Origin of the sequence: Methylobacterium crusticola (assembly GCF_003574465.1) — a bacterium.
GTDB lineage: Bacteria > Pseudomonadota > Alphaproteobacteria > Rhizobiales > Beijerinckiaceae > Methylobacterium > Methylobacterium crusticola.
Genome location: NZ_QOWC01000008.1, coordinates 1 through 57,243, shown reverse-complemented (window position 1 = coordinate 57,243; position 57,243 = coordinate 1). Strand labels below are relative to the sequence as shown.

General features: G+C 74.6%; 50 protein-coding genes and 1 tRNA gene (1 of these 51 only partly in view). 28 read left to right on the top strand and 23 right to left on the bottom strand.

Going from position 1 to position 57,243, the window contains the following annotated elements:
* Positions 1-404 carry the 5' portion of a hypothetical protein gene (locus DT057_RS09465; RefSeq protein ID WP_128561840.1) on the bottom strand. The gene continues 70 nt to the left of window position 1, outside the view, so the window shows 404 of its 474 coding nt (coding positions 1-404); its start codon is at positions 402-404; the stop codon falls past the left edge of the window.
* Positions 405-785: 381 nt separating this feature from the next.
* On the opposite strand from DT057_RS09465, the gene polA reads away from it, so the two are divergent.
* Positions 786-3,845 (top strand): DNA polymerase I, encoded by a 3,060-nt coding sequence (gene polA / locus DT057_RS09460; protein ID WP_128561839.1) that lies wholly within the window; start codon positions 786-788, stop codon positions 3,843-3,845.
* 43 nt (positions 3,846-3,888) lie between these two features.
* On the opposite strand, the gene DT057_RS09455 is transcribed toward polA, so the two are convergent.
* Entirely contained in the window at positions 3,889-5,100 is a 1,212-nt protein-coding gene (locus DT057_RS09455; protein ID WP_128561838.1) for an ABC transporter substrate-binding protein, read from the bottom strand.
* A gap of 192 nt (positions 5,101-5,292) precedes the next feature.
* Positions 5,293-6,096: a class II glutamine amidotransferase gene (locus DT057_RS09450; protein WP_128561837.1), complete on the bottom strand. Its 804-nt coding sequence runs from the start codon at positions 6,094-6,096 to the stop codon at positions 5,293-5,295.
* 391 nt (positions 6,097-6,487) lie between these two features.
* Between DT057_RS09450 and DT057_RS36760 the strand changes: the two genes are divergently transcribed.
* The gene (locus DT057_RS36760; protein WP_128561836.1) at positions 6,488-6,871 is read left to right on the top strand and encodes a response regulator; all 384 of its coding nucleotides are present in this window, start codon (positions 6,488-6,490) and stop codon (positions 6,869-6,871) included.
* A 157-nt stretch (positions 6,872-7,028) separates the two neighbouring features.
* Here DT057_RS36760 and rpsU read toward each other — a convergent pair whose 3' ends face one another.
* A complete protein-coding gene (rpsU, locus tag DT057_RS09440) occupies positions 7,029-7,331 on the bottom strand; it encodes a 30S ribosomal protein S21 (protein WP_128561835.1) in 303 nt (100 codons plus the stop codon).
* A 283-nt stretch (positions 7,332-7,614) separates the two neighbouring features.
* The gene (locus tag DT057_RS09435; RefSeq protein ID WP_128561834.1) at positions 7,615-8,829 is read right to left on the bottom strand and encodes a polyhydroxyalkanoate depolymerase; all 1,215 of its coding nucleotides are present in this window, start codon (positions 8,827-8,829) and stop codon (positions 7,615-7,617) included.
* Positions 8,830-9,137: 308 nt separating this feature from the next.
* Here DT057_RS09435 and DT057_RS09430 point away from each other — a divergent pair, with 308 nt between their 5' ends.
* The 11 genes from DT057_RS09430 to DT057_RS36090 all read left to right on the top strand — a co-directional run bounded on the left by DT057_RS09430 (position 9,138) and on the right by DT057_RS36090 (position 21,661).
* The gene (locus DT057_RS09430) at positions 9,138-9,794 is read left to right on the top strand and encodes a glutathione S-transferase family protein (protein WP_128561833.1); all 657 of its coding nucleotides are present in this window, start codon (positions 9,138-9,140) and stop codon (positions 9,792-9,794) included.
* A gap of 219 nt (positions 9,795-10,013) precedes the next feature.
* A complete protein-coding gene (ruvB, locus tag DT057_RS09425; protein WP_128561832.1) occupies positions 10,014-11,060 on the top strand; it encodes a Holliday junction branch migration DNA helicase RuvB in 1,047 nt (348 codons plus the stop codon).
* A 36-nt stretch (positions 11,061-11,096) separates the two neighbouring features.
* Entirely contained in the window at positions 11,097-11,513 is a 417-nt protein-coding gene (gene ybgC / locus DT057_RS09420; protein WP_128561831.1) for a tol-pal system-associated acyl-CoA thioesterase, read from the top strand.
* A 216-nt stretch (positions 11,514-11,729) separates the two neighbouring features.
* Complete coding sequence (gene tolQ, locus DT057_RS09415; protein WP_128561830.1) at positions 11,730-12,446, top strand: protein TolQ; 717 nt, start codon at positions 11,730-11,732, stop codon at positions 12,444-12,446.
* 39 nt (positions 12,447-12,485) lie between these two features.
* Positions 12,486-12,932, top strand: a complete 447-nt coding sequence (locus tag DT057_RS09410; RefSeq protein WP_203236235.1) for an ExbD/TolR family protein — start codon at positions 12,486-12,488, stop codon at positions 12,930-12,932.
* A gap of 17 nt (positions 12,933-12,949) precedes the next feature.
* The gene (gene tolA / locus DT057_RS09405) at positions 12,950-14,485 is read left to right on the top strand and encodes a cell envelope integrity protein TolA (protein WP_128561829.1); all 1,536 of its coding nucleotides are present in this window, start codon (positions 12,950-12,952) and stop codon (positions 14,483-14,485) included.
* A 59-nt stretch (positions 14,486-14,544) separates the two neighbouring features.
* Positions 14,545-15,888, top strand: coding sequence for a Tol-Pal system beta propeller repeat protein TolB (gene tolB, locus DT057_RS09400; protein ID WP_128561828.1), 1,344 nt, complete (start codon positions 14,545-14,547; stop codon positions 15,886-15,888).
* 145 nt (positions 15,889-16,033) lie between these two features.
* Entirely contained in the window at positions 16,034-16,660 is a 627-nt protein-coding gene (locus DT057_RS09395; protein WP_128561827.1) for a TetR/AcrR family transcriptional regulator, read from the top strand.
* Positions 16,657-17,913 carry an efflux RND transporter periplasmic adaptor subunit gene (locus tag DT057_RS09390; RefSeq protein WP_128561826.1) on the top strand — a complete coding sequence of 419 codons (1,257 nt, stop codon included), beginning with the start codon at positions 16,657-16,659 and terminating at the stop codon, positions 17,911-17,913. The genes DT057_RS09395 and DT057_RS09390 overlap by 4 nt, the downstream gene beginning before the upstream one ends.
* An 11-nt stretch (positions 17,914-17,924) precedes the next feature.
* A complete protein-coding gene (locus DT057_RS09385) occupies positions 17,925-21,062 on the top strand; it encodes an efflux RND transporter permease subunit (protein ID WP_128561825.1) in 3,138 nt (1,045 codons plus the stop codon).
* 428 nt (positions 21,063-21,490) lie between these two features.
* Complete coding sequence (locus tag DT057_RS36090) at positions 21,491-21,661, top strand: hypothetical protein (RefSeq protein ID WP_203236233.1); 171 nt, start codon at positions 21,491-21,493, stop codon at positions 21,659-21,661.
* A gap of 38 nt (positions 21,662-21,699) precedes the next feature.
* On the opposite strand, the gene DT057_RS09380 is transcribed toward DT057_RS36090, so the two are convergent.
* Together DT057_RS09380 and DT057_RS09375 are read right to left on the bottom strand one after the other, a co-directional pair.
* Positions 21,700-23,529, bottom strand: coding sequence for an aminopeptidase P family protein (locus DT057_RS09380; protein WP_128561824.1), 1,830 nt, complete (start codon positions 23,527-23,529; stop codon positions 21,700-21,702).
* A gap of 77 nt (positions 23,530-23,606) precedes the next feature.
* Positions 23,607-24,734, bottom strand: a complete 1,128-nt coding sequence (locus tag DT057_RS09375) for a DUF2125 domain-containing protein (RefSeq protein WP_128561823.1) — start codon at positions 24,732-24,734, stop codon at positions 23,607-23,609.
* Between the two features lie 119 nt (positions 24,735-24,853).
* Here DT057_RS09375 and DT057_RS09370 point away from each other — a divergent pair, with 119 nt between their 5' ends.
* The 6 genes from DT057_RS09370 (at position 24,854) to nudC (ending at position 30,305) form a co-directional block, all read left to right on the top strand.
* Positions 24,854-25,402, top strand: coding sequence for a gamma-glutamylcyclotransferase (locus tag DT057_RS09370; RefSeq protein WP_128561822.1), 549 nt, complete (start codon positions 24,854-24,856; stop codon positions 25,400-25,402).
* 76 nt (positions 25,403-25,478) lie between these two features.
* Complete coding sequence (locus tag DT057_RS09365) at positions 25,479-26,750, top strand: MFS transporter (RefSeq protein WP_128561821.1); 1,272 nt, start codon at positions 25,479-25,481, stop codon at positions 26,748-26,750.
* A 3-nt stretch (positions 26,751-26,753) separates the two neighbouring features.
* Complete coding sequence (gene chrA / locus DT057_RS09360) at positions 26,754-27,947, top strand: chromate efflux transporter (protein WP_128561820.1); 1,194 nt, start codon at positions 26,754-26,756, stop codon at positions 27,945-27,947.
* 77 nt (positions 27,948-28,024) lie between these two features.
* Complete coding sequence (locus DT057_RS09355) at positions 28,025-28,867, top strand: universal stress protein (RefSeq protein WP_128561819.1); 843 nt, start codon at positions 28,025-28,027, stop codon at positions 28,865-28,867.
* Positions 28,868-28,928: 61 nt separating this feature from the next.
* Positions 28,929-29,375, top strand: coding sequence for an HIT domain-containing protein (locus tag DT057_RS09350; protein ID WP_128561818.1), 447 nt, complete (start codon positions 28,929-28,931; stop codon positions 29,373-29,375).
* 12 nt (positions 29,376-29,387) lie between these two features.
* Positions 29,388-30,305 carry an NAD(+) diphosphatase gene (gene nudC, locus DT057_RS09345; protein ID WP_128561817.1) on the top strand — a complete coding sequence of 306 codons (918 nt, stop codon included), beginning with the start codon at positions 29,388-29,390 and terminating at the stop codon, positions 30,303-30,305.
* Positions 30,306-30,789: 484 nt separating this feature from the next.
* On the opposite strand, the gene DT057_RS09335 is transcribed toward nudC, so the two are convergent.
* The 15 genes from DT057_RS09335 to DT057_RS09265 all read right to left on the bottom strand — a co-directional run bounded on the left by DT057_RS09335 (position 30,790) and on the right by DT057_RS09265 (position 45,626).
* The gene (locus tag DT057_RS09335; protein WP_128561816.1) at positions 30,790-32,193 is read right to left on the bottom strand and encodes an FAD/NAD(P)-binding protein; all 1,404 of its coding nucleotides are present in this window, start codon (positions 32,191-32,193) and stop codon (positions 30,790-30,792) included.
* 133 nt (positions 32,194-32,326) lie between these two features.
* Entirely contained in the window at positions 32,327-32,914 is a 588-nt protein-coding gene (locus DT057_RS09330) for an SAM-dependent methyltransferase (RefSeq protein ID WP_128561815.1), read from the bottom strand.
* Entirely contained in the window at positions 32,911-33,648 is a 738-nt protein-coding gene (locus tag DT057_RS09325) for a PIG-L deacetylase family protein (protein WP_128561814.1), read from the bottom strand. Before DT057_RS09325 ends, DT057_RS09330 begins: the two co-directional genes overlap by 4 nt.
* Entirely contained in the window at positions 33,648-34,784 is a 1,137-nt protein-coding gene (locus DT057_RS09320; protein WP_128561813.1) for an acyl-CoA dehydrogenase family protein, read from the bottom strand. Before DT057_RS09320 ends, DT057_RS09325 begins: the two co-directional genes overlap by 1 nt.
* A 100-nt stretch (positions 34,785-34,884) precedes the next feature.
* Positions 34,885-35,391, bottom strand: a complete 507-nt coding sequence (locus tag DT057_RS09315; protein ID WP_128561812.1) for a DNA polymerase ligase N-terminal domain-containing protein — start codon at positions 35,389-35,391, stop codon at positions 34,885-34,887.
* Positions 35,384-36,577 carry a glycosyltransferase family 2 protein gene (locus tag DT057_RS09310; RefSeq protein ID WP_238313419.1) on the bottom strand — a complete coding sequence of 398 codons (1,194 nt, stop codon included), beginning with the start codon at positions 36,575-36,577 and terminating at the stop codon, positions 35,384-35,386. The genes DT057_RS09315 and DT057_RS09310 overlap by 8 nt, the downstream gene beginning before the upstream one ends.
* Before the next feature lie 286 nt (positions 36,578-36,863).
* Positions 36,864-38,591, bottom strand: a complete 1,728-nt coding sequence (locus DT057_RS09305; protein WP_238313421.1) for an FAD-binding protein — start codon at positions 38,589-38,591, stop codon at positions 36,864-36,866.
* A complete protein-coding gene (locus DT057_RS09300) occupies positions 38,588-39,424 on the bottom strand; it encodes an SDR family NAD(P)-dependent oxidoreductase (RefSeq protein ID WP_128561810.1) in 837 nt (278 codons plus the stop codon). Before DT057_RS09300 ends, DT057_RS09305 begins: the two co-directional genes overlap by 4 nt.
* A gap of 22 nt (positions 39,425-39,446) precedes the next feature.
* Entirely contained in the window at positions 39,447-40,178 is a 732-nt protein-coding gene (locus DT057_RS09295; protein WP_128561809.1) for an SDR family NAD(P)-dependent oxidoreductase, read from the bottom strand.
* A 55-nt stretch (positions 40,179-40,233) separates the two neighbouring features.
* On the bottom strand, positions 40,234-40,950 hold the full coding sequence (locus DT057_RS09290; protein ID WP_128561808.1) for an ABC transporter ATP-binding protein: 717 nt from the start codon (positions 40,948-40,950) through the stop codon (positions 40,234-40,236).
* Positions 40,943-41,716, bottom strand: a complete 774-nt coding sequence (locus DT057_RS09285; RefSeq protein ID WP_128561807.1) for an ABC transporter ATP-binding protein — start codon at positions 41,714-41,716, stop codon at positions 40,943-40,945. Before DT057_RS09285 ends, DT057_RS09290 begins: the two co-directional genes overlap by 8 nt.
* A 12-nt stretch (positions 41,717-41,728) precedes the next feature.
* Positions 41,729-42,646, bottom strand: coding sequence for a branched-chain amino acid ABC transporter permease (locus DT057_RS09280; protein ID WP_128561806.1), 918 nt, complete (start codon positions 42,644-42,646; stop codon positions 41,729-41,731).
* Positions 42,643-43,545 (bottom strand): branched-chain amino acid ABC transporter permease, encoded by a 903-nt coding sequence (locus DT057_RS09275; RefSeq protein ID WP_128561805.1) that lies wholly within the window; start codon positions 43,543-43,545, stop codon positions 42,643-42,645. Before DT057_RS09275 ends, DT057_RS09280 begins: the two co-directional genes overlap by 4 nt.
* Positions 43,546-43,602: 57 nt before the next feature.
* Complete coding sequence (locus DT057_RS09270) at positions 43,603-44,820, bottom strand: ABC transporter substrate-binding protein (protein WP_128561804.1); 1,218 nt, start codon at positions 44,818-44,820, stop codon at positions 43,603-43,605.
* Between the two features lie 47 nt (positions 44,821-44,867).
* Positions 44,868-45,626, bottom strand: coding sequence for an SDR family NAD(P)-dependent oxidoreductase (locus DT057_RS09265; RefSeq protein WP_203236232.1), 759 nt, complete (start codon positions 45,624-45,626; stop codon positions 44,868-44,870).
* A gap of 129 nt (positions 45,627-45,755) precedes the next feature.
* Here DT057_RS09265 and DT057_RS09260 point away from each other — a divergent pair, with 129 nt between their 5' ends.
* The 8 genes from DT057_RS09260 (at position 45,756) to DT057_RS09225 (ending at position 56,467) form a co-directional block, all read left to right on the top strand.
* Positions 45,756-46,430 carry a GntR family transcriptional regulator gene (locus DT057_RS09260; protein WP_203236231.1) on the top strand — a complete coding sequence of 225 codons (675 nt, stop codon included), beginning with the start codon at positions 45,756-45,758 and terminating at the stop codon, positions 46,428-46,430.
* Positions 46,431-46,501: 71 nt separating this feature from the next.
* Entirely contained in the window at positions 46,502-47,101 is a 600-nt protein-coding gene (locus DT057_RS09255) for a glutathione S-transferase (RefSeq protein WP_128561802.1), read from the top strand.
* Between the two features lie 121 nt (positions 47,102-47,222).
* A complete protein-coding gene (locus DT057_RS09250; RefSeq protein WP_128561801.1) occupies positions 47,223-48,308 on the top strand; it encodes an isocitrate/isopropylmalate dehydrogenase family protein in 1,086 nt (361 codons plus the stop codon).
* A 23-nt stretch (positions 48,309-48,331) separates the two neighbouring features.
* Entirely contained in the window at positions 48,332-49,216 is an 885-nt protein-coding gene (locus DT057_RS09245) for an NAD(P)-dependent oxidoreductase (RefSeq protein WP_128561800.1), read from the top strand.
* A 614-nt stretch (positions 49,217-49,830) separates the two neighbouring features.
* Positions 49,831-51,537, top strand: a complete 1,707-nt coding sequence (locus DT057_RS09240; protein WP_238313423.1) for an ethylbenzene dehydrogenase-related protein — start codon at positions 49,831-49,833, stop codon at positions 51,535-51,537.
* Positions 51,538-51,677: 140 nt separating this feature from the next.
* Positions 51,678-52,712: a 2Fe-2S iron-sulfur cluster-binding protein gene (locus DT057_RS09235; RefSeq protein ID WP_128561798.1), complete on the top strand. Its 1,035-nt coding sequence runs from the start codon at positions 51,678-51,680 to the stop codon at positions 52,710-52,712.
* 95 nt (positions 52,713-52,807) lie between these two features.
* A complete protein-coding gene (locus DT057_RS09230) occupies positions 52,808-53,602 on the top strand; it encodes a substrate-binding domain-containing protein (protein ID WP_128561797.1) in 795 nt (264 codons plus the stop codon).
* 6 nt (positions 53,603-53,608) lie between these two features.
* The gene (locus DT057_RS09225; protein ID WP_128561796.1) at positions 53,609-56,467 is read left to right on the top strand and encodes a putative bifunctional diguanylate cyclase/phosphodiesterase; all 2,859 of its coding nucleotides are present in this window, start codon (positions 53,609-53,611) and stop codon (positions 56,465-56,467) included.
* Between the two features lie 36 nt (positions 56,468-56,503).
* On the opposite strand, the gene DT057_RS35450 is transcribed toward DT057_RS09225, so the two are convergent.
* Positions 56,504-56,577, bottom strand: a tRNA-Thr gene (locus DT057_RS35450).
* Between the two features lie 183 nt (positions 56,578-56,760).
* Here DT057_RS35450 and DT057_RS09220 point away from each other — a divergent pair.
* Positions 56,761-57,090 carry a hypothetical protein gene (locus DT057_RS09220; RefSeq protein ID WP_128561795.1) on the top strand — a complete coding sequence of 110 codons (330 nt, stop codon included), beginning with the start codon at positions 56,761-56,763 and terminating at the stop codon, positions 57,088-57,090.
* The last annotated feature ends 153 nt before the right edge of the window (positions 57,091-57,243 follow it).

The window sequence follows — 57,243 nt, the reverse complement described above, 5'->3', positions numbered from 1 at the left end:
ACGCAGAACTCGACGCCCCAGGTCGCCCCGATGATGCCGAGGCTCTCGCGCACCGAGTAGTCGACCCGCCGGCGCACGCCGTCCGAGGTGGTGGCCACGGCGGTGCAGAACCGGCGCGGGTAGAAGTCGAGGCCCCAGGGCCGCCACGCCGTGCGCTCGATGCCGTCGTAGGCCACGATCGTCAGCGTGGAGTTCCAGAACTTCGCCTCCTTCTCGGCGAACTGGTAGGTGACCTTCTCGAGCACCCCGGCATCCTGGCAGCCCGGGATCTGCGCGTCGAAGGGGAACTCGCGCTCCTCGGCCGGCGAGATCTCCTGGCGGGCCGAGCGGGCGAGCGCCGGCGACAGGGCGGCTGCGGCCGCGAGCCCGGCGAGGAGGGAGGCGAGGAGGAGTGTCTTGCGCATGTGCGGCCCTGAACCATGGCGGACGCGGGGACGGGCCCTCCGCCCGGGGAGCGGCGGCCGTGCCCGGTCGCTGACAGTTACTCCCGCCGAGACGAGGCCGCCGGCGCCGGCAAGTCAAGCTTCCGCGGCGGTCTTCCGGCGCTTTCGCGCCGCCCTGGTGTGCCGGGAGCACACCGGGGCGCGGGGCGCGCCCGTCGGGCGCGCCGGGAGCCCCGTCGCGCTTCCGCGCCGCCCGGCCCGATCGCCGGGGGCACCGGGCGGGGCGCGGTTTGCCTCGGCCGATTCAGGCACTAAGACCTGGGATCAGGACCGCGGGACCGCGCCCGCACGGGTCTCGTGCCCGTATGGGCACCAGCACGACGCAGGAAGCAGACATCCCGCATGACCACCGAGCCTGCCCCCGAGAGGAAGCCCGTCGGCCCTGGCGACCAGGTGCTGCTCGTCGACGGGTCGTCCTTCATCTTCCGGGCCTACTTCCAGTCGATCAACCAGCCCGAGCGCTACAATTTCCGGCCCTCCGACGGCCTGCCGACCGGCGCGGTGCGGCTGTTCTGCGCCAAGATCGCCCAGTTCGTGCAGGAGGGCGCGGCCGGCGTGCGCCCGACGCACCTCGCCATCGTGTTCGACAAGTCCGAGGGCTCGTTCCGCAAGGAGATCTTCCCGGACTACAAGGGCCACCGGCCCGACGCGCCCGACGACCTCAAGCGCCAGATGCCGCTGATGCGCGACGCCGTGCGGGCCTTCGGCCTCCAGCCGATCGAGCTCGTGCGCTACGAGGCCGACGACCTGATCGCGACTTATTCCCGCCAGGCCGAGGCGCGGGGGGCGGGCGTGATCATCGTCTCCTCCGACAAGGACCTGATGCAGCTCGTGGGCGACCTCGTGCGGTTCTACGACTTCGAGTCGGGCCAGAAGGGCAAGCCGGGCTACCGGCCGGAGCGCAACCTCGACCGGGCCGCCATCGTGGAGCGCTGGGAGGGCCTCGGGCCCGAGCAGATCGGCGACGCCCTGGCGCTGATCGGCGACACCTCCGACAACGTGCCGGGCGTGCCCGGCATCGGCCTCAAGACCGCGGCCGCCCTGCTCAAGGAGTTCGGCGGCCTGGAGGCGCTCCTCGAGCGGGCCGCCGAGATCAAGCAGCCCAAGCGCCGCGAGACGCTGCTCGCCAACCTCGACCAGGCCCGGCTGTCGCGCCGCCTCGTGGCCCTCGACGAGGCCGTGCCGGTGCCGGTCCCCCTCGACGCGCTCGGGCTGCCCCGGCCCGACCCGCAGCGCCTCGTCGGCTTCCTGAAGGCGATGGAGTTCAACACGCTGACGCGGCGCATCGCCTCGATGCTCGACGTCGACCCCGAGGCGGTGAGGCCCGATCCGGCCCTCCTGCCTGCGGGCGCCGCCACGGGCTTCACCAACCCGAAGGGCGGCAGCGACGTGACGCCGTTCTTCGGCGACGAGGCGGACGCCGCCCCGGCCGCGCCGGCGGAGGTCGATCCCTTCGCCGACCTCGACCTGCCGGACACCCCCGCCAAGCCCCGGGGACCCGCGGAGGCGACGCCGACGACGCTCGTGACCGCGCGGGCGGCCGAGTCGGTCAAGCCCTTCGACACCGCCGCCTACGAGACCGTGACGACGCTCGAGGGCCTGGAGGCCTGGATCGCCGAGGCGGTCGAGGCCGGCATCGTCGCGGTCGACACCGAGACCACGGCGCTCGACGCCAACAAGGCCGACCTCGTCGGCGTCTCCCTCGCCACGAGGCCCGGGCGGGCCGCCTACATCCCCCTCAGCCACCGCGGCGGCGAGGACCTGTTCGGCGAGGGGCTGCTGCCCGGCCAGCTGCCCTGGGAGGCCGTGAAGGCGCGCCTCAAGCCCCTGCTCGAGAACCCGGCCGTGCTGAAGGTCGGGCAGAACATGAAGTACGACTGGCTCGTGCTCGCGCGCCACGGCATCGAGGTCGGGCCCTTCGACGACACGATGCTGATCTCCTACGTGCTCGATGCCGGCAAGGGCTCGCACGGCATGGACGAGCTCGCGCGCCGGCACCTCGGCCACCAGCCGATCACCTTCTCGGACGTCGCCGGCTCGGGCCGGCAGAAGGTCACGTTCGACCGGGTCGCCCTCGACAAGGCCACCGCCTACGCGGCGGAGGACGCCGACGTGACGCTGCGGCTGTGGCGCCTGATGAAGCCGCGCCTCGCGGCCGAGCGCCGCGCCACCGTGTACGAGACCCTGGAGCGGCCCCTGGTGCCGGTGCTCGCCCGGATGGAGCGCGAGGGCGTCAAGGTCGACCGGGGCATGCTCAGCCGCCTCTCGGGCGACTTCGCCCAGTCGCTCGCCCGGCTCGAGGAGGAGATCCAGGAGACGGCGGGCGAGCGGTTCTCGGTCTCCTCCCCCAAGCAGATCGGCGACATCCTGTTCGGCAAGATGGGCCTGCCCGGGGCCAAGAAGACCCCGTCCGGCCAGTGGGCGACGCCCGCGACGCTGCTCGAGGAACTGGCCGGCCAGGGCCTGGATCTGCCGCGCAAGATCCTCGAGTGGCGCCAGCTCTCGAAGCTGAAATCCACCTACACCGACAGCCTCCAGGAGCACGCCGACCGGGAGACCGACCGGGTCCACACCTCGTTCTCGCTGGCCGCCACCACGACCGGGCGGCTCTCCTCCTCGGACCCGAACCTGCAGAACATCCCGATCCGCACCGAGGAGGGCCGGCGCATCCGGCAGGCCTTCGTGGCGGATGCCGGCCACAAGCTGATCTCGGCCGATTACAGCCAGATCGAGCTCAGGCTCCTCGCCCACATCGCCGACATCCCGCAACTGCGCCAGGCCTTCGCGGACGGCATCGACATCCACGCCGCCACCGCCTCGGCGATGTTCGGGGTGTCCCTCGAGCAGATGACCCCCGACCTGCGGCGGCGGGCGAAGACCATCAACTTCGGCATCATCTACGGCATCTCGGCCTTCGGCCTCGCCGACCGGCTCGGCATCCCGAACGCCGAGGCCTCGGCCTTCATCAAGCAGTATTTCGAGCGCTTCCCGGGCATCCGGGCCTACATCGACGACACCAAGAGGGCCTGCCGCGACAAGGGCTACGTCACGACGCTGTTCGGGCGCGTCTGCCACTATCCCCAGATCCGATCGAACAACCCCCAGGAGCGCGCCTCGGTAGAGCGCCAGGCGATCAACGCCCCGATCCAGGGCACCGCCGCCGACATCATCCGCCGGGCCATGGTGCGGATGGAGGGGGCGCTCGCGGCGGCCGGCCTGTCGACCCGGATGCTGCTCCAGGTCCACGACGAGCTCGTGTTCGAGGCCCCCGACGACGAGGTGGAGCGGGCGCTCCCGATCATCGCCCGCGTGATGGAGGAGGCGCCCCACCCGGCGGTGGAGCTCCGGGTGCCGCTGGCCGTGGACGCCAAGGCCGCGGCGAACTGGCAGGAGGCGCATTGAGGGACCGGCAGGCCGCCCGGGGGCCGCCTCCCGGGTCCGCGCCTCACCTCCTGAGGGCCGGGCAGGTGCTCTCCGCCAGGGGCCGGAAGGCCTCGTCGCCCGGGATCGTGGCGATGCGGTCGTAGGTGTCCCACTCGCCGGTCGAGGCGCCGGGCGCCTTGACCCGGAAGACGTAGACGTCGTGCACCATGCGGCCGTCCTCGCGCAGGCGGGCGTTGCGCACCACCTCGTCGTCGATCGGCAGGGCCCGCATGGCGCCGATCACTGTCCCGGCCTCGTCGCTCCGCGTGGCCGCGACCGCTCTCAGGTAGTGGCGCACCGCCGAGTAGATCCCGGCGTGGATCGTCGACGGGACGGTGCCGTGGCGCTCCCGGAAGCGCCGCGAGAAGGCCCGCGTCCCGGCGTCGAGATCCCAGTAGAAGCCCTCGGTCAGGATCGTGCCCTGGGCGGCCTCGAGCCCGAGGCTCCGCACGTCCATGACGGTGAGGAAGTACGCGACGAGGCGCTGCGCCCCGCCCGTCAGGCCGAACTCGCGGGCGGTCCGGATCGCCGCGATCGTGTCGCCGCCCGCGTTGGCGAGCGCCACGATTTCGGCGCCGGAGGCCTGCGCGGTGAGGAGCGGGGAGGACAGGTCGACGGCCGGGAAGGCGTGGCGGACCGCGCCGACGACCGACCCGCCCCGGGCGGCGACGAGGCTGCGCGTGTCCGCCTCGAGCTGGTGGCCGAGGGCGTAGTCGGCCGCGACCAGGAACCAGCGCATTCCCGGCGCCGCGACCTGGCGCACGATCCCGGCGACCTGGCCGTAGGTGTCCCACATCCACTGCACGATGTGCCCGGGGTCGCAGGCGTCGCCCGTGAGGCGGGCGGTGCCGCCCGGGAACAGGCCGACGCGGTTCTTCTCCCGCAGGAGCGGCGGCACCGCGAGCTGGATCGCGGCGTTCGACATGTCGGCGAGGGCGTCGACCCCCTGGCGGTCGATCCATTCCCGGGCGAGGGCCGAGGCGACGTCCGCCTTGTTCTGGTGGTCCGCCGACAGGATCTCGACCCGCAGGCCGGCGCACTCGGCCGCGGCGCAATCCTCGGCCGCCATGCGGGCGGCCACCACCGAGCCCCTGCCGGTGATGTCGGCGTAGACGCCCGCCATGTCCGACAGGACCCCGATCCGGACGACGCCGTCCGAGATCTCGGCGGCGGCGGGCCCGTTCGACAGGCAGGCGAGCCCCGCCAGGGCGGCGGCGACGAGGACGTGTCTCACGGGCAGGGGCCCTCCCGCCGCGCCGCGGGCCCGCGCCGTGCGCGCGGCGATGCCCGGGTGCGACCGGGGACGGGGTGTCACGATGCCCGCCCCGGCGCAAGCCGCCCGCCGGGAGGGCGGCTTGCGCCGGGGCGGGGGCGCTCAGGCCGCGAGTGCGGCGTTCAGGCCGCGCGTGCGGCGCTCGGGCCGCGCTCAGGCCGCGAGGGTCGCGGCGAACCGGCGGCCCGCGGCGTCGGGCTCGATCAGGCGCGTGGCCTCGCCGGCCCGCGCCACCAGGGTCGCGCCCTTGGGCACCACGTTCCAGCCGTCGCGCCGCCCGTCGATCGGCTCGGAGACCACGACGAGGCCGGACGCGGTCTCGCGCCAGTACAGGCTCGGGGGCCGGCCGTCGCAGGCCCAGCGGTAGGCGGTCAGGCCCTCGCCGTCGGTCAGGATTGCGGTGAAGCGCAGGGGCTCGTCGATGCCCGCCTGCCGCATCAGGCCGCGGACGGTCGCGAGGGTCTCGGCCATCGCCCCGACCGGGTCACGCTCGACCCCGTTCGCCAGGGCGAGGAGGAAGAGGGCCTCGGAGTCGGTCGAGCCCTGCCGGGATTCGTAGAGCGCGTCCGGGATCAGGGCCTCGAGCCGGCGCTTGATGCGCCCGTAGCCGCCGATCTGGCCGTTGTGCATGAACAAGTGGCGGCCATGCGCGAAAGGATGGCAGTTCGCCCGCGTGGTGGAGGTGCCGGTCGAGGCCCGGACATGCGCGAAGAAGGTGCGGGCGCGGATCTGGCGGGAGAGGCTGCGCAGGTTCTCGTCCGACCAGGCGGGGCGCACCTCGCGGTAGAGGCCCGGCTCCGGGCGCTCGCCGTACCAGCCGATGCCGAAGCCGTCGCCGTTCGTCTCGGTCTTCGCCTCGGCGGCGTGGAGGGACTGGTGCACCAGGGAATGGGTCGGCGCGCAGACGAGCTCGTCGAGATAGACCGGGTCGCCGTGATAGGCGAGGAAGCGGCACATCGGCTCGGCACCCTTCGCGATGCGGAGGCCGGCGCGACCCGTTCGGGGGAGCCGCGCACCGTCCGCCGTCACTGGACCGTAACATTCCGCCCGGCGTGGTGAACAGCGCGTTAATGCGGCGCACCATGCCCAGCGACACGGCATGGTTGAAAGGACGCCGGGGCCTGGCCGGCGCGCCTGCCCTCAAAGACCGGATCCGCCGCGGGATCGATGTCTGCCGTGGCCCGTTGATGGGTCACGCCGGCGTGTTTCGGATTGCCGGCCCACGACGGGCGTGCGTGGGCGGACCGCGCCGTGCCCGCGCCCGGGAGTTGCTCGGCTCCCGCAGGCGCCCTTCGTCCCGGGACGGCGCCGCCGGGCATCACGACAGACAGAACCTCAGGAGGCCATTTTGGGCAGAGCTGCATCCACCGGTCCGATCGCCGTCGTGGTGGAGGACGACGAGGCCGTGCGCGACTTCGCGGCAGCCATCCTCGAGGAGACCGACCTCGACGTGATCGAGTGCGGGAGCGCCGAGGATGCCCTGGCGGTGATGCGCCGCCACGGCCCGGACGTCGCCCTCCTGTTCACCGAGATGGCGCTCTCGGGCGACATGGACGGCGTCGCCCTCGCCCAGACGGTCGACCGGAACTGGCCCGACGTGCGGGTGGTGGTGACCTCCCCGTCGGGCCCGGGCCGGTCCCTGCCGGACCACGCGGTCTACATGCCCAAGCCCTGGCGGCCCCTGGACGTGCTGGTCGAGGCCGAGCGGGCCGCGATCGGGGCGGCGGCCTGACCACGACGACGAGGCCCGCGCGCCAGGGGCGCCGGGCCGCTCGGTGGTCCCCAGGAGCCCGCCGCACGGGGCGGGCTCGACGGTCCGCAGAAAGCCCGCCGCGCGCGGCGGGCTCGTCGATCCTCAGGATGCCCGCCGCGCGCGACGGGCTCGCGCCTCAGGCGTTGCCGGTTCCGGTCCCGATCGGGGCGGGAGCCGCCGAGGGCATCGCCGGGCGGCGCGGGGCGCCGACGCGGGGCTTCGGCTTCGGAGCGGCGATCAGGCCCTCGCGGATCGCGGTCTTGCGGGCCTGCTTGCGGGCGCGGCGCACGGCCTCCGCCTTCTCGCGGGCCTTGCGCACGGACGGCTTCTCGTACGCCTTGCGCTGCTTCATCTCGCGGAAGATGCCCTCGCGCTGCATCTTCTTCTTGAGCACGCGGAGCGCCTGATCGACGTTGTTGTCCCGAACGAGTACCTGCAAGGGTAGAATCCTCTGCCGTGTGATCCTGATGGGCGCCGACCTTGCGCGCCACCGCGCCCGGAGGGCTGCCGGCCTGGACAACCGAAATGCGCCCCGGCGCCCGGCCCTTTCGGACCGGGAGGGGCTTCAACCATCGCGATTGGCCGGGGTGCGGCGCAAGCTGTCGGCGCGCGTGATGCGCCTCATCCGGGGCCATACACCAACCGCGCCCGACTTCCAACCGTCCAGCGCGGCGCCGGCGGAAATTTCGGGCGGCGCCCGATGATCCGGCGCCCGGGCGCCGTCAGGCGTTGGCCTGGATGAAGTTGCGCACGAGCGGGTAGGTCTGGTTCTCCCACTTGCGGCCGGAGAAGACCCCGTAATGGCCGACGCCGGCCTGGAGGTGGTGGCGCTTGCGGAACGGCCGCAGGCCGGAGCAGAGGTCCTGCGCCGCCATCGTCTGGCCGACGGAGCAGATGTCGTCGCGCTCGCCCTCGACCGTCATCAGGGCGGTCCTGCGGATCGCCCGCATGTCGATCGGCGCGCCCCGGAAGGTCAGCTCGTTCCTGGCGAGCGTCGCCTCCTGGAACACGGTCCGGACCGTCTCCAGGTAGAACTCGGCCGGGAGGTCGAGCACGGCGAAGTACTCGTCGTAGAAGGTCTCGATCGCCCGGGCCTTGGCGTCTTCGCCCTCGGCGAGGTGCCAGAACAGGTCGAGGTGGCCGTGCATGTGGCGGGCGGCGTTCATCGACATGAACGCCATCACCTGCATGAAGCCGGGATAGACCCGGCGGCCCGCTCCGGCGTGGCGGCGCGGCACCGTGGCGATCAGGTTGCGCTCGAACCACGCGATCGGCTTCGAGGTGGCGAGCGCGTTGACCTTGGTCGGGTTGATGCGGGTGTCCACCGGCCCGGCCATCAGGGTCATGCTGGCCGGGTGGGCGGCGTTGCGGCTCTCAGCCATCACGGCCGCGGCGGCGAGCGCCTGCACGGCCGGCTGGCAGACCGCGACGAGGTGCGAGCCCTCCCCCATGGTCTCGAGGAACGTCACCAGGTGCGCCACGTAGTCGTCGAAGCCGAACCGGCCCGCCTCCACGGGCACGTCCCGGGCGTTGTGCCAGTCCGTGACGTAGACGTCGTGGTCGGCAAGGAGCGTGCGCACGGTGCCGCGCAGGAGCGTGGCGAAGTGGCCCGAGAGCGGGGCCACCACCAGCACCCGCGGCTGCTCGCCGGCGAGGTCCTTGCGGAAGCGCAGCAGCGTGCCGAAGGGCGTCCTCAGCACCGCCTCCTCGGTCACCGGCACCTCGCGGTTGCCCACCGCGACGCCGTCGATGCCGTAGGGCGGCCGGGTGTGGGTCAGGCCGGCCCGCATCATCATCCGGGCGGCCGCCGCGAGCCAGGTCGCGGGCTCGCGGTAGCCGGCCTGCGTCCAGGGCGAGGCCCCGTCGTGGAGGAGGCGGCCCCAGGACCGCGTGGCGGCGGCGAGGTCGGACCGGAACTCGAAGGCGTCGTAGAGCATCAGCCCGGGCACTCCCACACCGACACGCGAGGAGACCCGCCCGCCGGGCCGCAGACGTAGGGCAAAGCTCGGTCCTCCGCGACGTGACGTTCGTTCGGGGCGGCGCCGGCGCGCCGCCCCGTGACGGAAGCGGGATGCGACTGGCGTGCCAAGCAGCGCGTTGGATCCCGCGGCGCCCGCCCCGGCCCGCGCTTCAACCCCGGCGCGGGTCCCCGGCCCCGGCACGGGACACGGCTCCGCCCCCGGCACGAGTCTTGGATCTGCGCCCGGGCGAGGACGGGCCGGAGCGACGGCCCGGGGAGGACCGGATGGCCGAGGCGACGCTGACGATCTCAAGCCGCAACTACTCGTCGTGGTCGCTCCGGGGCTGGCTCCTCTGCCGCATGGCCGGCCTCGACTTCGACGCGGAGGTGCTCCCCGGCGGCGACGCCGCGAGCCGGGCCGAGCTCCTGCACCTGTCGCCCTCGTTCCTCGTGCCGCGCCTCACCCACGGCCCGGTGAAGGTCTGGGACGTGCTCGCCATCGCGCAGTACCTGACCGAGGTGCGGCCCGAGGCCCGGCTCCTGCCCGACGGGCTCGTGGACCGGTCCTGGTCGCGCTCGATCTCGGGCGAGATGCACGCAGGCTTCATCAATCTGCGCTCGGCCCTGCCGATGAACCTCCGGGCCCGCTACGCCGAGTTCAAGGTCTGGGGGGGCGCGCAGTCCGACATCGCCCGCATCGTCGAGATCTGGGAGGCGGCGCTCACGGCCCACGGCGGTCCCTACCTGTTCGGGCGCGACCCCGTGGTGGCGGACGCCATGTACGCCCCGGTCTGCTCGCGCTTCGTCACCTACGGCGTCGGCCTGCCGCGGGCCTGCGCGGCCTACCGCGACCACGTCATGGACTGGGCGCTGATGCGGGAATGGATCGCGGCGGCGGCGGACGAGCCGGAGGAGATCGAGGAGCTCGACATGGAGTTCTGAGCGCGCCGGGGCCCGGCGCGCGGGCCGGGGCCCCGGGCGCCGCGGGGCCCCGGGCGCCGCGGGGCCGGAGCGTAGCGCGATCGGTCGCGTTGTGCGACAGGCCGGGATGACTACATCCGGGGAGCGGGCAGGGTCGGAGCGGGGGATGGCGGGCCGTCCGCCGCGCCCGACCCTGCCCGCCGTCCCCCGCCCGAGCCCCGTCGAGCCAGGTCCCGTTCGTTGAGCAAGCCCCGAGCCCTCCTCACCCCCGAGCGCCGCGAGGACGACCTCGAGGCCTCGATCCGGCCGCTGAGCCTCGCCGACTTCACCGGCCAGCGGGCGGCGCGGGCCAACCTCCAGGTCTTCATCGACGCGGCCAAGAAGACGGGCCAGGCCCTGGACCACGTCCTGTTCGTCGGCCCTCCCGGCCTCGGCAAGACCACCCTCGCGCAGATCGTCGCCCGCGAGCTCGGGGTGAACTTCCGCTCGACCTCCGGCCCGGTGATCGCCAAGGCCGGCGACCTCGCGGCCCAGCTCACCAACCTGGAAGAGCGCGACGTGCTCTTCATCGACGAGATCCACCGCCTCAACCCGGCCGTGGAGGAGATCCTCTATCCGGCCATGGAGGATTACCAGCTCGACCTGATCATCGGCGAGGGGCCGGCCGCCCGCTCGGTGAAGATCGAGCTGCCGAAATTCACCCTGGTGGCCGCCACCACGCGGGCGGGCCTGCTGACGACGCCCCTGCGCGACCGCTTCGGCATCCCGATCCGGCTCGAGTTCTACGACATCGACGAGCTCGAGCTGATCGTCGGCCGCGGCGCCCGGGTGCTCGGCATCGGCATGGCGCCGGACGGCGCCAACGAGATCGCCAAGCGCGCCCGCGGCACGCCCCGCATCGCCGGCCGACTGCTGCGGCGCGTGCGCGACTTCGCGATCGTGGACGACGCCCCCACCATCACCCGGGCCATCGCCGACCGGGCGCTGCGGCTCCTCGACGTCGACCCGGCCGGGCTCGACACCATGGACCGCAAGTACCTCACCATCATCGCGCACTCCTTCAACGGCGGGCCGGTCGGCGTCGAGACCATCGCGGCGGCGCTGTCGGAGCCGCGCGACGCCATCGAGGAGATCATCGAGCCCTACCTGATCCAGAAGGGGTTCGTGCAGCGCACGCCCCGCGGACGGGTGCTCACCGCCCACGCCTTCCGCCACCTCGGCCTGCCCGAGCCGAGCCGCGAGACGGCGGCGCAGTTCGGGCTGTTCACCGGGGACGAGGAGGCATGAGGGCGGCGCGCCGCGGGCGGCCCGGGTAGGCGCCCCGTGACCGAACCGATCCCGGAGGGCGCCCACGCCCTGCCCGTGCGCGTCTACTACGAGGACACGGACTTCTCGGGCTTCGTCTACCACGCGAGCTACCTGCGCTTCATGGAGCGGGGGCGCACCGAGCTGCTGCGCGGGCTGGCGGGCGACCAGTCGGACCTGCACCGGGAGGCGAACGGCCTCGTCTTCGTGGTGCGCCGGATGAGCCTCGACTTCCTCAGGCCCGCCCGCATGGACGACGCCCTGACGGTGCTCACCGCCACCCGCGAGATGCGCGGCGCCTCCCTGCACATGGCCCAGGAGGTGCGCCGGGGCGGCGAGACCCTGGTGCGCGCCGAGGTCGTGGTCGCCTGCGTGCGGGAGGGCAGGGCGATCCGCCTCCCCGACGCCCTGCGGCGGGCGCTGGCGCGGCCGTGAGCCCGCGAAACCAAACCTTAACCCTGGCGGCGTCTTAAACGTCGGGCGGGCACCCCGGACCGGTGCCGGTTCGGCCGGACCGGGCGCCGGTGCGGCCGGCCCGATGCCGGCCGGCCCTTACTTTCGACAGATTCGGGCGCGATCGAACTGGAAACCGCTCAAGTCTCACGTGCAGTGCCAGGGGCCGCCGCCGGCCCGGGACGCGAGGACGATTGCATGAACCCCGCCGATGCCGCCCAGGCGATGCCCGTCGTCGAGATCACGATGTTCGGCCTGTTCTGGCAGGCCCACCTCGTGGTCAAGGTGGTGATGCTCGGCCTGCTCGGCGCGTCCGTGTGGTGCTGGTCCATCATCGTCGACAAGACCCTGCTGTTCCGCCGCACCAAGGCGGAGATGGACGCCTTCGAGGAGGCGTTCTGGTCCGGCCGCTCGCTCGAGGAGCTCTACCGCTCCTTCAACGACCGGGTCGCCACCGGCCAGGCGGCCCTGTTCGTCGCCGCGATGCGCGAGTGGAAGCGCTCGTTCGAGGGCTCCGGCCGCTCGATCCAGAGCCTCGGCCAGCGCATCGACAAGGTGCTGGACGTCACGATCCAGCGCGAGGTCGAGCGGCTGGAATCGCGCCTGCTCTTCCTCGCCTCGATCGGCTCGGCGGGCCCCTATATCGGCCTGTTCGGGACGGTGTTCGGCATCATGACGGCCTTCACCTCCATCGCGGCCTCCAAGAACACCAGCCTCGCGGTCGTGGCCCCGGGCATCGCCGAGGCCCTGTTCGCCACCGCGATCGGCCTGTTCGCGGCGATCCCGGCCGTGCTCGCCTACAACAAGCTCCAGGCCTCGGTGCAGAAGGCGCAGGGGCGGCTCGAGGGCTTCGCGGACGAGTTCTCGGCCATCCTGTCGCGCCAGATCGACGAGCGCCTCGCGCTCGCGGCCTGATCCCGGCACCCGGACACCAGAAGGCAGGAGAAGGCGCCGATGGGCATGGCCTCCGGAGCGGCACAGGGCGGCGGGCGGCGTCGGCGCGGCCGCCGGAGCGGCGGCGCGATCAACGAGATCAACATGACGCCCTTCATCGACGTCGTGCTGGTGCTGCTGATCATCTTCATGGTGGCGGCCCCGATGATGACCGTGGGCGTGCCCCTCGACCTGCCGCAGACGAAGGCCGCGCCCCTCAACCAGGATGCCAAGCCCGTCACGCTGTCGATCCGGCAGACCGGCCAGGTCTTCCTCGGCGAGGACGAGCTCACGGACGACGGCATCGTGACGCGGCTCTCGGCCACCGCCAAGGACGGTTTCGACGAGCGGGTGTTCGTGCGCGGCGACAAGCGGGTCGATTACGGCCGCGTCGCCCAGGTGATGGCGATCGTGACGGGAGGCGGCTTCAAGAAGGTCGCCCTCGTGACCGAGCCCGACCAGCGCTAGCGCGAGGTCGAGCCCGCGTGCCCCTGTCCCTCAACCGTTCCGAGCCCGGCGTCTGGATCTCGGCCGGCGCGCACGCGGCGCTGATCGCCCTCGCGCTGTTCGCGGCGGCCTCCCGCGTGCTGCCCCCGGCCGAGGAGGGCGTCCCGGTCGAGGTCATCACCGAGAACCAGTTCTCCGAGCTGACCAAGGGCCAGCGCGACGGCGAGGCCCCGGCCCCGACCCCGCGGTCCGACCGCGTTGCCGACCGCCAGGAGGAGCGCGACCCGGGCGAGGCCAAGGCCGACGTGCCGACGCCGCCGACCCGGCCCCCGGACATCAAGGTCGCCAACGCCGAGGAGATGCCGCTGCCGCCGCTGCGCCCGGCCCTGGAGCAGCCCGAGCCCGCGCCCCTGCCGCCGGCCCGCCCGGACGCCGCCCGGGCCGACGCCGAGAAGGCCGCCGCCCAGGCTGCCGCCCAAGCCACCGCCCAAGCCGCCGCCAAGGCAGAGGCCGAGGCCGCCCGGGCGCAGGCGAAGGCCGAGGCGGACGCCAAGGCTCGCGCGGAGGCCAGGGCCGAGGCCGCCAAGGAAGCCGCGAAGGAGGCCGCGAAGGCCGCCGCCGCGGAGGCCGCCAGGGAGGCCGCGAAGGCCGCCGCCGCGGAGGCCGCGAAGGCCGCCGCCGCGAAAGCCGCCGCCGCCAAGGCCGAGGCCGTGCGGCGCGAGGAACTGGCGGAGCTCATGGCCCGCGAGGAGGCCGAGGCCAAGGCCGCGGCCGAGAAGGCCGCGGCGGCTCAGGCCGCGAAGGCCCGCGCCGAGGCCAAGGCCAAGGCGGAGGCCCAGGCCGCCAAGGCAGAGGCCCAGGCCGCCAAGGCGAAGGCCCAGGCCGAGGCCCGGGCCGAAGCCAAGGCCCGCGCCGAGGCGGACGCCAAGGCGAAGGCCGAGGCCGAGGCGAAGGCCCGCGCCGACGCCAAGGCCGTGGCGGAGGCCGAGGCCAGGGCGGAGGCCGAGTCGAAGGCGAGGGCGGCCGCGGACGCGAAGGCCAGGGCGGAGGCGGCCGCGAAGGCCAAGGCCGTGGCCGACGCCAGGGACAAGGCGGCCGCCGAGGCGAAGGCGAGGCGCCAGGCCGAGATGGCGGAGCGGTTCAACTCCGGCGCGATCCGGGACGTGCTGGCCTCGCGGGCGCCGTCGCAATCGACGGGGGCGACCGGCCGCGAGGTCCAGCGCACCGCGGCCCTCGGCACCGCCGCCGGCACGGCCCAGCGCCTGAACCCGAGCCAGCGCGACGCCCTGGTCGGCCTGCTCCAGCAGCAGATCGAGCGCTGCTACTCGGCGCCCCCCGGCGCCGCGCAGGGCATCGTCCTGCCCCAGCTCGACATCCGCCTGAACCCCGACGGCTCGCTCACCACCGATCCGCGCATCCTGCGCGCCGGCGGCAGCTCGGTCGACCGCTCGATCGCCGAGGCCGCGGTGCGCGCGGTGCGGCGCTGCGCCCCCTACCGCATCCCGGCCCAGTTCGCCCCGTTCTACAACGACTGGCGGGTGATCAACGCGGAGTTCGAGCTGCCGCGGGCCTGAGCCGGGGAGGCGCCGCTCGCCCCCGAGGCCAGGCCCCGCCTGCCGGTCACACGAAGCCCATGACGGACACCCCCATGCTCTCTCCCCTGCGACTGCGGCACGCGCTCGCCGCGCTCCTGTGGCTCGTCCTGGCGGCCGGCCTCGTCCGGCCGGCGCAGGCGCAGCTGAACCTGCGCATCGGGCCCGGCGGCGCCTTCCAGCCGATGCCGATCGCGGTCGCCGACTTCTCGGGCGACCCGGGCCTCGGCCCGCTCGTCACGGGCATCGTCGCCAACAACCTGAGGCGCTCCGGCTACTTCGCGCCAGTCGAGAAGGCGCGCTTCCCCGAGAACCCGAGCTTCGACGCCGCGCCCCACTTCTCGGCCTGGAAGGAGGCGGGCGTGCAGGGCCTCGTCACGGGCCGGGTCACCCGCGACGGCGCCGGCCGGCTCAAGACCGAGTTCCGCCTCTGGGACGTGCTCTCGGGCCAGCAGATGATCGGCCAGCAATACGCGGGCGACGCCGCCAACGCGCGCCGCATGGGCCACCTGATCTCGGACGCGGTCTACACCAAGATCACCGGCATCGGCGGCTTCTTCGACACCCGCGTGGCCTTCGTGGACGAGTCCGGCTCGAAGGAGCGCCGGCGCAAGCGCCTCGCCATCATGGACCAGGACGGCGCCAACGTGCGCTACCTGACGAGCGGCGAGGCCGCCGTGGTGGCGCCGCGCTACTCGCCCGCGACGCAGGACATCACCTACATGTCCCAGACCACCGGCCAGCAGCCGCGGGTGCAGGTGATCAACCTCGAGACCGGCGCCCGCCAGGTGATCCCCACCAACGCCGACATGAGCACGAGCCCGCGCTTCTCGCCCGACGGCCGCCGCCTCGTGATGAGCGACCAGGAGGGCGGCAACGCCAGCATCTACGTGATGGATCTCGGCTCCAAGGCCCAGACCCGCGTCACGAACGCCAACGCCATCGACACCTCGCCGTCCTTCTCCCCGGACGGGCGCGAGATCGTGTTCGAGTCCGACCGCGGCGGCCAGCAGCAGATCTACGTGATGGGGGCGGACGGCTCGAACCCGCGCCGGCTCTCCTACGGCGACGGCTCGGCCTCGCAGCCGGCCTGGTCGCCGCGGGGCGACTACATCGCCTTCACGCGCCAGCGGAAGGGCTCGTTCGCGATCTGCGTCATGAAGCCGGACGGCACCGGCGAGCGGGTGCTCACGGAGGGCTTCCACAACGAGGGCCCGACCTGGGCGCCGAACGGCCAGTACGTGATGTTCTTCCGCGATCCCGGCGGCCAGGCCGGCGGCAAGCTCTACATGGTCGACGTCACCGGCAAGGTCGAGCAGCCCGTGCCGACGCCCTCCTACGCCTCCGACCCGACCTGGTCGCCCCTCATCGACGCGCAGCGGTGACCGGGCGGGCCGCCCGCGCCGCGACAATGCTGGGTTGAGAAAGCTTCCCGCGCGGTTTTATGCATCACTGTGCCGCAGAAACCGTCGCTTGCGCGGGCGCGCCCATGCCTCCCAACTGAACCCGTGAGTTCAGTCTGACGAGCCGATGAGCGACGCCGAGCGCCCCCTCGACCCGGACCGCCGCGGCCGCATCCTGCAGGCCGGCATGGCGCTCTTCGCCGGCACGGCCTACGGCGCCGTGCACATGGACGCGGTGGCGACCGCCGCCGGCGTCGCCAAGCCCACGCTCTACCGCTACTTCCCGACCAAGGAGGCGCTGTTCATCGAGGGGCTCGCCTGGACGCTCGCGGATCTGCGCGACGCCGTCGAGGCCACGCAGCGGCGGGACCTCGACGCGGCCGGGCGCCTGCGGGCGGCGGTCGGGCTGGTGCTGGAGCGCGTCGGCGCCCTCTCGCCGGCGCTCCACGCCATCGAGGGCCAGGGCGCCGAGTTCGGCGAGCGCAGCCGCCGGGTGCTGCGCCAGGGCTTCGACGCCCTGCGCGGCGCCCTCGCGGACCTCCTGCGCGACGGGATCGGCGCCGGCCGCTTCGCCGTGGCGGATGCCGACCTCGCGGCGCTGATGATCCTCGGCGGCGTCCGCATGGCCGTCCACGGCGCCCCCGGCCGCCGGCCGCCGGCGCCCGCCGCCGTCGCCGACTTCTTCCTCAACGGCCTCAGTGCCGACGCCGCGGCCCCGCCGCAGCGCCTCGCCCGCCTCGGAGCCCTGCGATGATCCGCCTCCTAGCGCTCCTCCTGGCGGTGGCCGCGGCCGGGGCCGGGTGGATGCTCCAGCGCCACGGCGGGAACCCCCGCGCCGCCTGGGCCGAGGCCCGCGGGGCGCTGCCGGACGCGGTCGCCCAGCGCCTTCCGGCCGCCTTCGTCCCGCCCGCACCCGCGGCCGCCGCGGCGGTGCCGATGCGCGCGATGGTCGCCACCGTGGCGGCGGGGAGCGCCGACCTCGCCCTGACCCGGCCGGCGGTGGGCTGGGTCGAGCCTATCGCCAGCGTGGTGGTGCGGCCCCGCATCGACGGCGTCATCACCGAGCAGCTCGCCCGCGACGGGCAGGCCGTGCGGGCGGGCGACGTGCTCTACCGCCTCGACGACCGCGAGATCCGGGCCCAGCTCGCCCGCGACGAGGCGGCGCTCGCCCGCGACCAGGCCACGCAGGTCCGGACCCAGAACGACGTGCGCCGGGTCGGCGAGCTCCTCTCCCGCAGCTCCGCCTCGCAGGCGCAGTTCGACCTCGCCAGCGCCGAGGCCAAGGTCGCGGCCGCAAACGTCGCGGCCGCCCAGGCGGCCATCGAGGCCGACAAGGTCCGGCTCGACTACACCACCGTGCGGGCCCCGATCGCCGGCCGGCTCGGCACCGTGCGGGTGACCACCGGCAACCTCGTCAAGGGCAACGAATCCGCCGGCACCGGCCTCGTCACCATCACGCAGATGAAGCCCCTGCGCGCCACCTTCTCGCTGCCCGAGCGCGACCTCGACGGCCTGCGCGCGGCGCTCGGCCGGGCCGGCACCGCGGCCGTGCGGGTCTATCCCAGCGGCGGCGACGCCGTGCTGGCGACGGGGCGCCTGTCCTTCGTGGATTCGAGCGTCGACCAGGCCTCCGGCACGGTCACGGCCTGGGCGCTGTTTCCCAACGACGACGACCGCCTCTGGCCCGGCCAGTACGTCCGGGTCGAGGTCGATCTCGGCTCCCGGCCCGGCACCGTCACGGTGCCGCAGACGGCCGTGCAGCCGGGGCAGGACGGGAGCTTCGTCTGGGTGGTGCGCCAGGACCGCACCGTGGAGCGGCGCTCCGTCGAGGTGCTGGCCTCGAAGGACGGCAAGGCCGCCCTGTCCCGCGGCCTCGAGGCCGGGGAGCGCGTCGTCGTCGAGGGGCAGTTCCGCGTGCGCGCCGGCTCGGCGGTGACGGAGCGGCCGCAGGACGCCGCCGAGGCCCAGGCCGTCGCCCCCGGCGCCGGCCGGACCCGGATCGAGTAGGGCCCGGCACCGTGAACATCTCGGCCCCCTTCATCCGCCGGCCCGTCGCCACGATCCTCCTGGCGATCGCCCTGACCCTGTCGGGGCTGTTCGCCTACCGGTTCCTGCCGGTGGCGGCCCTGCCCACGGTGGATTTCCCGACCATCTCGGTCACGGCCCAGCTCCCCGGCGCCTCCCCGGACTCGATGGCGGCCTCCGTGGCGACGCCGCTCATCAAGGAATTCTCCACGATCCCGGCGATCGCCACGATCTCGGCCGCGAACTACCAGGGCTTCACCTCGATCACGATCGAGTTCGAGCTCGCGCGCAACATCGACCAGGCCGCCGCCGACGTGCAGGCGGCGATCACCCGCACGCTGCGCCGGCTGCCGATCGAGCTCACCATCCCGCCGAGCTTCCGCAAGCTCAACCCGGCCGACGCGCCCGTGATCCTGCTCTCGCTCTCGAGCGAGACGACGCCGCTCCCGACCCTCGACGCCTTCGCCCAGACGGTGATCTCGCCCTCGCTCTCCACCATCACGGGGGTGGGCCAGGTCTTCGTGTACGGCAGCCAGAAATTCGCCGTGCGGGTGCAGATCGACCCGAACGTGCTGGCGGCCCGCGGCATCGGCGCCGACGAGATCCAGGCCGCGATCCAGAACGCCAACACGTCGACGCCCGTGGGCGTGGTCGAGGGGCGGGGGCAGAACCTCACCATTCAGACCAACACGCAGCTCATGAACGCCGACGCGTTCCGGGACATCATCGTGGCGGTGCGCAACGGCCGCCCGGTGCGCCTCGGCGAGGTCGCCCGCGTGATCGACTCGGTCGAGAACAACCGCATCGCCTCGTGGATGGACGGCACCCGCGCCCTCGTGCTCGCCGTGCAGCGCCAGCCCGACGCCAACACCGTCGAGGTGGTGGACCGCGTGCGCGCCATGCTGCCGAAGTTCCAGGAGCAGCTCGGCGGCAGCGGCACGATCGGCGTCGTCAACGACCGCTCGCTCTCGATCCGGGAGGCGGTGCACGACGTGCAGTTCACGCTCGTGCTCACCATCGGCCTCGTCGTCGCGGTGATCTACCTCTTCCTCGGCCGCCTCGCCGCGACGCTGATCCCCTCGGTGGCGGTGCCGATCTCGATCATCGCCACCTTCGGGGCGATGTACGTGCTCGGCTACTCGGTGGACAACATCTCGCTCCTCGGGCTCACCCTGGCGGTCGGCCTCGTCGTCGACGACGCCATCGTGATGCTCGAGAACATCGTCCGGCACGTCGAGGAGGGCATGAAGCCGTTCGAGGCGGCCCTCAAGGGCGCGGGCGAGATCGGCTTCACCATCCTGTCGATCACGGTCTCGCTCGTCGCGGTGTTCATCCCGGTCCTGCTGATGGGCGGCGTCGTCGGGCGCATCTTCAACGAGTTCGCGGTCGTGGTGACGATCGCCATCGTGGCCTCGGCCCTGATCTCCCTCACGCTCACCCCGATGCTCGCCGCCCGCCTGCCCGCCGAGGCGGCGGGCCACGGCCGCAAGAACCTGTTCGAGCGCGGCTTCGCGCGCATCCAGGCCGCCTACGAGCAGGGCGTCGACCTCTGCCTGCGCCATCCCTTCGCGGTGCTGCTGGTGTTCTTCGCCTCCGTCGGCCTCACCGCCTGGATGTTCGTGGCGATCCCCAAGGGGTTCTTCCCCTCCGAGGACATCGGCCAGCTCCAGATCGCCACGGAGGCCGGCCAGGACGTCTCGTTCGACGCGATGACGGCGCTCCAGCACGAGGCCGAGGTGATCGTCGCCCGCAACCCGGCGGTGGCCCACGTGGTCAGCCGCGCGGGCTCGAACGGCTTCACCGGCACCCTCAACCAGGGCAGCCTCTTCGTCGAGCTCAAGGACCGCGACGCGCGGCCCCCGCTCAGCCGCACGATCGCGGATCTGCGGCGCGACCTCGCGGCCCTGCCGGGCCTCCAGGCCTTCATCACGCCGGTCCAGAACCTGCGGCTCGGCGGACGCCAGTCGAAGAGCCAGTACCAGTACGTGGTGCAGGGCCTCGACCGGGCCGACCTGGAGCGCTGGTCGGTGCGGCTCACCGAGGCGCTGGCCCAGGACCGGGCCACCTTCGCGGGCGTGACGAGCGACCTCCAGAACGCCGCCCTCCAGGCCCGGATCACCGTCGACACCGACAAGGCCCAGGCCCTCGGCATCAGCTCCGACCAGATCCGCCAGACCCTCTACACGGGCTTCGGCACCCGCCAGATCTCGACCATCTACGGCACCTCCGACAGCTACCAGGTCATCACCGAGTTCGACCCGCGGATGCAGTGGACCGCCGACCGGCTCGACGACATCCGGCTGCGCGCCTCGAGCGGCAAGCTCGTGCCGCTCTCGGCCCTCGCCACCGTCACCCGCACGCCCGGCCCCCTCTCGATCAACCAGCTCGGCCTGCTGCCGGCGGTGACGATCTCGTTCGACGTGCCCGCCGGCGTCGCCCTGGGCGAGGCGGTCAACCGCATCGCGCAGATCAAGGGCAGCCTCGGCGTGCCCGGCACCATCACCACCACCTTCGCGGGCACCGCCCAGGTGTTCCAGGACGCGCTGGCCAACCAGGGCCTGCTGCTCGCCGCCGCCGTGATCACGATCTACCTCGTGCTCGGCATCCTGTACGAGAGCTTCATCCATCCGCTGACGATCCTGACCGGCCTGCCGGCGGCGGCGATCGGGGCCCTCGGCGCGCTCCAGCTCTTCGGGATGGACCTCTCGGTGATCGCGATCATCGGCGTCCTGATGCTCATCGGCATCGTCAAGAAGAACGCCATCATGATGATCGACGTGGCGCTGGTGCTCCAGCGCGAGCAGGGCTGGAAGCCCGCGGCGGCGATCCGGGAGGCCTGCGCCCTGCGCTTCCGCCCGATCATGATGACGACGGCCGCCGCCGTGATGGGCACGCTGCCGATTGCCATCGGGCACGGCGCCAGCGCCGAGCTGCGCCAGCCCCTGGGCGTCGCCGTGGTGGGGGGCCTCCTCGTGTCGCAGCTCCTGACGCTGTTCATCACGCCGGTGCTCTACCTCTACATGGACCGCCTCGGCACCGGCACGACCCGCCTCGTGCTGTCGCTGCGCCGCGGCCGCCGGCACGCCCCGCGGCCGGAGCCGGACACCACCGGGCGGATCCCGGCGGAGTAGGCCGCCGCCGGTCCCGGAGGGCGCTGCCCGCCGTCCCGTCCGGGCCCCTGCGGGCCGCCGCGCCCCGGGACCGCGGCCCGCGAACCCGCCGGCGTGCGCCGACGCACATCCATCCGCGACGTTTTCCCGTTCTATGCCCGAAGACGGTGGCCGGGACCGCCGTCCGGTCGAGAGCGCGAACAGTCGAGATCCAGTCATGGTCTGGACGCAACCGCCTTATCGACCGGCGTGAAGGGTGTGCTTCTCGCGGGCGGGACGATGTTCGACTGCTCGCGCAGAGCCTGATTGCGTAAAATCGCGTCGATGACGAGAGCATTGCTTTCGAGGCGGCGGCGCGGCGGCGACGTGTCCCCGAGCGCGGCCGCGCGGCCGCGGCCGGGACGCGCCCGGCGCCGGCCCGCCGCCCCCGGAACCACCAGGAGGACGACATGCGCGCACTGACTCTGCTGGCCGCCTTCGCGGCCGCGACCGGGCTGTTCTGGGCGACGATGCTGACCGCCCCGCCGACGTCGGAGGCCCGCGCCGTCGCGGGCATCGACGTGCGCGACCTGACCATCCAGGCGAAGCTCGACGAGGGCGCGGCCTACGACGCCTTCTGAGGCGGGCGCTGCCTCGGCCCCCGGCCGGGGGCGGCCCCTCAGCCCCGGATCGGCCGGGTCGCCTCCGCGAGCCAGGCCCGCGTCGCGTCGTCCACGAGGCGGGAGAGCGTCTCGCGCACCCGCGCGTGGTAGGCGTCGAGCCAGGCCGCCTCGGGGTCCGTCAGCATCCCGGGCACGACCAGGGCGCGGTCGATCGGCGCCAGCGTCAGGGTCTCGAAGCCGAGCGTCGGCCGCTCGGCGCCGGCGACCTCCCGCGCCTCGACGAGGACGAGGTTCTCGATCCGGATGCCGAAGGCGCCCGCCCGGTAGTAGCCCGGCTCGTTCGAGACGATCATGCCGGGCTGCAGCGCCGCCGTGCCGGTCTTGGCGATGCGCTGGGGGCCCTCGTGCACCGACAGGAAGGCGCCGACGCCGTGGCCGGTGCCGTGGTCGAAGTCGAGGCCGGCCTCCCAGAGCGGCCGGCGGGCGAAGCTGTCGAGCTGCGCGCCGGTGGTGCCGCGGGGAAACAGAGCCGTCGCGATGGCGATGTGGCCCCGCAGCACCCGGGTGAAGCGGTCGCGCATCTCGTCCGTGGGCGGGCCGACCGCGACCGTGCGGGTGATGTCCGTGGTGCCGTCGAGGTACTGGGCCCCCGAATCGATCAGGAAGAGCTCGCCCGGCCGCACCGTCCGGTCCGTGCCCCGGGTGACCCGGTAATGCACGATGGCGCCGTTCGGCCCGCTGCCCGAGATGGTCGGGAAGGCGACCTCCCGCAGGTCGTTGGCCTCCGCCCGGAAGGCCTCCAGGCGCGCCACGGCGGCGATCTCGCTCACGCCGCCCTGCGGCGCCTCCCGGCCGAGCCAGGCGAGGAAGCGCGTGACCGCAGCGCCGTCGCGGGCGTGGGCCGACCGCGATCCCGCGATCTCGGCCGCGTTCTTGACCGCCTTCATGGCGGTGATCGGGTCGGGGCCGACGTCGACCCGCCCCCCGGCGGCCTCGATCCGGCGCCGCAGCGCCACCGCGCCGGTGGCGGCGTCGAGGCGCACCCGCGCCTTGGCGGCCCCGAGGGCGTCGAGCGCCCCCGGCAGGTCCTCCGGGCCGCTCCTCTCGGCGAGGGCCTCCACCGCGGCGGCCGCCTCCGGCGTGACCTTGGCCGCGTCGAGGAACAGGAGCGGCCGGCCCTCGCGCCGGATCAGCGCGTAGCCGAGGGGCAGGGGCGTGTGGGGCACGTCGCTGCCGCGCAGGTTGAACAGCCAGGCGAGGTTGTGGGGGTCGGAGACCACCAGCGCGTCGTGGCGGCCCTTGGCGAGCGCCTCGCGCACGCGGGCGAGCTTGGCCTGCGCGTCCTCGCCGGCGAACGCGGCCGGGTAGGGCACCACGGGCCCCCGGGGGGCTGGGGGACGGTCGATCCAGACGAGGTCGACGAGGTTGAGGGAGGTCGGCTCGGCGCACCCGCCCGCCGCCGCCGCGGCCCGCTCGATCCGGGCGAGGCCGTCCGGCGTGTGCAGCCAGGGATCGTAGGCGAGCACGCCGCCGGCCGGCAGGTTCTGCTCGATCCAGGCCTCGGCCGAGGTCTCGGCGAGGGGCACCGGCGTGATCACCCCGGTGTCGACCTGCTCGGCCGCCTGGAGCGTGTAGCGCCCGTCCACCACGAGGGCGGCCCGGTCGGCGAGCACGATCGCGGTGCCGGCCGAGCCCGTGAAGCCGGTGAGCCACGCCAGCCGCTCGGCGTGGGGCGGCACGTATTCCGACTGGTGCTCGTCGGCCCGCGGCACCACGAAGCCGGTGACGCCGCGCTGCGCCATGGCGGCCCGGAGCGCCGCGATCCGGGCGGCGCCCTCCCGGTGGCTGGGGTCGTCGAAGCTCTGGAAGCGGGCGGTCTCGGTCATCCGCGAGGGGTACGATGCGCGGGCCGGGGCGGCAATCCCCGGCGGCGCTCCGGAGCGCGGCGTCGGCCGCGGGCGCGTCAGTAGAGCGGCGTCAGCCGCACGTTCGGCAGCGTGAACGGCCCGACCACGACCCGCCCGGCGGTGAGGCGCACCGGGGGCAGCACCTTGAGGGGCGGGTCGCCCGGGCGCTGCTGGCCGTCCTGGTCGATCTGGGCCGGGCCGGTCTCGCGGCGCCGGCCGCCGAGGAACTGGCCCACGATGTTGCCGACGAGTGCCGCGCCGTCGCCGCCGAGGCGCGCGCCGAGCTGCTCGCTGATCAGGGGGGCGATCACCTGCTCGAGCCCGGCGGTCCTGACGTCGAGCTGGCCGGCGACCCGGTGCAGCGCGTCGAGGGCGAGGGCGCCCTGCGCCCGCAGCCGGCAGCTGCCCTTGTCGACGGAGAGGCGCGTCAGCTCGGCGGTGCCGCCGGCCTCGCGCCAGCGCTCGAGCTCCTCGGCGAGGGGCCGGGTGCGGAAGCCCGCCGCCCGGGTCACCGTGGCGTCGAGGGCGAGGTCGGCGGGCTCCGGGCCGCCGAGCCAGGGGTCGAGCAGCGGCAGGGTGGCGCGGGTCACCCGGGCGCTCAGGTCGACGGCGCCGTCCGCGTCGAACCGGCCCGGGGTCGGGCGGGCGTGCAGCTCGAGGTGGTCGGTGGTGAAGTCGACGGGCGTCGGCTGCACGCCCGCGACCGCGCCCTTCAGCCCGTCCACCACCAGGGAGGCGCGCTGGAACCCCCCGTCCGTGAGGTGCAGGCTCACCTCGAGCAGGCGCCAGGTCACGTCGCCCGGGAGCCCGTCCTGCTCGACCCGGAACGGGCCGGTCGCCTCCAGGATGACGTGGCGCGGCTGGTAGACCTGCGCCACCGCCACCACGGGACCGACCGAAAAACTCACGTCCGAGCGCGTGAAGGCGAGCGCGGCGCAGCGCAGCTCGAGCCGGAACGGGTAGCCGGTGAGCGAGCGCTCGGCGCAGGTCCAGGTGCGCCCGGCCCGGGCCTCGCGGGCGAACCAGCCGTCGATCTCCTGGTCGGCCCGGCCCCGCAGCCAGAACCAGGCGCCCGTCCAGAGCAGGCCCGCCAGCACGAGCAGGAGGAAGGGCGCGAACAGGCCGATGCGCCGGGCGCGCCGGCCCGGCGCCACCTCCACCTCCGTCTCCGGCCCCTGCGTCATCACGGCGATCCCTGGTGTCGCGTTCGGATTGAACCGAGCCCCCGTAGCTGGTACCGGCCGCGGCCGGCAAGGGAGGCGCGGTCACGAGGTCGTGCCGGGGGCGGGGCTGGGACGGGAGCATGGAGGCAGGAGCGCACGCGCCCGCGGATCTCTGGATCTTCGGCTACGGCTCGCTGATGTGGCGCCCGGGCTTCCCGTTCGCGGAGCGGCGGCCGGGGCGCCTGCGGGGCTACCACCGGGCGCTCTGCGTGCTCTCGCACGTCCACCGCGGCACGCCCGAGCGGCCCGGGCTGGTGCTCGGGCTCGACCGCGGCGGCTCCTGCCGCGGCGTGGCCTTCCGGGTCGCGGCCGCCGAGGCCGCCGCCGCCCTGGCCTACCTGCGCGAGCGCGAGCAGGTCACGGCGGTCTACGTCGAGCGGGTGCTCGGCGTCGGCCTGGACGACGGGCGCCGGGTCGCGGCCGTAACCTACCTGGTCGACCGCCGGCACCCGCAATATGCCGGCCGCCTCCCGGAGGCCGACCTCGTGCGCCTGGTGCGCCAGGGGCTCGGCCGCTCCGGCGCCAACCCGGACTACGTCCGCCACACCCACGACCAGCTCGTCGCCCTGGGCGTGGCCGACCCGGTCCTCGCGCGCCTCGCGGCCGCCTGCGCGGTGCCGACGCCGTGACGGGCGATCATTCCGGGTTCAGCCGCGTTGGTGCTCATCGCGGACCGTCGCGGCCGAGCAGGGTTGAAGCGCATTGATGACTCCCACCGCCCACCTCGCCCTGATCAACGCCTCCGTGGGCGACATCCAGGGCGGGCTCGGGCCGTTCCTCGGCACCTGGCTGGCGCAGGCCGCGCATTGGGGCCCGAGCCAGGTCGGCCTCGTCACCACCATCGTGGGGTTCGCCACCCTGGCGCTGAGCGGGCCCATGGGGGCCCTCGTCGACCGCGCGGCCCGGCCGCGGCTGCTGATCGCGGCGGCCTGCGCGATGATCCTCGCCGGCACCGTGCTGCTCCTGCCGGCCCGCGCCTTCCTGTCGGTGCTCGCGGCGCAGTTCGTGGCGGCCCTCGGCGGCACCCTCGTGGTTCCGGCCGTGACGGCCCTCACCCTCGGCATGGTCGGCAAGCAGGCCTTCCCGCGCCAGCAGGGCCGCAACCAGGCCTGGAACCACGTCGGCATCCTGGGCGCCGCCCTCGTGATCGGCTTCGGCACGGCGTCCTTCGGGCCGAGCATCGCCTTCTGGGTGCTCGGCGTGCTCGCCGCCGCGGCGATCGTCGCGGCGCTCGCGACACCCGCCGGGGCCTGGAACCGGCGCCGCGCCGTCGGCTGGAAGGAGGACGAGCCGGATGACGGCCAGGAGCGCTCCGCGATCCTGACGGTGCTGGCGGACCGGCGCCTCCTGATCCTCTCGGCGGCCCTCGCCCTGTTCAACCTCGCCAACGGCTCGATGCTGAGCCTGCTCGGCCAGAAGCTCGTGGCGGCCGGCCAGGACGGCACCGGCTGGACCGCCCGCTACGTCATCGTGGCGCAGGCGGTGATGATCCCGGTCGCGCTCTTCGCCGGCTCCCTCGCCGACCGGCGCGGCCGGCGCCAGCTCCTGCTCGCGGCCTGCGCGGTGCTGCCGCTGCGGGCCGTGCTCTCGGCGCTCCTCGCCGATCCCTACTGGCTGATCCTGGCGGAGGTGCTCGACGGGGTCGCGTCGGGCGTCATCGGCGTCGCCGTGCCGGTGGTGGTGGCCGACCTCACCTGGGGCTCGGGCCGCACCCAGACGGCCCTCGGCACGGTCGCGGCCGTGCAGGGCGTCGGCGGCGCGCTCTCGGGCTGGGTCGGCGGCCTCCTCGCCCTGCATCTCGGCTGGACCTGGGCCTTCCTGGCCCTCGGGCTGCCGGCCTGCCTCGCCCTCGGGATGGTGCTGTGGCTGGAGGAGACCTGCGCGCCCGGGGGGCAGGATGCCGGCGGCACCGCCTGCGGCCAGAGCGGGGCGCGGCAGGCGCCCGCCCGGCCCGTCGGCGCCGCGGCCGGTCCCTGACCGATGGACCGTCCGGAGGCGGGCCCGCCCGGAGGCTGGGCCGAGGTGCTCGGCGCCTTCCTGCGCCTCGGCCTGACCTCGTTCGGGGGCCCGGTCGCGCATCTCGGCTACTTCCGCGAGGAGTTCGTGAGCCGGCGGCGCTGGCTCGACGAGGCGGCCTACGCCGACCTCGTCGCCCTCTGCCAGTTCCTGCCGGGCCCGGCGAGCAGCCAGGTCGGCCTGGCGATCGGCCTGTCGCGGGCGGGGTTCGCCGGGGCGCTGGCGGCCTGGATCGGCTTCACCCTGCCCTCGGCGGCGCTCCTCGTGCTGTTCTCCTGGGGGACCGGCCTCCTCGGCCCGGCCCTCGGCGCGGGGCCGCTCGCCGGCCTCAGGGCCGCCGCCGTGGCGGTGGTGGCCCTCGCGGTGCTCGGCATGATGCGGAGCCTCACGCCGGACCGCGCCCGCGCCAGCCTGGCGGTGGCGGCGGCCCTGGTGGCGCTCGCGCTGCCCGACACCAGCGGGCAACTCGCCGCCATCGCGCTCGGCGGCCTCGCCGGGCTGGCCTTCCTGCGGGACGGCGCGGCCCCGGGCGGCAGCACCCTGCCGCTCACCGTCGGGCGGCGCACGGCGCTCGCCGCCCTCGGCCTGTTCGTCCTCCTCCTCGCCGGGCTGCCCCTGGCGGCGCAGTGGAGCGGGAGCCCCGCCCTCGGCGTCGCCGCGGGCTTCTACCGCACCGGCGCCCTGGTGTTCGGCGGCGGCCACGTGGTGCTGCCGCTGCTCCAGGCCCAGCTGGTGCCCCAGGGGCTCGTTCCGGGCGACGCCTTCCTGGCCGGCTACGGCGCCGCGCAGGCGGTGCCGGGACCGCTCTTCACCTTCGCGGCCTATCTCGGGGCGGTGATCGGGGGGGTGCCCATGGCGGCGCTCTGCCTCGTGGCGATCTTCCTGCCCTCGTTCCTCCTCGTCGTCGGCACGCTGCCGTTCTGGGGCCGGCTGCGGGCCCGGCCGGGGGCGCAGGCCGCGCTCCGGGGCGTCAACGCCGCGGTGGTCGGCCTGCTCCTGGCCGCCCTCTACGACCCCGTCTGGACCACCGGCATCGCCGGGCGCGGCGACTACGCGATCGCGCTCGCGGCCTTCCTGCTCCTGTTCCTGTGGAAGGCTCCGCCCTGGCTCGTGGTGCTCGCCAGCGCCGGGGCGGGCGCCCTCGCGGGACTTCGCTGAGACGCTCTGGACAGGCCTGACGGGGCCGTGATGCAATGCGGCGTCGAGGCCCGCCGCCAGAGAATGAGTCCGCGCCCATGAAGACCCTGCTCGTCCCGGTCGCGCGTCACGCCCTGCTCGATTCCGTGCTGGAGACCGCCGTCCTGACCGCCCGGCGCTTCGATGCCAGCATCGAGGGCTTCGGCTTGCGCCCGGCCCTGGCCGAGTACGTGCCCGTCGACATGGTGGGCGGCATGACCTGGGTCCGGGACGAGGAGACCGACCTCGTCGAGGCGCGCGATTGCGGCGGCCTGTTCACGGCCTTCATGGAGCGGTGCGGCATCCCGCGCGAGGCGGCCGGCACGTCCACCGCCGGCCCGCGCTACCGCTGGCTGCCCGACGCCGCCCCGGGCGACGGCTTCCTCGCCCAGCACGCGCGCCTGTTCAACGCCACGGTGGTGGGCCGGCCGGGGGGCGGCGAGAACGCCCCGCGCATGACCACCCTGGAGGCGGCTCTGTTCGAGAGCGGCCGCCCCCTCGTGATCGCGCCGCCGGCGACGCCCGCCGGCATCGGCGAGACCGTGGTGATCGCCTGGAACGGCTCGACCGAGACGGCCCGCGCGATGGCCTTCGCGGGGCCGTTCCTGCGCAAGGCCGCCCGCATCGAGGTCCTGGCCGTCGAGACCGCCATGGTGCCGGGGCCGAGCGCCGAGCAGATGGCGGCGGCGCTCAACCGCGAGGGCCTGTCGGCCCAGGGGCGCACGCTGCCGGCGGGCCGCCGCACGCCCGGCGAGATCTTCCTCGCCGAGGCCGAGGCCATCGGCTGCGACCTCCTCGTCAAGGGCGCCTACACCCAGAGCCGCCTGCGGCAGATGATCTTCGGGGGGCCGACCAGCCACATTCTCGCCCACGCCACGATGCCCGTGCTGATGGCGCATTGACCGGGCGGTTTTACCTGCGGCCCGTCGTGACCTACATCTGCGCCGCCATCACGAGGCGGCCATGACACCGGATTTCACGACACCGGACTTCACGACACCGGACTTCACGCTCGACCCGCGCCTCGCCGCCGACACGCTCGCCCTCGGCGACCTCGCGCTGTCCTCGGTGCTCCTCCTCGACGACGCCCGCTTCCCCTGGCTGGTCCTGGTGCCGCGCCGCCCGGGCGCGAGCGAGCTCACCGACCTCGCGCCCGCGGACGCCGCCCTCCTGATGGACGAGATCCGCCTCGCCGTCGGGGTGATGCAGGCCCTGGCCGCGCCCGACAAGGTGAATGTCGGGGCGCTCGGCAACGTGGTGGCGCAGCTGCACGTCCACGTCGTCGGCCGCTTCCGCTCCGACCCCGCCTGGCCCGGCCCCGTCTGGGGCGTCTCCGGCCGCACGTCCTACCCGCCCCACGCCGCGGCCCAGCTCGTCGAGCGGGCCCGCGCCCTCTTCGCCGCCGCCTGAGGATCCGCCGCCTTGACCACCCCCCTCGACCGCCTGGGCTACGCCCACAGTCTCCTCGAACGCCACTCGGCCGAGCGCACCGGGCCGACCCCGACCCTCGCCGGCACCCCGGACGCGCGCCTGCTGCTGTTCTGCGGCGACCTGCCGGTGCTGCGGCCGACGCCGGACGGCGCGACCTGCCTGCTGGCGCCCGCGGACCTCGCGCGGGCGCCCGCGCCGGCGCCCGAGCTCTTCCTCGGGCGGGTCGACGGCCGGCCGGCCTTCGCGGGGGCGCTCCCGGCGGACGCCGCCGCCCTCTACCGCGACGACCCTGCCTACCGGGTGCTCGACCTGCGCAGCGTCGCCGTCGAGGGCGCGGTGCCGGCGCCCGAGATGGGGGTGCTCGCGACGGCGAAGTCCCTCCTGAACTGGCACGGGCGCCACGGCTTCTGCGCCCAGTGCGGGTCGCCGACCGCCATCGCGTGCGGCGGCTACCGGCGCGACTGCGCGGCCTGCGGCACCGAGCACTTCCCCCGCACCGACCCGGTGGTGATCATGCTCGTCACCCGGGGCGACCGGTGCCTGCTCGGCCGCCAGGCGCGCTTCGTGCCGAACACCTACTCGTGCCTCGCGGGCTTCCTCGAGCCGGGCGAGACCATCGAGGACGCGGTCCGGCGCGAGACGTTCGAGGAGGCCGGCATCCGGGTCGGGGCCGTGCGCTACCGCGCCTCCCAGCCCTGGCCGTTCCCGTCCTCGCTGATGATCGGCTGCGAGGGCGAGGCCCTCGGCGACGCCCTCGTGCTCGACCGGACCGAGCTCGAGGACGCGCGCTGGTTCTCCCGCGACGAGGTGCGGCAGATGCTCGCGCGCACCCATCCGGACGGCCTCGCGACGCCGCCCCCCATGGCCATCGCCAACCTCCTGGTGCGGGGCTTCGCCGAGGGCTGGTGAGGGCGGCGGCGCGCCCCCGAGGCGCGCCTCAGGCGTGCGCCCGAGGCACGCCTCAGGCGTGCGCCCGAGGCACGCCTCAGGCGTGCGCCCGAGGCACGCCTCAGGCGTGCGCCCGAGGCACGCCTCAGGCGTGCGCCCGAGGCACGCCTCAGGCGTGCGCCCGAGGCACGCCTCAGGCGTGCGCCCGAGGCACGCCTCAGGCGTGCGCCCGAGGCACGCCTCAGGCGTGCGCCCGAGGCACGCCTCAGGCGTGCGCCCGAGGCACGCCTCAGGCGTGCGCCCGAGGCACGCCTCAGGCGTGCGCCCGAGGCACGCCTCAGGCGTGCGCCCGAGGCACGCCTCAGGCGTGCGCCCGAGGCACGCCTCAGGCGTGCGCCCGAGGCACGCCTCAGGCGTGCGCCCGAGGCACGCCTCAGGCGTGCGCCCGAGGCACGCCTCAGGCGTGCGCCCGAGGCACGCCTCAGGCGTGCGCCCGAGGCGCGCCTCAGGCGCGCTGCGCCGCCGCGACCGGCTCCGCCCGCCGGGTCCCCAGGCGGGCCGCGACGGTCCGGGCGAGCGCGGCGGCCTGGCCCCGGATGTCCGGCACCGCCGTGCACTCCCACAGGGTCCCGCGCAGGAGCGGGCCGAGGGTCCAGAGCGGCCCGCCGGCCTCGCCGTGCGCGTCGACGAGGGCGAGGTCGTCCGCCACCGCGAGGCCGAGGCCGAGGGCGTCCGCCCGGATCAGGCCGCGCGCCATCAGCCGCCGCAGCAGCAGGTCGTCGGTGTCGGCGACGCGGCCGACGCCGGCGGCGTCGATGATGCGCTGGACCGCGACGACGCCCGGGGCGCCGCCGCGCTCCCGCAGGGACACCCGCGCGAAGCCCGCCTCGTCGGCGATGGCGGTGACGCGGGCCCGGCGCAGGGTGAGCCCGCCCCGCTCCAGCTCGCGCGCCACGATCTCGGCGGCGGGCGGCGCCATCCGGTGGCGGTGCACGTCCCAGACGGCCCGGACGTGCCGCAGGAAGCGCTGCTGCTCGGCGAGGGGCAGGCCGCGCCAGAGCTCGACGCTGGCGCCCCGCAGGGCGTCGATCACGCTGCGCCAGTCGGCCCCGGCGGCGCTCGCGCGGGCGACCTCCCGGCGGATCGCCCGGACGAGGGCGGGGAGCGAGCGGCGCACCGCCGCCGGCAGGTCCGGGGCCGGCCAGGGCACCACCGGCGCGTGGACCCGGGGCAGGAGGCCGTGGCGCGACACGCCGAGGATCGGCCCCGTGAAGCCCCGCTGGCGCAGGGCCGCCACGGCGTCCACCATGGTGAGGCCGGTGCCGACGATCAGGAGCGGCATGTCGTCCCGCAGGTCGTCGAGGCGGCCCGGGTCCCAGGGGTCGATGGCGTAGCGGCTGCGCGGCCCGCGCGGGCTGCGCAGGTTGCCGCAGGCCAGGACCGCGCCCGCGACGAGGCGCGTCCGGCCGGCCGCGAGGGTCAGGCGGTAGCCCCCCTCGGCCGGCGCGAGGTCCACGACCTCATCGTTCTCCAGCATCAGGCGCGGGCCCGCGGCCGGCTCGGACAGGGCCGCGACGAGGAGGTCGGTGAGGTAGCGCCCGTAGACGCCGCGCGCCGCGAACAGCCCGGCCGGCGTCGCCCGGGTGCCGGCGGCGCCGTCGGGGGCGCCGCGCTCGAGCCACTGCGCGAAGTGCCCGGGCTCGTCCGGGAAGGCGCTCATGTTGGCGGCCCGGACGTTGAGCAGGTGATCGGTGCAGCCGGTGGCGTAGGCGAGGCCGCGGGCGAAGGCGCCCGACTTCTCGCACAGCAGCACCGGGCGCTCGGGCATCAGCCGGCTCAGGTGGATCGCCGCCATGGTGCCGCTGAAGCCGGCACCGATCACCGCGATGGGAGGCAGGGTCGTTCGCATCGGCGCCGGTCTCCGCGTGACGACGCGGCGGGCGCCGTCCCGGAGCAATCTGGATCGGGCGCGGCGCCCGGCCAGGGCCGCGGGCCCCGGTTCGTGACGGCCGGCGCGGACCGTCACGATCTAGCGCGGGCCGTCACGGTCCGGCGCGCAGCACGTCGAGGCGGTAGGCCTCGGTCCGCTCCTGGCGGGTCGGCGTCAGGAAAGCCCGCGCGCCCTCGATCAGGAGGCCCGCGGCCTCGTCGCCGGTCAGGGGATAGTGCGTCTCCCCGGTCCAGTGCACCAGGACCGCGTCCCCGCCCGGGTTCAGGGCCCCGCGCAGGCGCTCGACGAGGTGCGCCACGTCGGCGGCGTCGAGGTAGTAGACGACCTCGGACAGGAGGATCAGGTCGAAGCGCCCGGGCGGCCAGGCGCCGGGGATCCGGGTCTGGGCGAAGCGGACGTGGCCGAGGTGGCCGCACCGCGCCCGCGCCTGCGTGAGGGCGCTCTCGGCGACGTCGAGGGCGAGGAGCGCGTCGCAGCGCTCCGCCAGGGCCGCGGTCAGCACGCCGATGGAGCAGCCGACCTCCAGGGCCGCGGCGTAGCGGGCCCGCGGCAGGGCCGCGAGGGTCGCGGCGTACTTCCCGCGCTCGTAGTCGCTCGTGGCGAAGCGCCAGGGGTCGGGGTCGTCGGCGTAGCGGGCATCGAAGTAGGCGGGGGGCAGGGACGCGGTGTGCCGGCTCACGGGGCGACCTCCAGGAAAATCTCGAACGGCCGGGCGAAGCGGGCCAGCATCGCGGGCGCGAGGCGAAAGCCCTGCGGATCGTCGTCGATCAGGTCCGTGACCTGCGAGCGGTGGGCGGCGACCGCCCGGGCCTTCGCGCCGAGGTGGCGCGAGACGTCGAGGCGCATCCCGCGGGGGGCGGGGCCCACCTCCGTCTCCCCCGGCAGCGTCCAGCCCCAGACCGGGTAGGCGTGGAGGCGCACGCCCTCGAGCGCACGGGCGGCGCGGCGCGCCAGCGCGGCGGCGGCCTGGTGGTCGCAATGGGGATCGTGCGCCCAGGTGACGAGGAGCGCCCCGGCCCCGCACGCCCGGGCGGCCCGCGCGATCGCCTGCGCGGCGTCCTCCGCCTCCGGGCCGGCGGCCGGCACGAAGCGGTCGGGCAGGCGCAGGAAGCCGACGCTGCCCGCCTCGAGGCCGAGCGCCGCGACGGCCGCCAGGGTCTCCGCCTCGCGCAAGGCGCGCAGGCGCTCCGGCGGATGGCTCGGCGAGCCCGGGTGCGAGCCGACGCCGTCGCTCACCACCACCAGCCGCACGGGCACGCCGCGCGCGCAGGCCTCGGCGATCAGGCCCCCGCAGCCGAGGCTCTCGTCGTCGGGATGGGGCGCCACCACGACGAGGCCGCCGCCTCCGGCGAGGTCGGCGAGGTCGCCGAAGGGCAGCGCCTCCGCGGCGGCCAGGAAGGCGTCGGCCCGCATCACGGCTCTCCCGGCCGCCAGAGGTCGCCTGCGAGGCCCCCCGCCGCCAGGATCTCGGCCGCCGCCTGGGCCAGCGCCCGGTCCGGGGCGGGCTGGCGCAGGTAGGTCGCGAGGTCCCGCGAGAGCCGCTCGAGCGGGTGCTCGCGCAGGAAGCCCTGGAGGCCGACCGAGCGCTGGGCGAGGCGCAGGACGTCGAGCCCGGCCTGCTCCACCGCGAGCCGGGCGAGGTTGACGAAGGCGACGAGGCGCGCGGGCGCCAGCGCCTCCGCGGCGACGCACTCCGCCGCCCGCGCGACGAAGTGCCGGGCCCCCTCGAGCGCGAGGGCGCCCTCGCCGAGGCGGGCGAGCTGGTGGGGATCGTCGCCCCGCCCGGTCCGCGCGAGGTGCGCCCGCCAGGCGTCGAAGACGGCCTCGATGCCGCCGAGCTGCACCGCGGCGAAGCGCCAGGCGCCCCCGGAGAACAGGGGCTGGCGGTGGTAGTCGTCGGGCCCGCCGAGCACGGCGTCGCCCGGGAGCGCGAGCCCCGTGAAGTCGACCGTGCCGGTGGCGGAGGCGCGCATCCCGTGCGCGCGCCAGGCCGAGAGGTCGGCCCGGGTGCCGGGCTCGAGCGGCACGACCAGCATCAGGGGGGGGCCGCCGGGGGCGCGGCGGGCCGTGACGAGGGCCCGCGTCACGAAGCCCGCGCCCGACGCGAAGGTCTTGCACCCGGTCAGGCCGCGCTCCGACAGCACGAGGCCGCCCTCCGGGGGCTCGGTGTTCCAGACCCCGAACAGGTGGCCGGCGCGGGCATCCGCGAACAGGCGCTCGCGCTGGCCCGGGGCGCCGAAGCGGGCGACGAGCTGGAGCGCGTTGACGTGCCCCTCGTAGACCCGCCCGAGCGCGAGGCTGCCGTAGCCGACGAGGCGCAGCACCTCGCGCAGGTCCCGCGCGCCGGCCTCCTGGCCGAGCCCGGCGCCGCCCGCCTCCCGCGGCACGGGCGCGCCGAGGAGGCCCAGGCGCCCGAGATCGGCCACGTCCTCGGCCGGGAAGCCGCCGTCGTGGTCCTGGTCGCCGGCCCGCGCCGTCGCGGCGCGGGCCGCCTCGCGCGCCGCGCGGCACGGGTCCGGGTGGTTCGCCGATGGGGCTCTCTCGCTCACGTGATCCGCCTCTCCCGGCGCGTAGGACCGCGCCCGTGCCGCCGCCTCGGCCCCGCCAGCCCGGGGCCCGTCATCACCGGACCGCGCCCCGCGGGCCCGCTCAGCCCGCCGCCGCGATCTCCTCGACCGTGCGGCCCGTGGCCACCGAGCGGGCTTGCGCCTCCAGCACGTCCGGGTCCCCGGGCCGGCGGGCCGCCTCGTCGGCGGACTTGACCAGCAGCCAGGAGACGCGCCGCGCGCCGGGACGCTCCTTCATCCGCAGGAGCCGCCAGCGCCCGCCGAGCTTGACGCCGCGGAGCCGGAACGCCAGGGAGCCGGCGGCGAGCCCGAGCGCCGGGTCGCCCTCCGGCTCCCAGGTGCCCCGGTCCCAGAGCAGGACGACGCCCGCGCCGTAGCGTCCCGGCGCGATGACGCCCTCGAAGTGGACGTAGTCGAGCCCGTGATCCTGCACCGGGATCGCGAGGCGACGCTCGCCCGCGACGAGGCTCGGCCCGCGGGTCACGGCCCAGCTCTTCAGCACGCCGGCGAGCTCCAGCCGGACGTCGTAGTGCAGCCGCCGCGCCGCGTGCTTCTGGACCGCGTACATCAGGCCCGCGCGCTCAGGCATTCTCGACGCCCTCCGCGGAGGAATCCCGGATCGCCATGGTGGCGCCGAGGGAGGTGAGCGCCCCCGGGCGCGCCGCCCCGGCGGGCGAGCCCGCGATGAGCCCGGCGCGCCGGCACTGGCGCCCGACCTGCGCCCCGGTGCGCAGGAGGGCGAGCAGGGCCTCCGTGCGGCGGATCTGGGCGGCGAGCTCCCGCGGCCGCAGCGGCGCGCGGGCGAGGCGGGGGCTCGCGGCCTCGACGGCCGCGAGGATCCGGCTCACGGCCGGCAGGGCCGCGATGGCGCGCGCCTCGTCCCGCGGAATGTCGAGCCAGGGGGCCCACAGGATGGTCCGGTCGAGCCGGCCCCGGGCGTGAAGCCGCCGCAGCCGGCGGCGCCAGCCGTAGCGCCAGAGGGCGCGCGGCAGCGCCTCCAGCCGCGGGTCGCAGGGGCTCTCGGGCTGCGCGCAGCGCAGCTTCATGGTGTCGGCCGCGCCACCCGGCGCGCGCCCGTCGAGGCGGCCCGAGGTGATGACCGTGATGTCCGGATCGTGGCGCACCCGGGCGCCGTGGGCCTGCAGGCTCGCCACGAAGGCCCGGTCCTCGCCGACCGGGACGGCCGGCATCCCGCCCACCGCGCGGTAGGCCGCGAGGCGCACCGCCAGCGTCGCGCCCGAGGTGGTCCAGTGGCAGGGCCACGGGTCGTGCGGCACGGGATCGATGCGCGCCGCCAATTCGGTGAGGAGCGCCTCGTAGCGTCCCTCGAGGCGCCCGCGGGCGTGCAGGGCGGCGGGCAGCCGGGCGGCCTCGTCGGGATCCAGCGCGATGCGTCCCGCCACGGCGTCGGCCCCCGCCTCGAGCGCGGCGCGGTTGCGCGAGACCCAGTCGGGCGGGACCCGGCTGTCGGCGTCGGTCGTCAGGATCGCGCCGTCGGGGACGCCGTCCTGCTCGAGCCACTCGGCCGCCGCCTGCATGGCCTCGCGCCGCGCCCAGCCGGCCTGCGCGCCGGCGAAGTCGCGCGCGACGACCCGCACGCGGCAGCGCAGGCCCGGGAGCACGGCCGCGACCTCGTGCGCGGTGCCGTCGGTGCAGTTGTTCAGGAACAGCACGACGCCGACCGTCTCGGCCCCGTCCTGCCGGTCGAGGGCCTCCAGGCACGCCCCGATGCGCTCGGCCTCGTTGCAGACCGGGATGGCGACGACCGCCCGCACTGTCGCGCTCGCGGCTCGCTCCGTCCCGGCGCGAAGCGTGTCATATGCGGCTTGCGTCAATACGCGGTACTCCGGCGGGCCCGAACACGACCGCCGGCAACCCATCCTACAACCGGCGACATGTGGACCGGTTCTCCTGTGTCGCAACCCGATCGTGCGCCACCATGGCGCAGGCCGGGGGAGCGCCCGCGGCCGCGGGCCCGCCGCGGGAAAGCCCCGGGCGACGGGGCGGGCGCCCTCAGCGCGCCGCGACCCCGCGTGCCGCGCCGCGAGGCGGCCGCCCCCTTCAGGCGGGGTTTCGGGCGAGGTGCCGGCCGGCGAGCCAGCCGAAGGTCAGGGCCGGCCCGAGGGTGATCCCGGGGCCCGGGTAGGTGCCGCCCATGACCGAGTTCATGTCGTTCCCGGCCGCGTAGAGGCCCGGGATCGGTCGGCCGTCCCGGTCGAGCACGCGGGCGTTCTCGTCCGTCACGATGCCGCCGGCCGTCCCGATGTCGCCCGGATAGACCCGGACGGCGTAGAACGGCGCCGTCTCGAGCGTGCCCAGGCAGGGGTTGCGGTCCGCGGCCCTCGGGTCGCCGAGGTAGCGGTTGTAGGCGTCCCCGCCCTTGCCGAAATCCTCGTCCCGGCCCTGCTGCGCGCCGCGGTTGAAGGACGCGACGCTCCCCGCGAGGGCGGCGGCGTCGAGGCCGAGCTGCCGGGCGAGGTCGTCGAGGGTCCGGCCCTCCGCGAGGTAGCCGGCCGCCACGAGGTGCCGGAACGGGCGCCCGCCCGGCAGGGCGAGCCCGAGGCCCCAGCGCTTCAGGAAGGGGGCGTCGCAGATCAGGTAGGCGGGGATGCTCGGGACGCTCCGGTGGCTCTCGTGCATGGCGAGGCCGAACTCGTGGTAGGAGGTCGCCTCGTTGACGAAGCGCCGGCCGGCGCCGTTGACGGCCATCAGCCCCGGCTTCGCCCGCTCCCAGACGAGGTGCGGGTACCGCACCACGGTCCCGTCGGGCTTCTCCAGGATCGAGACCGGGGCGTGGAAGACGTTCGAGGCGTTCTCGCCCCGCACCGTCGCGCCGGCGGCCTCGCCGAGCCTCAGGCCGTCCCCGGTGCTGGCGGCCGGCGCCATCGACCAGGCGCCGGTCGGGCGGGGCAGGAGGGCGGCGCGGCGCTCCGGGTCGTTCGGGAAGCCGCCGGTGGCGAGCACGACGCCGCGGCGGGCGCGGATCGCCACCTCGCGCCCCTCGCGCGCGACCACGAGGCCGACGACGCGCCCGTCCTCCAGGACGAGGCGCCGGGCCGGGCTCTCCAGCCAGACCGGGATCCCGCGGTCGAGGACGCTCTTGTAGAGCCGCCCCGCCAGGGCGTTGCCGAGCACGAGGCGGGTGCCGCGCCGGTGGCGCAGGCGGTCGGCGGCGTAGCGGGCGACGAGCCTCATCCCGTGCTTCCACGAGGCGAAGGACCGGGTCGCGCCGAGGAGGTGGTGGACGTCCGTCATCGTCACCATCATGCCGCCGAGCACGCTGAACTCGGGCAGGGGGTCGCGCAGGGTCGCGAAGTGCGCCCCCAGCGCGCGGCCGTCGAAGGCGAGCGGGTCCATCGAGCGGCCGCCGAGGGCGGCGCCCTCGGCGTCGGGGTAGTAGTCGGGCGAGTAGGTCCGCGCCACGAGCCGCAGCTCGGTGTGGCGCTCGAGGTAGTCGAGCATCCGCGGGCCGGCCTCCAGGAAGGCGAGCTTCATGGCGTCGCTCGACCAGTTGCCGACGATGCGGTCGAGGTAGAGCTTGGCCCGCTCGAGCGTGTCCGGGTGGCCCGCCTCGGCGCTGCGGGCGTTGCCGGGGATCCAGACGGCCCCGCCCGAGACCGCCGTCGAGCCGCCGACCCGGTCGGTCTTCTCCACGAGGATCGCCCCGAGCCCCTCGATGGCCGCCGTGAGCGCGGCGCTCATGCCGCCGGCGCCGGCGCCGACGCAGATCACGTCCGTCTCGAGGTCGAAGGTCGCCGGGGCCGCGGCGTGCGCCGCCGCCTCGCTCACAGCGCGGCGCCCCGGCGCGAGTAGTTCGTCACGCTCCAGCCGCCGTCGACGGCGAGCACGTGGCCGCTGACGTAGGAGGCCTCCTGCGAGCACAGGAAGTAGATCGCGTTGGCGACGTCCTCGGGCCGCCCGAGGCGCGGGAACGGGATCGGGTCGATGTTGAGCGCCTGGAAGCGGGGGTCGGCGTCGATGCGCCCGCGGGTGAGGGCGGTCTCGATCACGCCCGGCGCCACGGCGTTCACCCGGATGCCGGCGGGGCCGTAATCGGCCGCCATCTGGCGGGTCAGCCCGACGACCGCCGCCTTGGTGGCGGCGTAGGGGGCGACCCGGGGATGCCCGAACAGCCCGAACACCGAGGCGAGGTTGACGATCGCCCCGCGGCCGGGCGCGAGGTGCGGCAGGGCCTCGCGCGAGAAGCGGAACAGCGCGCGCAGGTTGACGTCGACGTAGCGGTCCCACTCGGCGTCGCTGGTCTGGTCGGCCGCCTTGGCGTTGCCGATGCCGGCGTTGTTCACGAGCCAGTCGAGGCGCCCGAAGTGCCGCAGGGCCGCCGCGACGGCGGCGGCCGGGGCGCCCTCGGCGGTGACGTCCTCGACGAGGGTCGCGACGCGGCCCGGGTCCCCGGCGAGGCGGCGCGTCTCCGCGACGCCCTCCGGGTCGCGGTCGAGGGCGAGCACCCGGGCGCCGGCGCACACGAAGCGCAGGGTGGTGGCGCGCCCGATGCCGGAGCCGGCACCGGTGACGAGCGCGACGCAGGGTTCGCCTGCGGGACCGCCCGCGCTCACGGGATCGCTCACGGGATCGCTTACGGGATCGCTCACGGGATCGCTCATGGGGTTGCCTCCTGCGGCCGGTTCAGGCCGCCGTGCCGCCGAGGGACTTGCCGCCGTCGACGAACAGGACCTGGCCGGTGATGAACGCGGTGCGTGGCGAGACCAGGAAGGAGACCGCGTTCGCGACGTCCTCGGGCCGGCCGGCCCGCCCGGTCGGCTGCAGGGCGAGCTGCGCCTCGATCCGCTCCGGCGTCATCTGGCGCAGGAGCGGCGTGTCGATGAGGCCCGGCGCCACCGCGTTGACGAGGATGCCGCGGCGGATCACCTCCATGGCGAGGGCCCGCGTCAGGCTGACCACGCCGCCCTTCGAGGCGACGTAATCCACCTGGTTGCGGGCGCCGAGATAGGCCCGCGAGGCGATGTTCACGATCCGGGCCCCCGCCTCCATCCGGGTGAGCGCCGCCTTGGCGAGCAGGAAGGGCGCGATGGTGTTGACCTCGTAGGCGCGCCGGAAATCCTCGGCCCCGGTCGTCTCGAACGGCCGGTCGCGGAACAGCCCGGCGTTGTTGACGAGCGCCCGCAGGGGCGGCAGGTCGGCGACGAGGCGCGCGACCGCCGCCTCGTCGGTGACGTCGAGGCCCCTCGCCTCGGCCGAGAGGCCGCCGGCCCGGAGCCCGGCCGCGACCTCGCCGGCGAGCGCTTCGTTCAGGTCGGCCACCACGACGTGGAAGCCGTCCTCGGCCAGGCGCCCGGTGATGGCGCGGCCGATGCCGCTCGCGCCCCCGGTGACCAGGGCATAGGGTCTCTCGCTCATCGGCGGCTCCGCTTCAGGTGCTCGTTTCGGCGCGTCACGCGCCCGGATCGGCGCCTCATGCGCCCAGGTAGGCGGCGCGCAGGCTGTCGTCGGCGGCGAGGTCCGCCGACGCGCCCTCGGCCACCACCTCGCCGTTCTCGAGGATGTAGGCGTAGTGCGAGACCGCGAGCGCGACGGCGGCGTTCTGCTCCACGATCAGCAGGGTCAGCGCCTCGTCGCGGTGCAGCCGCACGATGATGTCGAAGATCTGCTGCACCAGGAGCGGCGACAGGCCGAGGGAGGGCTCGTCGAGCAGGAGGAGCCGCGGCCGGGCCATCAGCGCCCGGGCGATCAGCAGCATCTGCTGCTCGCCGCCCGACATGGTGCCGGCCATCTGCCGGAAGCGCTGGGCGAGGATCGGGAAGTAGCCCGTCATCACGTCGATGTCGCGCGCGATGCCGGCCCGGTCGCGGCGCAGCTGGGCGCCGATCACCAGGTTCTCGTGGACCGTCATGTCGCGGAAGATCTCGCGGCCCTCCGGCACCTGGGAGATGCCCGCCGCCACGACCCTGTCCGAGCCGAGGCCCCGCAGCGGGCGGCCGGCGAGGCGCACCTCGCCGTGCGTCGGCGTCACGATCCCCGAGATGACGTTGAGGGTCGTGGTCTTGCCGGCGCCGTTCGCCCCGAGCAGGGCAACGATGCCGCCCTCCGGCACCCGCAGGCTCACGCCCGACAGGGCCTCGATGCGCCCGTACCCGGCCGAGATGCCGGAGAGCTCGAGGAGGTCAGCCATGGTGCGTCGCCTCCCCGGCCTGCTTCGTGCCGAGATAGGCCTCGATGACGCGGGGATCGCCGCGCACCGCCTCGGGCGTGCCCTCCGCGATCTTCTCGCCGAAGCTCAGGACCGTGATCCGGTCGGAGATCGACATCACGAGCTGCATCACGTGCTCGACGAGCAGGATGGTGATGCCCCGCTCCCGGTTGAGGTCGGTCAGGATCGTGTCGAGCCGCTCGATCTCCCGGGAGCGCAGCCCGGCCGCCGGCTCGTCGAGGAGCAGCAGGCTCGGGGAGAGCGCGAGGGCCCGCGCCACCTCCAGGAGCTTCTGGCGCCCGAAGTCGAGGCCGTTCGCCCTCACGTGGCGGACATCCGCGAGCCCGGTCCCCTCCAGGATCTCCTCCGCCCGGGCGCGGGTCCGGGGCGAGGCCGGCCACAGGCGCTCGACCAGGCGCGTCTCGAGGCGCGAGAACGCCCCGAGCATCACGTTCTCGAGCACCGTGAGCTCGTTGAAGAGCTCGAGGTTCTGGAAGGTGCGGGCGATGCCGAGGCCGGCCATCGCGTGGGCGGGCAGCCCGGTGATGTCGCGCCCCTCGAAGCGGATCCGTCCCTCGGTCGGGCGGTAGATGCGCGACACGCAGTTGAACACCGTCGACTTGCCGGCGCCGTTCGGCCCGATGAGCGCGTGGATCGCGCCGCGCGCGACGCTCATCGAGAGGCCGTTCACCGCCGTGAGGCCGCCGAAGCGCATGACGATGCGGTCGAGGGCGAGGTGGCTGTCCATCGCGCGCCCTCCTCAGCGCCGGCCCACGAGGGCGAACACCCCGCGGGGGGCGTACATCATGAACAGCATCAGGATGCCGCCGTAGATGACCTCCTGGTAGGACGGGACCTGGCGCAGGAGCTCAGAGACCAGCCCGAACACGACCGCGCCGCCGACCGCCCCGGTGACCGACCCGATGCCGCCGACCACGATCATGGTCAGGACCAGGATCGTGGTCTGGAAGCCGAGGCTGTCGGGGTGGATGAAGGTCGAGAAGGTGGTGAACAGCCCGCCCGCCGCGCCGGCGAGGAACGCCGACAGCGTGAAGGCGAGGAGCTTGGTGCGCCGCACGTCGATGCCGACGGCGGCGGCCGCGACCTCGGACTCGCGCACGGCCCGGAAGGCGCGCCCGAGGCCCGAGGCGTGCAGGCCGGCGACGAGGGCGATGACGACGAGCGTCACCCCGGCGACGACCGGGAAGGCCGCCTTGTCGGACAGGATCGGCCGGCCGAGGAACGAGGCGGGCGGGATCGCGAGGCCGTTCGGCCCGCCCGTGACCGGCGTCCAGTTCAGGAACACCCACTGCATCGCCTCGCCGAAGGCGAAGGTCGAGAGCGCCAGGTAGATGTCGCGCATGCGCAGCGACAGCACGCCGATGGCGAGGCCGCACAGGGCCGCGAGGACGCCGCCCGCCAGGAGCGCCGCCAGGAAGGGCAGGCCCAGGACCTTCGAGGAGAGCGCCGCCGTGTAGATGCCGATGCCGTAGAACGCCGCGTGCGCGAGCGAGAACTGGCCGGCCTCGCCGATGACGAGGTGGAGGCCGAGCGACAGCACCACGAACACCAGGAGCAGGTTGGCGATGTAGACGACGTAGCCGGTGGCGAGCGCCGGCAGCGCCAGGCCGAGCCCGACGAGGACGACCGCGACGGCGGCGAGGACGCGCGCGCTCATACCTTCCTCACCCGGAGACGGCCGCCGAACAGCCCTTGCGGCTTGAAGACCAGGACCAGCATGATGATCACGAACGGAGCGACGTTGATCGCCCGGGTGGAGACGAAGAGGCCGACGAGGTTCTCGGCGACGCCGATGATGAAGCCGCCGACCACGGCGCCCGGCAGGCTCGTGAACCCGCCAACGATCGCGGCCGCGAACGCGAGGGTGACGACGACGCCCATCTCGGCGGTCATCAGGAGCTTCGGGGCGATCAGGATCGCGGCGACGGACGAGATGCCGCCCGCGAAGGCCCAGACCAGCCTCTCGGTGCGGCCGAGGTTGATCCCGACGAGCTGCGCGGCCCGGCGGTTCATGCCGACCGCCCGCATCGCCCGGCCGGTCCGGGTCAGGTTGAAGACCGCGAAGAAGGCCGCCATCACGGCGAGGGCGGCGGCGAGGATCGTCAGGTCGAGGTAGCTCAGCGAGGCCTCACCGAGGGTCACCGAGCCGTCCGGCACCACCGACGGGAAGGTGCGGGGCGTGTCGCCGAAGCCGGTCGCCCGCACGAGGCCCTTGAGCACGTAGGACAGGCCGAGCGTCGCGATGACGAGGTTGACCGCGACCCCGCGCGCGGCGGCGACCCGGCGCAGCACGACGCGCTGGAACAGGCCGGCGGCGAGGGCCGCCGCCACCAGGGTGAGGGGCAGGGCGAGCCAGATCGGGACGCCCGCGATCGCGATCAGGAAGAACGCGAAGTAGGCGGCCGCCATGTAGAACTCGCCCTCGGCGAAGTTCGCGACGTCGGTCGTGCGGAACACGATCACGATGGCGATGGCGAGCAGCGCGTAGACCGAGCCCGTGACGAGGCCGGACGCGATGCCCTGCTGGAGGAACAGGAGGACGATGTCGGAATCCATGCGGGCGGCCGGGCGTTTGCGTGGGGGCCGGCCCGGCCAGCGCCGGGCCGGGGCGCCTTACTGGTCCTGGTAGGTCCAGCGGCTGGCGAAGCGGCCGGGGACGGCGGTGAGGCCCTCGCCGTCGAACTTGAAGTAGATCGAGGCCTTCTGGCCGGCGTGCTCGGTCTTCGTCAGCACGATGGGACCCGCCATGACACCGGTGTCGATGTCGGTGCGGTCGAGGGCCTCGATCACCTTGGCGCGGGTCGGGTTCGGGCCCGCGGCCTGGAGCGCCCGCACCACCGTCATGGCGGACGGGATGCCGTAGGGCATGTAGACCTGCGGGTGGTCGGGCTTGGCCGCGAGGTCGGGGTAGCTCGCCCGGTAGAGGTCGTAGATCCAGGCGAGCGTCTCGGAGCCCGGCTTGGCGGCCAGCACCTCCTCGATGTAGACGTTCCGGAACGCCTCCTTCGAGCCGACGTTCTCGGCGAGCTGCTTCAGGTTGGCGATGGCGTTCACCGCGATGACGATCGGCTTGTTGAAGCCGAGTTCCTGCGCCTTCTTGAGGATGAGCTGCGCCGGCCGGGCGTAGGTGGCGATCACGAGCGCGTCGGCGCCGGAGGCCCGCAGCTTCAGCACCGGGGCGGTCACGTCGGTGATGGCCGGGTTCACCGATTCGGGGATCAGCGCGACGCCGTTGTCCTTGGCCTGGAAGCGGGCGCCCTCGAGGTTCCAGGCGCCGTAGGCGTCGTCGTGGTTCAGGTAGGCGATCTTCTTCGCCTTCAGCTCCTTGGTGGCGAACTCGACCACCGACCCGCCCATGGCGCGCTGCGAGATCGAGAAGGCGCCGTAGATGTTGGCCTGGGGCGGGTAGAGCGCGCCGTCGCCCGAGGCGTTGAGCATCACCCACGGCACGCCGGAGCGCACGACGTAGTCCTTGGCGGCGACGACCGGGGCCGAGCAGGAGCCCCCGTTCAGCAGGAACACGCCGTCCTGCTCCACGAGCTTCTTGACCGCCGCCACCACGTCGTTGGCGTTGCAGCGGTCGTCCTCCTGGACGATCTCGATCCGGCGGCCGTGGACGCCGCCCTCCTTGTTGACCTTGTCGTAGTACATCCGGGCGGCGTTCATCACGTCGAAGCCGTACGCCATCGAGGCGCCCGAGAGCGGGCCGAACATCCCGATCCGGATGCTCGTCGGCGTGAGCCCGGGCTCGTCCGCCCGCGCCGGGCCTGCGAGCGCGAGGGCGGCCGCCAGGGCGGCCCCGAGCCGGGGCAGGGCGTTGCGTCGGGTCATCGTTTCCTCCTCCGAGATCGTTGTTGGCGCGGCGCGTCCCGTCGCGGTCACTGCATCCGGTAGCCGCCGTTGACGTCGAGGGTCGTGCCGGTGACGTAGGCCGAGGCCGGCGAGGCGAGGAACGCCACCGCCTCGGCGACGTCCCGCGGGCGCCCGAGCCGCCCGAGCGGCACGTTGGCCGCGGAGGCGGGCGTCGCCCCCGCGCCCCCGGCGGCGAGCTTCATCATGTCGGTGTCGATGAGGCCGGGCGCGACCGCGTTCGCGGTGATCCCGAGCGGCGCTCCCTCGCGGGCGATGGCCTTGGTGAGCCCGATCACCGCGGCCTTCGCGGCGATGTAGGCCGCGCTCGCGTTGTAGCCGCCGAGCTGGGCCGCCACCGACGAGACCGTGACGACGCGCCCGTCCGCCACCGGCCGCCCCGCGCGCAGGCGCAGGAAGGCGCGGGCGCACAGGAAGGTCCCGGTGGCGTTCACGCCCAGCATGTCCTGCCAGTTGGCGAGCGACGTCTCGGCGATCAGGGGCCGGCGCCCCTCGTGCAGCAGCAGCTTCCCGGCGTTGCAGACCAGGACGGCGACCGGCCCGAGGTCGCGCTCGGCCGCCGCGAACAGGGTCTCGACCGAGGCCTCGTCCGCCACGTCGGCGGCGTAGCCCGTGTGGCCGCCCCCGGGCAGGTCGGCGGCGGTGCGGCCGGCGGCGGCGCCGTCGATGTCGGCGGCGGCGACGGTCAGGCCGGCCCCGGCGAGCACCCGGCAGACCTCCTGCCCGATGCCCCGGCCTCCTCCGGTCACGAGCGCGATGCGGCTCACGGATTCTCTCCGGTCGTTGCGTCCGATCCGCTTCATGGATACATGAGCGCCGCCAGTCAAGGCATTTTCGCGGTTTCAACGCGTCTCGGCCGGCTGTATGTATCCATGATGCGAACGCGATCCCAGGACGTGACCGAGATCCTGCGGGGCTGGATCCTGAACGGGACCGTGCCGGCGGGGGAGCGGCTGGAAGAGGTCCCCCTGGCGGCGCGCCTGGGCGTCTCGCGCACGCCCGTGCGGGCGGCGCTCACGCTCCTCGCCACCGAGCGGCTGGTCGACTACCAGCCCAAGCGCGGCTACGCCGTCCGCAGCTTCGGCGCGCAGGACGTGTTCGCGGCCTACGAGGTCCGGGCCGCCATCGAGGGGCTCGCCTGCCGGCTGGCGGCGGCCCGGGGCGTCCCCGACGCCGTCGCCGCCGCCCTGCGCGGCTGCCTCGCTGACGGGGACCGCATCCTCGCCGGCGGGCGCCTCGACCCGGCCGAGCTCCAGCCCTACCAGGCGATGAACGAGAGCTTCCACGACGCGATCATCTCGCTGTCCGGCAATCCCTGGGTCGAGCGCTTCGTGCGCCAGACCCACGCCATCCCGTTCGTGTCCGACCGGGTGATCCTGTGGCACGATTACGGGGTGATCCGGCGCTCGCACGACGACCACCACCGCATCCTGGCGGCCCTCCTCGCCCGCGACCCGGCCCGGGCCGAGGACCTGATGCGCGAGCACGTCTACTTCGCGGGCCTCTTCCTGCGCGACAATTTCCACCGTATCCGGTCCCAGCAGACCGGCCAGGCCGGCGCGTCGGGCTGAGGCGCCCGACCCGCGACCAACGCCCCGGGGACGTCGTCCCCGGGCAGAACGCCCCGAGGACAACGCCCCCCATGAAGATCTTCTTCTCCCCCGCCTCGCCCTTCGTCCGGAAGGTCATGGTCGTCGCCCACGAGCTCGGCCTCGCGGACCAGATCGAGCGCCTGCCGAGCGCGGCCGGGCCCGTCGCCCGCGACGCCAGCATCCGGCAGCACAACCCGATCGGGCAGGTCCCGACCTTCTTCACCGACGACGGGACGGTCCTGTACGACAGCCGGGTGATCTGCGAGTACCTCGACGACCTCGGGGGCGGGGCCTTCTTCGGCTCGGGGGCGGCGCGCTGGCGCAACCTGACGGACGCCGCCCTCGGCGACGGCCTCCTCGGCGCCGCCCTCCTGGCCCGCTACGAGGCGGTGCTGCGGCCCGAGCCCCTGCGCTGGTCCGACTGGACCGGCGGGCAGCTCGCCAAGGTGACGGACGCGGTCGACCGCATGGAGACCATGGACCTCGCCGGGCGGCTCGACATCGGCACCGTCACCTTCGCGTGCGGCCTCGGCTACCTCGACTTCCGCTTCCCCGAGGCGGATTGGCGCTCGACCCACCCGCGCACCGCCGCGTGGTTCGGCGCCTTCGCGCAGCGCCCCTCGATGGCGGCGACGCAGCCGGGGGTGTAGTCCCGGGCGCCGGCCGCCCAATCCCGGGCCTCGGGGCCGCGGCGGGTCCGCGGTCGCGGGGGCCCGCCGGCGGGCGCCCGGCTCCGGGCCTCTCACTCCGTCCTTGCAAGGGAATGCCGGCATGGCGAGCTATCGCATCGCGACCATCGAGGGCGACGGGATCGGCCCGGAGGTGACCCGGGCCGCGATCCGGGTGCTGAGTGAGGCCTGCGGGGCGCAGCACCTCGACTTCGTGATGCTCGAGGGCGGCGCCGGCCACTACGCGAGGACCGGGCACGTCCTGCCGGACGACACCTTCGCGGCCTGCCGCGACCTCGACGCGGTGCTGCACGGGGCCGCCGGGCTCCCCGGCATCGTCTACCCGGACGGGACCGAGGTCGGCAACGACCTGCACCTGCGCCTGCGCTTCCGGCTCGACCTCTACGCCAACGTGCGGCCGGTGAAGCTCCTGCCCGGCGTGCTGTCGCCGCTGCGCGCCTTCGAGGGCGGCGGCATCGACTACGTCATCGTGCGGGAGAACACCGAGGGGCTCTACGCCAGCCGCGGGGCCGGCGTGGTGCTGCGCGGCGAGCTCGCCTCCGACACCCTCGTGGTGACCCGCAAGGGCACCGAGCGGGTGGCCCGCTTCGCCTTCGACCTCGCGCGGACGCGCAACGGCGCCCCCCGGGACGGCAAGCGCCGGGTCACGGTCTGCGACAAGGCCAACATCCTGCGCTCCTACGCCTTCTTCCGGGCGGTCTGCGACGAGGTGCACGCCGGCTATCCCGACGTCGCGATCGACTACGCCTACGCCGACGCGATCACCGTGCACCTGCTGAAGCGCCCCGACTTCTACGACGTGATCGTGGCCGAGAACATGTTCGGCGACATCATCTCGGACCTCGGCGCGGCCACGGCCGGCGGCATGGGCATCGCGCCCTCCGCCGAGATCGGCGACCGGCACGGCCTGTTCCAGGGCGCGCACGGCTCCGCCCCCGACATCGCGGGTAGCGACGTCGCGAGCCCCGTCGCCACGATCCTGTCCGGCGCGATGATGCTGCGCTGGCTCGCCGAGGCCCGGGCCGACCCGGCTCTGGTGCCGGCGGCCGAGCGGGTCGAGGCGGCCGTCGGCACGGTGCTGCGCGAGGGAAGCGCCGTCCCCCACGACCTCGGCGGGCGGGCGGGCTGCACCGAGGTGACCGACGCCGTCTGCCGTGCGTTGGCGTGACAACCGCATCCGGAGAGCAAGCTATGTCGAAGCCGCGCGTGGGCCTCATCGGGGTCGGGATGATGGGGCACGGGATCGCCCTGAACGTCGCCCGCAAGGGCTGGCCCCTCGGCTACCTCGACCATCCGGGCAACCAGCCCACGGCCGACCTCGACGCCCTGGGCGCGACGCGCCACGCCGACCGGGCCGCCCTCGCCCGGGGGAGCGAGGTCGTCATCCTGTGCGTCACCGGCACGCCCGAGGTCGAGGACGTGCTCCTGGGCGAGGCCGGGATCCTCACGGCCCTGCGCCCCGGCACCGTGATCGTCGACTGCTCGACCGCGGTCCCGAGCTCGACCGAGCGGGTCGCGGCGGCCGTCGCGGCGGCCGGCGGCCGCTTCCTCGACGCGCCGATGACGCGCACGCCGCGCGAGGCAGCCGAGGGCCGGCTGAACCTGCTCGTCGGCGGCGACGCGGCGCTGTTCGCGGAGACGCTGCCGCTCCTGCGCGCATTCGCCGAGAACATCTTCCACGCCGGTCCCGCCGGGTCCGGCCACACGCTGAAGCTCCTGCACAACTTCGTCTCCCTGGGGACCGCCACCCTGCTCGGCGAGGCGGCGGCCTGCGCCGAGCGGGCCGGGATCGCCCCCGCCCTGTTCGTCGACGTCCTGCGGCAGGGCGGCGGCGCGGGCGCCGCCCTCGACCGCGTCGGGCCCTACATGCTGGACCGGGATACCTCGGCGATGCGGTTCACGATCGCGAACGCCCGCAAGGACCTGACCTACTACGTCGCCATGGCGCAGGATCTCGGCGCGCGGCGCGGCGTGGCCTCCGGCGTCCTCGCCACCCTCAGCGGCGTGGCCGAGGCCGGGCACGGGGCGGCCCACCTGCCCGAGATCGTGGTGCGCCTCCAGGAGGCCGGGGATTGAGGCGGGGCGCCGCGGGGCGCCCGGCGGCGCGGCGCGGCCCGGGGCGGGTCCGGGCGGGCGGTCGCCGCGGGCCGGCGCGTCCCGGCGACTGAAGTATTCGGTTTTATCTGGTGCTCTCGCGAACAATTCAGTGTCGGATAGCATCTGTACTTCGATAATAAGTCATGGTTAATTTTATATTTCAGATTTTCGAGTAAGTTTCTCGACCGTCTGCGCGCTTCTCGGCGCGAATGCTCGATCCGCCACGTAAGCTGCGCGTCACCGCCGCGGCAGGATCGGCCAAAGTCGAGACGAGCGCGGAACGACGCCGTGTCTCTCGAACAAGAAGATTGTCATCGTTCTTTGTCGTGAGACCAGCAAAACTGCATCTGATCCGACGACGAAGTTATCTAAAAAATATCAGAATGAAAATCGGCCGGCATGCGCAAGATTGATGGACGGATCCGACACGAGAACTCAACAGAAAATCCGGGCGGGTGGGTGTGTCCGGGTGTCTGTTCTGTTACGCTTCGAATCGTCACTCCGATCGAGAGCGCACAATGGCAGCGGGTGGTGAAGTCAGCCTCTACCGTACGCCTCCCGGCGGGGCCGAACCGGCCGCGGACGCGGCGGCGATGCGCGCCGCCGCCGGCGCGGGGACGCCGCGGCGGCGCTCGGACACGGGCACCATCCTGATCCACTGGCTCACGGCCGTCGCCATGGTGGCGAGCCTGCTGACGGGCCTGCGCATCTCGGCCGACGCGCCGAGCGCGGTCGTGTCGAAGTTCCTGGCGCCGGTCCTGCCCCAGGGCGAGATCTGGACGGTGCACTTCGTCGCCGGACTCACCCTGTTCTTCGCCCTCTCGGCCTACGTCGTCTACGTGGCGCGCAGCGGGCTCGCCGAGCGCAACGCCCCCCGGCGCATCGCCGCCGCGACGATCCCGGGTTCGAGCCGCGCGGCGCGCCAGGCGCGCTGGTCGGGCGTCAACGTCGCGCTCCACTGGCTCATGTACGGCATCGTGCTGGCGATGACCGGCACCGGCATCGCGCTCTATCTCGGCTACGGCGGCTGGTTCGTGGCGATCCACGCCGCCCTGGCCCTCGTCACGCTGGCCTACATCGCGGTCCACGTGGTGACGCACTTCCTGTACGGCGGCTGGGACCAGCTCCTGCGGCTGTTCCGCCCGGCGCGGCTCGCCGGGGCCGCGGCCAGGCGGCGCCCGCTCCTCGTCGCGAGCGCGGTCGGCCTGCCGGTCATCGCGGGCCTCGCCGCCGCGGACGTGGCCGGCCGCTCGCAACTCGTCGTGCGCCGGGTCGACACGGCGCCCGACCTCGCCCGCCTCCTGGCCGATCCCGCCTGGAACCGGGCGCGCCCGGTCCAAGTCCGCACCATGCAGGGCGCGAATTTCGGCGGCAGCGGCGAGACGACGGTCGAGGTCCGGGCGCTGCACGACGACAAGGACGTCTACTTCGCGTTCCGGTGGTGGGATCCCTCGCGCTCCCTGCGCCGCGTGCCGATGGTCAAGCAGGCCGACGGCTGGCACGTCCAGGACGCGGACGCGGCCAAGGCCGACGTGACGCGCTACTACGAGGACAAGCTCGCCGTCGTCTTCTCCGATTCCGACGCGTTCGGGGCCGGCGGGGCGACCCACATGGGGCCGACCGCCCTCGCCGGCGCGCCCCTGCCGCTCAACCGCCGCGGCTACCACTACACGACCGACGGCAGCTTCATCGACATGTGGCAGTGGAAGGCCGCGCGCGGCGGCCTGCTCGGCGTCGTCGAGGACATGCATATCGGGCCGCCCACCGAGCCGAGCGCCGCCGAGCGGGCCGGCAAGGCGCGCTACCAGGCGGGCTACTGGGGCGATCCCGGCAGCAGCATGTACCGGTACAATTTCGCGTTCGAGGGCCCGGGCGGCTACCGGGGCGCGGTCACGCCCCTGCGCCTCCCGAAGGACTGGCGCGCGACCCTGGCGGGCCTCGGCCCCGTCGACCCGGACCCCGACGCGGGCGTCGCCGCGGGCTCGACATGGTGGATGATCGAGGCCTCCGACACGGTGCCGTACAGCAAGGAGGCGGACGACGCGATCCCGGTCGGCACGATCATGCCGGGCGTGCTCATCACCGGCAGCTACACCGGCGAGCGGGCCGGCATCACGGCGTCGGCCGACTGGTCCGGCGACCACTGGACGCTCGTCGCCAGGCGCAAGCTCGCGGCCGGCAGCAAGTACGACAAGGATTTCGCGCCCGGCAGCCGCTACTACCTCTGGGTGTCTGCCTTCGACCACACGCAGACCCGCCACACCCGGCACATGCGCCCGGTGGTGGTGTCGGTCGACTGAGCCATCCGCGCCGGCGGGGCGCGCCGCCGGGGGCAGGGGGGCGGGGCAGCTCCTGCCGCGGACCGGCCGGTGCGGCGCGGCCGCCCCGGCGCTCGAGCGCCCCGGGCGGCCCCGGGGCGCGTTCTCGACGGAGTGAGACGGTGGCCAAGGCGAACCTCGTCGTGAACGGACGCCGCATCGCGGCGACTCCGGGCCAGACCCTGCTGGACGCGGCGCTGACGGGCCGCGTCGCCCTGCCGCACGACTGCGCCACCGGCCAGTGCAACACCTGCCGGGTGCGGCTCTACGACGGCAACGTCGACCCGCAGGGCACGGCGCTCAACGACACGGTGCTGGCCTGCCGAGCGACCGTGACGGGCGACGCGGTCATCGAGTTCGACGAGGTGCCGCCCGTGACGCGCTCGGCCGGGCTCGTCCAGGCCGTCGCGCCGCTCTCGGAGTCGATCGTCGAGGTCACGGTCGCCCTCGCGCGGCGGGCCGCCTGGCTGCCGGGCCAGTACGTCAAGGTGCAGTTCGGCGGCTTTCCCGCTCGGGACTACAGCCCGAGCCTGCGCGCCGACGGGTCGGGCGAGCTCAACGAGCTGATCTTCCACGTCCGGCGCTACCCCGACGGGCAGGTCTCCTCGCAGCTCGGCGTCGGGATCCGGCCGGGCCATCCCGTGCGGATCCGCGGCCCGTTCGGGTCGGCCTACCACCGCCCCGGGACCGGCCGCCTCGTCCTCGTCGCGGGCGGCGTCGGCTGGGCGCCGATCTGGGCGATCGCCCGGGCGGCGAGCCTGCGCGAGCCCGCGCGCCCGCTCCACGTCGTCGCCGGCGCCCGGGTCGCCGAGGACCTGTACATGCGGGAGGCCTGCGACTGGCTGAGCCGGCGGGGCGCCCGCGTCACGCTCACCTGCAGCGGGCTCGCGGCCGACGGGCCGGAGACGCGGGCCGGGCGTCCGACCCTCCACGTTCCGCTCCTGAACCCGACCGACACGGTGGTGGCGGCGGGCGCCCCCGGCATGGTCGCCGCCGTCGAGCTCCTCTGCGCCACCCGCGGGGCGACCTGTCACGCCGACCCGTTCCACGCCGCCGCCACGCCGGCGCGCCAGCGCGACAGCCTTCTCGGCCGCCTCCTCGGCCTGATGCCGGGCTCGGGACGCAAGGACGGCCTCACCCGGGAAGCAGGAGGCTGAACAGCCTGCGCAAGTTGCGCTGCCGGGAGCGGTATTCCTTAACATATGCTGTCCATGATCGCCGGCCGAGAACCATTGCGCTCTTTGGACAGGCGATGACGAAACTGCCCCTTACTGCCCTGCTGCTCGGGGCCCTGATCCTGCCCGGGACGGCGCGCGGGGCCGAGCTGGCGATCGTCGGGACCGGCGACGGCATCGAGCTGCTCCAGGCCCTGAGCGCGGTCTTCAACGCGGACCATCCCGACATCGCGACCTCGATCCCGGCGAGCATCGGCTCGGGCGGCGCGGTGGCGGCCGTTGGCGCCGAGCGCAGCGTGCTCGGCCGCATCGCCCGCCCGCTGAGCGAGACCGAGAAGGCCCAGGGCCTCGTCGCGGTGCCGGTCGCCAAGATCCCGTCGGCGTTCTTCGTCCACGGCACGGTGAGCGTGCAGGGCCTGACGGCCGCCCAGATCGCCGGGATCTTCGGCGGCGCGGTCACCAACTGGAAGGAGGTCGGCGGCGACGACCTGCGCATCAAGGTGGTGCGCCGCGAGGAGACGGACAGCACGCTGAGCGTGCTGCGCGCCAGCATGCCGGGCTGGCGCGACCTGGCGCTGACGCCCTATTCCAAGCTCGCCACGACGACGCAGGACGCCGTGGAGACGGTCAAGCGCGTGCCGGGCTCCATCGGCTTCGGGCCCTACTCGGTGGCGCTGGACCAGGGCGCGACCGTGCTGGCGGTCGACGGCCGCCGGCCCTTCGACCCGGACTACCCGAGCGCCATCACCCTTGCGCTCGTCTACAAGGCGTCCACGGTCGACGCGAACGCCCGCGCCTTCGCGGCCTTCGTGACCTCCCCCCGGGCGCAGCAGACCCTGGCCGGCAGGGGTGGCGTGCCCCTGGGGGACTGACCGGCCGTGCTGTCCTTCGCCTCCCTGAGCACCAGGCTCGTCGCCGCGACGCTGGCCACCGCCGCGTTCACGCTGACGTGCCTCGTCGCGCTCGTGGCGGTGAGGGCGGACACGGACCTGCACGACCAGGCCGTCGAGGTGTCGCGCTGGTCGGAGGCGCAGCTCGCCGAGCGGCTCCTGAGCGACGTCAGCCTCGCCCACGCCCGCCTCCAGGTGATGCGGGAGGACGTGAACCGGCGCTTCGGGACGATCGCGCACCGCGCCGACGTCGCGCAGGCCGTCCAGTCCGGGAACACCGTCCTCATCGCCGAGGTGCTCCAGCCGGCCCTGGCGCTCGCCGACATCGACGGCGCCGTCGTGGTCGACACGCAGCTGCGCCCCCTCGGCGCCGGACGCCTCGACGCCGACCTGCTCAAGGTCCAGGCGGCCCTGCGCGAGGTCGCGTTCGCACCCGAGCTCCGCGCCCTCACGGCGAGCCGCAGCACCGTCGCGAGCCCCGGCTTCAGCCTGCTCGCGGACGGAAGCGACGCCCTCGCGCGGGCGCTGGCCGCGCCGCGTCTCGACGGCCTCGTCGACGTCTTCGCCCAGCCCGTCCTCGACGAGTTCTCCGACGTCTCGGCGCTGATCGTCGGCTACCGGCACCTGCGCGCGGAGGAGCCGGCCCTCGTCGAGTTCTCGCGGCTGAGCGACCGCGACGTCGTGGTGCTGCGCGGCGAGCAGGTGCTCTCCGCGGCCGGGCGTCCGCTGGGTCCCCTCGACGGGCTGCTGCGCCCGGGCTCGCCCCTGCTCAGCTTCGGGCATGCCGGCTCGGCCGGCCGCTGCGTGCCCGTCGCGGCGCAGGTGCGCATCTGCGCCGCCGCCCCGCTCGCCGAGCGCGACCGGCTCGCCGCGCAGGTCGTGGGCCTCGGCGGGCGGCACATCCGCGCGCTGCTCGTGACGCTGGCGGCGGCCGCCCTCGGGGCGATCCTGCTGTTCTCCGTCGTCTCGACGGCGGTGTCGCGGCAGATCACGCGGCCGCTGCGGCGCATCACCGACGCCGTGCGGGAGGTCGCCGGGGGGAACTGGCGCATCCCCGTCATCGGCACCGAGCGCCGCGACGAGGTCGGGGCCATCGCCCGCGCGCTGGTCCTGCTCGAGCGCTCCCTCGAGGAGCGCGACCTCCTGCGCGAGGACGTCATCGTCCAGAACACGAAGCTGCTCGGCCAGGAGGGCGCGCTGCGCGACCAGAACGCGCGCTTCGACGCGGCGCTCAACAACATGTCCCAGGGCCTGTGCATGTTCGATCCGGACGGCCGACTCACCATCTGGAACGGGCGCGTCCTCGAGATCTACCGGCTGCCCGCGGCCTCGCTCCGGGTCGGCGCCGACGTCGAGGCGCTGCGCGGGCCGCTCCAGATCCCGCCCGGATGGCGGCTGCCCGACCATCACGCCCGGATCGTGCAGGCGCCCCCCGCCCAGACCCGGGTCCTGCCCGACGGCCGCCGCGTCGAGGTCGTGGCGCGCCCCATCGTCAACGGCGGCTGGGTCGAGACCCACGAGGACGTCACCGAGCGCCACCGCGCGCAGGCCCGCATCGCCCACATGGCGATGTTCGATGCCCTGACGGGGCTCTCCAACCGCGCCTCCTTCAACGAGCGGCTCGCCTCCGCCCTCGCGGGCCGCGCCGAGGACAGCGCCGTCCTCACGGTCCTGTGCCTCGACCTCGACGACTTCAAGCGCGTCAACGACACGCTCGGCCACGCCTGCGGCGACGCGCTCCTGCGCGAGGTCGCGACCCGGCTCCGCGAGGGCCTGGCGCAGGACGCGGTCGCGGCGCGCCTCGGCGGCGACGAGTTCGCGGTCTTCCTGCCCCTCGGCGAGGAGAGGGCGCGCGGGGTGGCGGACGGCATCCTGGCCCGCCTCGTCCAGCCCTACCTCATCGGCGGCAAGGTCGTGACGTCGGCCGCGAGCATCGGCGTCGCCGCGGCCTCGAGCGTCGGCCAGACCGCGGACGACCTCCTGTCGAAGGCCGACCTCGCGCTCTACGACGCGAAGGCGCAGGGCCGGGGCCGCGTCTGCGTGTTCGACCCCGCCATGGAGGCCCGCTTCCAGCACCGGCGCTGGCTCGAGCACGAGCTGCGCGAGGCCCTGCGCACGCAGGCGATCGCGGTGCATTACCAGCCGCTGATCGACCTGCGCACGGACGAGGTCTGCGCCTTCGAGGCCCTTTCGCGATGGACCCATCCCGAGCGCGGCCCGATCTCGCCCGGCGAGTTCATCCCGCTCGCCGAGGAGGTCGGGCTCATCGACACCCTGGGCGAGTACGTCCTGCGCCGGGCCTGCGCCGACGCGGTGGCGTGGCCGAGCCGGGTGCGGGTGGCGGTGAACGTCTCGCCGAACCAGTTCCGGCACGACGGCCTCTGCGGCGTCGTCGCGAGCGCCCTCGCCGATTCGGGCCTGCCCGGGCGGCGCCTGGAGCTCGAGGTGACCGAGTCCGTCGTGCTCGCCGACGACAGCGGCGTCTTCGACAAGCTCCACGAGCTGCGCGGGCTCGGCATCCGCTTCTCCATGGACGATTTCGGGACCGGCTACTCCTCGCTCAGCTCCCTGCGCTCGTTCCCGTTCGACAAGATCAAGCTCGACCGCTCGTTCCTGCAGGATTCCCTGACCCGGAGCGAGTGCGCCACGATCGTGCGCATCGTCGGGGATCTCGGCGGCAGCCTGCGCATGACCACGACCGCCGAGGGCGTCGAGACCCTCGAGCAGCTCGAGTTCCTGCGCGCCCACGGCTTCTCGGAGGCGCAGGGCTTCCTGTTCGGGCGGGCGATGCCCGCCGACGAGGCCCTGGCGCTGATCGCGCGCTGGCGCACGCCGCGCGCGGCCTGAGCGGCCTGAGCGGCCTGAGCGTCCCGCACGATCCGGCTCCCCGAGCAGGATTCGAACCTGCGGCAAGGCGACGAACACTCGCCTCCTCTACCAGCTGGAGCGATCGGGGAACGGCCGGGGCGCCTCGCTGAGGCGATCGGCGGCCGGCTTGTCGAATGGCGGGGCCCGGGCGGCGCGGGCCCGTCCCGGGCGCCGTGGCCGGACGGCCGCGCCCGGCGCGGCCCCGGCCGGTGGAACGGACCGGTGGAGCTTGGCGTTATCGGCGCATTCCCGCTCCCGGAACCGGAGTCGCGATGCGCATCCGCCCCCTGCTGCTGGCCCTGCTCCTCATCGTCGGCCTCGGCGGTCTCGCCGGCGCCTCGCCCCTGATGCCGCGCGCCGCCGTCACCATCGCGCTCGACCAGCCCTCGGCCGTCGAGACCGTGCGCTGGCGCCGCCACCGCCACTGGCACCGGCGGCACTGGCACCGCCGCCACTGGCATCACCGGCGCCACTGGCACCGGCGGGGCCACGTCCGCCGCCACATGCGCCCGCACCGGTCGCGCGCCCTTCGCTTCAGCCGCGTCTCCGCGCCCGTGCGGGCCTCGAGCCCCTGGATCGAGCCGCGCCAGGCGGGGCGCTAGCCCGGCGTGACGGACCGGCCGACGCCTCCCGAGCCCACCGGTCCGCACCGGGACTGGCTCGATCTCGGTCCCGCCCGCGAGCGGGCGCCGGCCGCGCAGGGCGCGCCGCGGCCCGGGATCGGCGCGCGCCTCGGGGGCGGGCTGCGCGCCGCG

What these genes read in the sequence shown, in the direction of transcription:
- polA (WP_128561839.1), top strand. Translation starts at nt 786, where the DNA reads ATGACCACCGAGCCTGCCCCCGAGAGGAAGCCCGTCGGCCCTGGCGAC.
- DT057_RS09450 (WP_128561837.1), bottom strand. Translation starts at nt 6,096, where the DNA reads ATGTGCCGCTTCCTCGCCTATCACGGCGACCCGGTCTATCTCGACGAG.
- DT057_RS09435 (WP_128561834.1), bottom strand. Translation starts at nt 8,829, where the DNA reads ATGCTCTACGACGCCTTCGAGTTCCGGTCCGACCTCGCCGCCGCCACG.
- DT057_RS09430 (WP_128561833.1), top strand. Translation starts at nt 9,138, where the DNA reads ATGGCCGAGGCGACGCTGACGATCTCAAGCCGCAACTACTCGTCGTGG.
- tolQ (WP_128561830.1), top strand. Translation starts at nt 11,730, where the DNA reads ATGAACCCCGCCGATGCCGCCCAGGCGATGCCCGTCGTCGAGATCACG.
- DT057_RS09410 (WP_203236235.1), top strand. Translation starts at nt 12,486, where the DNA reads ATGGGCATGGCCTCCGGAGCGGCACAGGGCGGCGGGCGGCGTCGGCGC.
- tolB (WP_128561828.1), top strand. Translation starts at nt 14,545, where the DNA reads ATGACGGACACCCCCATGCTCTCTCCCCTGCGACTGCGGCACGCGCTC.
- DT057_RS09395 (WP_128561827.1), top strand. Translation starts at nt 16,034, where the DNA reads ATGAGCGACGCCGAGCGCCCCCTCGACCCGGACCGCCGCGGCCGCATC.
- DT057_RS09390 (WP_128561826.1), top strand. Translation starts at nt 16,657, where the DNA reads ATGATCCGCCTCCTAGCGCTCCTCCTGGCGGTGGCCGCGGCCGGGGCC.
- DT057_RS36090 (WP_203236233.1), top strand. Translation starts at nt 21,491, where the DNA reads ATGCGCGCACTGACTCTGCTGGCCGCCTTCGCGGCCGCGACCGGGCTG.
- DT057_RS09380 (WP_128561824.1), bottom strand. Translation starts at nt 23,529, where the DNA reads ATGACCGAGACCGCCCGCTTCCAGAGCTTCGACGACCCCAGCCACCGG.
- DT057_RS09375 (WP_128561823.1), bottom strand. Translation starts at nt 24,734, where the DNA reads ATGACGCAGGGGCCGGAGACGGAGGTGGAGGTGGCGCCGGGCCGGCGC.
- DT057_RS09370 (WP_128561822.1), top strand. Translation starts at nt 24,854, where the DNA reads ATGGAGGCAGGAGCGCACGCGCCCGCGGATCTCTGGATCTTCGGCTAC.
- DT057_RS09365 (WP_128561821.1), top strand. Translation starts at nt 25,479, where the DNA reads ATGACTCCCACCGCCCACCTCGCCCTGATCAACGCCTCCGTGGGCGAC.
- chrA (WP_128561820.1), top strand. Translation starts at nt 26,754, where the DNA reads ATGGACCGTCCGGAGGCGGGCCCGCCCGGAGGCTGGGCCGAGGTGCTC.
- DT057_RS09355 (WP_128561819.1), top strand. Translation starts at nt 28,025, where the DNA reads ATGAAGACCCTGCTCGTCCCGGTCGCGCGTCACGCCCTGCTCGATTCC.
- DT057_RS09350 (WP_128561818.1), top strand. Translation starts at nt 28,929, where the DNA reads ATGACACCGGATTTCACGACACCGGACTTCACGACACCGGACTTCACG.
- DT057_RS09335 (WP_128561816.1), bottom strand. Translation starts at nt 32,193, where the DNA reads ATGCGAACGACCCTGCCTCCCATCGCGGTGATCGGTGCCGGCTTCAGC.
- DT057_RS09325 (WP_128561814.1), bottom strand. Translation starts at nt 33,648, where the DNA reads ATGCGGGCCGACGCCTTCCTGGCCGCCGCGGAGGCGCTGCCCTTCGGC.
- DT057_RS09315 (WP_128561812.1), bottom strand. Translation starts at nt 35,391, where the DNA reads ATGCCTGAGCGCGCGGGCCTGATGTACGCGGTCCAGAAGCACGCGGCG.
- DT057_RS09300 (WP_128561810.1), bottom strand. Translation starts at nt 39,424, where the DNA reads ATGAGCGATCCCGTGAGCGATCCCGTAAGCGATCCCGTGAGCGATCCC.
- DT057_RS09295 (WP_128561809.1), bottom strand. Translation starts at nt 40,178, where the DNA reads ATGAGCGAGAGACCCTATGCCCTGGTCACCGGGGGCGCGAGCGGCATC.
- DT057_RS09290 (WP_128561808.1), bottom strand. Translation starts at nt 40,950, where the DNA reads ATGGCTGACCTCCTCGAGCTCTCCGGCATCTCGGCCGGGTACGGGCGC.
- DT057_RS09285 (WP_128561807.1), bottom strand. Translation starts at nt 41,716, where the DNA reads ATGGACAGCCACCTCGCCCTCGACCGCATCGTCATGCGCTTCGGCGGC.
- DT057_RS09280 (WP_128561806.1), bottom strand. Translation starts at nt 42,646, where the DNA reads ATGAGCGCGCGCGTCCTCGCCGCCGTCGCGGTCGTCCTCGTCGGGCTC.
- DT057_RS09275 (WP_128561805.1), bottom strand. Translation starts at nt 43,545, where the DNA reads ATGGATTCCGACATCGTCCTCCTGTTCCTCCAGCAGGGCATCGCGTCC.
- DT057_RS09270 (WP_128561804.1), bottom strand. Translation starts at nt 44,820, where the DNA reads ATGACCCGACGCAACGCCCTGCCCCGGCTCGGGGCCGCCCTGGCGGCC.
- DT057_RS09255 (WP_128561802.1), top strand. Translation starts at nt 46,502, where the DNA reads ATGAAGATCTTCTTCTCCCCCGCCTCGCCCTTCGTCCGGAAGGTCATG.
- DT057_RS09250 (WP_128561801.1), top strand. Translation starts at nt 47,223, where the DNA reads ATGGCGAGCTATCGCATCGCGACCATCGAGGGCGACGGGATCGGCCCG.
- DT057_RS09245 (WP_128561800.1), top strand. Translation starts at nt 48,332, where the DNA reads ATGTCGAAGCCGCGCGTGGGCCTCATCGGGGTCGGGATGATGGGGCAC.
- DT057_RS09240 (WP_238313423.1), top strand. Translation starts at nt 49,831, where the DNA reads ATGCGCGCCGCCGCCGGCGCGGGGACGCCGCGGCGGCGCTCGGACACG.
- DT057_RS09230 (WP_128561797.1), top strand. Translation starts at nt 52,808, where the DNA reads ATGACGAAACTGCCCCTTACTGCCCTGCTGCTCGGGGCCCTGATCCTG.
- DT057_RS09220 (WP_128561795.1), top strand. Translation starts at nt 56,761, where the DNA reads ATGCGCATCCGCCCCCTGCTGCTGGCCCTGCTCCTCATCGTCGGCCTC.